General features: G+C 63.9%; 49 protein-coding genes and 1 pseudogene (2 of these 50 running past the window's edge). 24 read left to right on the top strand and 26 right to left on the bottom strand.

Annotated features, from left to right (window positions below; genetic code table 11):
- Window positions 1-595 carry the 3' portion of a GlxA family transcriptional regulator gene (locus tag MKK62_RS08675; protein ID WP_240261464.1) on the top strand. Its footprint begins 371 nt before the window's first position, so the window shows 595 of its 966 coding nt (coding positions 372-966); its start codon lies off the left edge, out of view; the stop codon is at window positions 593-595.
- Window positions 596-704: 109 nt separating this feature from the next.
- Here the strand turns inward: MKK62_RS08675 and MKK62_RS08670 are convergent, their stop codons facing one another.
- The 5 genes from MKK62_RS08670 to MKK62_RS08650 all read right to left on the bottom strand — a co-directional run bounded on the left by MKK62_RS08670 (window position 705) and on the right by MKK62_RS08650 (window position 6,695).
- Window positions 705-1,334: an alpha-ketoglutarate-dependent dioxygenase AlkB gene (locus tag MKK62_RS08670; RefSeq protein ID WP_240261465.1), complete on the bottom strand. Its 630-nt coding sequence runs from the start codon at window positions 1,332-1,334 to the stop codon at window positions 705-707.
- Window positions 1,335-1,407: 73 nt separating this feature from the next.
- Window positions 1,408-4,356 (bottom strand): MMPL/RND family transporter, encoded by a 2,949-nt coding sequence (locus MKK62_RS08665; RefSeq protein WP_240261466.1) that lies wholly within the window; start codon window positions 4,354-4,356, stop codon window positions 1,408-1,410.
- Entirely contained in the window at window positions 4,353-4,796 is a 444-nt protein-coding gene (locus tag MKK62_RS08660) for an MmpS family transport accessory protein (protein ID WP_240261467.1), read from the bottom strand. Before MKK62_RS08660 ends, MKK62_RS08665 begins: the two co-directional genes overlap by 4 nt.
- 260 nt (window positions 4,797-5,056) lie before the next feature.
- Window positions 5,057-6,295 (bottom strand): thiolase family protein, encoded by a 1,239-nt coding sequence (locus tag MKK62_RS08655; RefSeq protein WP_240261468.1) that lies wholly within the window; start codon window positions 6,293-6,295, stop codon window positions 5,057-5,059.
- The gene (locus MKK62_RS08650) at window positions 6,288-6,695 is read right to left on the bottom strand and encodes a nuclear transport factor 2 family protein (RefSeq protein WP_240261469.1); all 408 of its coding nucleotides are present in this window, start codon (window positions 6,693-6,695) and stop codon (window positions 6,288-6,290) included. Before MKK62_RS08650 ends, MKK62_RS08655 begins: the two co-directional genes overlap by 8 nt.
- Window positions 6,696-7,189: 494 nt before the next feature.
- Between MKK62_RS08650 and MKK62_RS08645 the strand changes: the two genes are divergently transcribed.
- From MKK62_RS08645 to MKK62_RS08635, 3 genes are all read left to right on the top strand, one after another.
- A complete protein-coding gene (locus tag MKK62_RS08645; protein ID WP_240261470.1) occupies window positions 7,190-7,819 on the top strand; it encodes a mycothiol-dependent nitroreductase Rv2466c family protein in 630 nt (209 codons plus the stop codon).
- A gap of 202 nt (window positions 7,820-8,021) precedes the next feature.
- Entirely contained in the window at window positions 8,022-8,684 is a 663-nt protein-coding gene (locus MKK62_RS08640) for a nitroreductase family protein (RefSeq protein WP_240261471.1), read from the top strand.
- Window positions 8,685-9,129: 445 nt separating this feature from the next.
- Window positions 9,130-9,885: an isocitrate lyase/PEP mutase family protein gene (locus tag MKK62_RS08635; protein WP_240261472.1), complete on the top strand. Its 756-nt coding sequence runs from the start codon at window positions 9,130-9,132 to the stop codon at window positions 9,883-9,885.
- A gap of 163 nt (window positions 9,886-10,048) precedes the next feature.
- On the opposite strand, the gene MKK62_RS08630 is transcribed toward MKK62_RS08635, so the two are convergent.
- From MKK62_RS08630 to MKK62_RS08615, 4 genes are all read right to left on the bottom strand, one after another.
- Window positions 10,049-10,684 (bottom strand): HD domain-containing protein, encoded by a 636-nt coding sequence (locus MKK62_RS08630; RefSeq protein WP_240261473.1) that lies wholly within the window; start codon window positions 10,682-10,684, stop codon window positions 10,049-10,051.
- A gap of 84 nt (window positions 10,685-10,768) precedes the next feature.
- Window positions 10,769-11,752 carry a zinc-dependent alcohol dehydrogenase family protein gene (locus tag MKK62_RS08625; protein ID WP_240261474.1) on the bottom strand — a complete coding sequence of 328 codons (984 nt, stop codon included), beginning with the start codon at window positions 11,750-11,752 and terminating at the stop codon, window positions 10,769-10,771.
- Window positions 11,753-11,760: 8 nt separating this feature from the next.
- The gene (locus MKK62_RS08620) at window positions 11,761-12,459 is read right to left on the bottom strand and encodes a cysteine hydrolase family protein (protein ID WP_240261475.1); all 699 of its coding nucleotides are present in this window, start codon (window positions 12,457-12,459) and stop codon (window positions 11,761-11,763) included.
- A gap of 269 nt (window positions 12,460-12,728) precedes the next feature.
- Complete coding sequence (locus MKK62_RS08615; protein WP_240261476.1) at window positions 12,729-13,463, bottom strand: AraC family transcriptional regulator; 735 nt, start codon at window positions 13,461-13,463, stop codon at window positions 12,729-12,731.
- Window positions 13,464-14,334: 871 nt separating this feature from the next.
- Here MKK62_RS08615 and MKK62_RS08610 point away from each other — a divergent pair.
- Window positions 14,335-15,042 carry an SDR family oxidoreductase gene (locus MKK62_RS08610; RefSeq protein ID WP_240261477.1) on the top strand — a complete coding sequence of 236 codons (708 nt, stop codon included), beginning with the start codon at window positions 14,335-14,337 and terminating at the stop codon, window positions 15,040-15,042.
- A gap of 914 nt (window positions 15,043-15,956) precedes the next feature.
- Window positions 15,957-19,442, top strand: coding sequence for a carboxylic acid reductase (gene car / locus MKK62_RS08605; RefSeq protein ID WP_240261478.1), 3,486 nt, complete (start codon window positions 15,957-15,959; stop codon window positions 19,440-19,442).
- Between the two features lie 395 nt (window positions 19,443-19,837).
- Here car and MKK62_RS08600 read toward each other — a convergent pair whose 3' ends face one another.
- On the bottom strand, window positions 19,838-20,830 hold the full coding sequence (locus MKK62_RS08600) for a quinone oxidoreductase family protein (protein WP_240261479.1): 993 nt from the start codon (window positions 20,828-20,830) through the stop codon (window positions 19,838-19,840).
- A 343-nt stretch (window positions 20,831-21,173) separates the two neighbouring features.
- Here MKK62_RS08600 and MKK62_RS08595 point away from each other — a divergent pair, with 343 nt between their 5' ends.
- Complete coding sequence (locus MKK62_RS08595; RefSeq protein ID WP_240261480.1) at window positions 21,174-22,715, top strand: UbiD family decarboxylase; 1,542 nt, start codon at window positions 21,174-21,176, stop codon at window positions 22,713-22,715.
- Between the two features lie 154 nt (window positions 22,716-22,869).
- Window positions 22,870-23,427: pseudogene (locus MKK62_RS26565) on the top strand (UbiX family flavin prenyltransferase); the annotation flags it as partial.
- 600 nt (window positions 23,428-24,027) lie between these two features.
- Here MKK62_RS26565 and MKK62_RS08585 read toward each other — a convergent pair.
- The 4 genes from MKK62_RS08585 to MKK62_RS08570 form a co-directional block, all read right to left on the bottom strand.
- Window positions 24,028-24,351, bottom strand: a complete 324-nt coding sequence (locus tag MKK62_RS08585; protein ID WP_240264235.1) for a PaaI family thioesterase — start codon at window positions 24,349-24,351, stop codon at window positions 24,028-24,030.
- A 109-nt stretch (window positions 24,352-24,460) separates the two neighbouring features.
- Window positions 24,461-24,910 carry a DUF5078 domain-containing protein gene (locus tag MKK62_RS08580; protein ID WP_240261482.1) on the bottom strand — a complete coding sequence of 150 codons (450 nt, stop codon included), beginning with the start codon at window positions 24,908-24,910 and terminating at the stop codon, window positions 24,461-24,463.
- Window positions 24,911-25,823: 913 nt separating this feature from the next.
- Window positions 25,824-26,111, bottom strand: a complete 288-nt coding sequence (locus MKK62_RS08575) for a DUF1330 domain-containing protein (protein WP_240261483.1) — start codon at window positions 26,109-26,111, stop codon at window positions 25,824-25,826.
- Between the two features lie 64 nt (window positions 26,112-26,175).
- Window positions 26,176-26,487: a DUF1330 domain-containing protein gene (locus tag MKK62_RS08570; RefSeq protein ID WP_240261484.1), complete on the bottom strand. Its 312-nt coding sequence runs from the start codon at window positions 26,485-26,487 to the stop codon at window positions 26,176-26,178.
- 678 nt (window positions 26,488-27,165) lie between these two features.
- Here MKK62_RS08570 and MKK62_RS08565 point away from each other — a divergent pair.
- Window positions 27,166-27,873, top strand: coding sequence for an SDR family oxidoreductase (locus tag MKK62_RS08565; protein ID WP_240261485.1), 708 nt, complete (start codon window positions 27,166-27,168; stop codon window positions 27,871-27,873).
- 589 nt (window positions 27,874-28,462) lie between these two features.
- On the opposite strand, the gene MKK62_RS08560 is transcribed toward MKK62_RS08565, so the two are convergent.
- Window positions 28,463-28,939: a nitroreductase/quinone reductase family protein gene (locus tag MKK62_RS08560; RefSeq protein ID WP_240261486.1), complete on the bottom strand. Its 477-nt coding sequence runs from the start codon at window positions 28,937-28,939 to the stop codon at window positions 28,463-28,465.
- A gap of 447 nt (window positions 28,940-29,386) precedes the next feature.
- On the opposite strand from MKK62_RS08560, the gene MKK62_RS08555 reads away from it, so the two are divergent.
- Together MKK62_RS08555 and MKK62_RS08550 are read left to right on the top strand one after the other, a co-directional pair.
- Window positions 29,387-29,977 carry a CGNR zinc finger domain-containing protein gene (locus MKK62_RS08555; protein WP_240261487.1) on the top strand — a complete coding sequence of 197 codons (591 nt, stop codon included), beginning with the start codon at window positions 29,387-29,389 and terminating at the stop codon, window positions 29,975-29,977.
- Between the two features lie 425 nt (window positions 29,978-30,402).
- A complete protein-coding gene (locus tag MKK62_RS08550) occupies window positions 30,403-31,089 on the top strand; it encodes an FMN-dependent NADH-azoreductase (RefSeq protein WP_240261488.1) in 687 nt (228 codons plus the stop codon).
- 1,080 nt (window positions 31,090-32,169) lie between these two features.
- Here MKK62_RS08550 and dnaB read toward each other — a convergent pair.
- The 8 genes from dnaB to MKK62_RS08510 form a co-directional block, all read right to left on the bottom strand.
- The gene (dnaB, locus tag MKK62_RS08545) at window positions 32,170-34,794 is read right to left on the bottom strand and encodes a replicative DNA helicase (RefSeq protein WP_240261489.1); all 2,625 of its coding nucleotides are present in this window, start codon (window positions 34,792-34,794) and stop codon (window positions 32,170-32,172) included.
- 607 nt (window positions 34,795-35,401) lie between these two features.
- Entirely contained in the window at window positions 35,402-35,860 is a 459-nt protein-coding gene (gene rplI, locus MKK62_RS08540) for a 50S ribosomal protein L9 (RefSeq protein ID WP_240261490.1), read from the bottom strand.
- A gap of 30 nt (window positions 35,861-35,890) precedes the next feature.
- Window positions 35,891-36,145, bottom strand: a complete 255-nt coding sequence (gene rpsR / locus MKK62_RS08535; protein WP_240261491.1) for a 30S ribosomal protein S18 — start codon at window positions 36,143-36,145, stop codon at window positions 35,891-35,893.
- 36 nt (window positions 36,146-36,181) lie between these two features.
- On the bottom strand, window positions 36,182-36,700 hold the full coding sequence (locus MKK62_RS08530; RefSeq protein ID WP_240261492.1) for a single-stranded DNA-binding protein: 519 nt from the start codon (window positions 36,698-36,700) through the stop codon (window positions 36,182-36,184).
- Between the two features lie 108 nt (window positions 36,701-36,808).
- Window positions 36,809-37,099 carry a 30S ribosomal protein S6 gene (rpsF, locus tag MKK62_RS08525; protein ID WP_240261493.1) on the bottom strand — a complete coding sequence of 97 codons (291 nt, stop codon included), beginning with the start codon at window positions 37,097-37,099 and terminating at the stop codon, window positions 36,809-36,811.
- Between the two features lie 165 nt (window positions 37,100-37,264).
- Complete coding sequence (locus MKK62_RS08520) at window positions 37,265-38,881, bottom strand: glycosyltransferase family 87 protein (RefSeq protein ID WP_240261494.1); 1,617 nt, start codon at window positions 38,879-38,881, stop codon at window positions 37,265-37,267.
- Window positions 38,878-41,385, bottom strand: coding sequence for a transglycosylase domain-containing protein (locus tag MKK62_RS08515; RefSeq protein ID WP_240261495.1), 2,508 nt, complete (start codon window positions 41,383-41,385; stop codon window positions 38,878-38,880). The genes MKK62_RS08520 and MKK62_RS08515 overlap by 4 nt, the downstream gene beginning before the upstream one ends.
- Window positions 41,378-41,812 (bottom strand): DUF5318 family protein, encoded by a 435-nt coding sequence (locus MKK62_RS08510; protein WP_240261496.1) that lies wholly within the window; start codon window positions 41,810-41,812, stop codon window positions 41,378-41,380. Before MKK62_RS08510 ends, MKK62_RS08515 begins: the two co-directional genes overlap by 8 nt.
- 94 nt (window positions 41,813-41,906) lie before the next feature.
- On the opposite strand from MKK62_RS08510, the gene MKK62_RS08505 reads away from it, so the two are divergent.
- On the top strand, window positions 41,907-42,809 hold the full coding sequence (locus MKK62_RS08505; RefSeq protein ID WP_240261497.1) for a DUF1707 SHOCT-like domain-containing protein: 903 nt from the start codon (window positions 41,907-41,909) through the stop codon (window positions 42,807-42,809).
- A 3-nt stretch (window positions 42,810-42,812) separates the two neighbouring features.
- Here the strand turns inward: MKK62_RS08505 and MKK62_RS08500 are convergent, their stop codons facing one another.
- Window positions 42,813-44,000: an LLM class flavin-dependent oxidoreductase gene (locus tag MKK62_RS08500; protein WP_240261498.1), complete on the bottom strand. Its 1,188-nt coding sequence runs from the start codon at window positions 43,998-44,000 to the stop codon at window positions 42,813-42,815.
- 214 nt (window positions 44,001-44,214) lie between these two features.
- On the opposite strand from MKK62_RS08500, the gene MKK62_RS08495 reads away from it, so the two are divergent.
- The 12 genes from MKK62_RS08495 (at window position 44,215) to MKK62_RS08440 (ending at window position 55,863) form a co-directional block, all read left to right on the top strand.
- Window positions 44,215-44,757, top strand: coding sequence for a PadR family transcriptional regulator (locus MKK62_RS08495; protein ID WP_240261499.1), 543 nt, complete (start codon window positions 44,215-44,217; stop codon window positions 44,755-44,757).
- Between the two features lie 53 nt (window positions 44,758-44,810).
- On the top strand, window positions 44,811-45,908 hold the full coding sequence (locus tag MKK62_RS08490) for an inositol-3-phosphate synthase (protein WP_240261500.1): 1,098 nt from the start codon (window positions 44,811-44,813) through the stop codon (window positions 45,906-45,908).
- Window positions 45,909-46,136: 228 nt separating this feature from the next.
- Window positions 46,137-47,264 carry an LLM class flavin-dependent oxidoreductase gene (locus tag MKK62_RS08485; protein WP_240261501.1) on the top strand — a complete coding sequence of 376 codons (1,128 nt, stop codon included), beginning with the start codon at window positions 46,137-46,139 and terminating at the stop codon, window positions 47,262-47,264.
- Window positions 47,264-48,424 (top strand): sulfotransferase family protein, encoded by a 1,161-nt coding sequence (locus tag MKK62_RS08480; protein WP_240261502.1) that lies wholly within the window; start codon window positions 47,264-47,266, stop codon window positions 48,422-48,424. The genes MKK62_RS08485 and MKK62_RS08480 overlap by 1 nt, the downstream gene beginning before the upstream one ends.
- Window positions 48,421-49,182 (top strand): sugar phosphate isomerase/epimerase family protein, encoded by a 762-nt coding sequence (locus MKK62_RS08475; protein WP_240261503.1) that lies wholly within the window; start codon window positions 48,421-48,423, stop codon window positions 49,180-49,182. Before MKK62_RS08480 ends, MKK62_RS08475 begins: the two co-directional genes overlap by 4 nt.
- A gap of 1 nt (window position 49,183) precedes the next feature.
- Window positions 49,184-50,386 (top strand): DUF1214 domain-containing protein, encoded by a 1,203-nt coding sequence (locus tag MKK62_RS08470; RefSeq protein WP_240261504.1) that lies wholly within the window; start codon window positions 49,184-49,186, stop codon window positions 50,384-50,386.
- Between the two features lie 11 nt (window positions 50,387-50,397).
- The gene (locus tag MKK62_RS08465) at window positions 50,398-51,297 is read left to right on the top strand and encodes an alpha/beta fold hydrolase (protein WP_240261505.1); all 900 of its coding nucleotides are present in this window, start codon (window positions 50,398-50,400) and stop codon (window positions 51,295-51,297) included.
- Window positions 51,298-51,324: 27 nt separating this feature from the next.
- Entirely contained in the window at window positions 51,325-52,107 is a 783-nt protein-coding gene (locus MKK62_RS08460) for an LLM class F420-dependent oxidoreductase (protein ID WP_240261506.1), read from the top strand.
- Window positions 52,104-53,864 carry an ABC transporter substrate-binding protein/permease gene (locus MKK62_RS08455; protein WP_240261507.1) on the top strand — a complete coding sequence of 587 codons (1,761 nt, stop codon included), beginning with the start codon at window positions 52,104-52,106 and terminating at the stop codon, window positions 53,862-53,864. Before MKK62_RS08460 ends, MKK62_RS08455 begins: the two co-directional genes overlap by 4 nt.
- The gene (locus MKK62_RS08450; RefSeq protein ID WP_240261508.1) at window positions 53,861-54,592 is read left to right on the top strand and encodes an amino acid ABC transporter ATP-binding protein; all 732 of its coding nucleotides are present in this window, start codon (window positions 53,861-53,863) and stop codon (window positions 54,590-54,592) included. The genes MKK62_RS08455 and MKK62_RS08450 overlap by 4 nt, the downstream gene beginning before the upstream one ends.
- Before the next feature lie 63 nt (window positions 54,593-54,655).
- Complete coding sequence (locus MKK62_RS08445; protein WP_240261509.1) at window positions 54,656-55,165, top strand: MarR family winged helix-turn-helix transcriptional regulator; 510 nt, start codon at window positions 54,656-54,658, stop codon at window positions 55,163-55,165.
- 32 nt (window positions 55,166-55,197) lie between these two features.
- Window positions 55,198-55,863, top strand: coding sequence for an SDR family oxidoreductase (locus MKK62_RS08440; protein ID WP_240261510.1), 666 nt, complete (start codon window positions 55,198-55,200; stop codon window positions 55,861-55,863).
- Window positions 55,864-55,944: 81 nt separating this feature from the next.
- On the opposite strand, the gene MKK62_RS08435 is transcribed toward MKK62_RS08440, so the two are convergent.
- Both MKK62_RS08435 and leuS read right to left on the bottom strand, forming a co-directional pair.
- The gene (locus tag MKK62_RS08435) at window positions 55,945-57,213 is read right to left on the bottom strand and encodes a hypothetical protein (protein WP_240261511.1); all 1,269 of its coding nucleotides are present in this window, start codon (window positions 57,211-57,213) and stop codon (window positions 55,945-55,947) included.
- A gap of 140 nt (window positions 57,214-57,353) precedes the next feature.
- A protein-coding gene (gene leuS, locus MKK62_RS08430) for a leucine--tRNA ligase (RefSeq protein ID WP_240264236.1) crosses the window boundary here: on the bottom strand, window positions 57,354-57,671 show its 3' portion. 2,535 nt of this gene lie beyond the right edge of the window; 318 of the gene's 2,853 nt are visible here — the last part of the coding sequence; the start codon falls outside the window, past its right edge; its stop codon occupies window positions 57,354-57,356.

The raw sequence follows: 57,671 nt of genomic DNA, 5'->3' as shown, positions 1-57,671 counted from the left end.
GCGCTTCAGCGACCGATTGCAGAGCTGCTACCCGTCGGTTCTCGTCAATTCCAAGCCCATTTTCATCAGATCAGGCAATGTCTACACGTCAGCCGGCGTCACAGCCGGAATGGATTTGGCCCTGTCATTGGTCGAAGAGGATTGCGGCCACCAGGTCGCGATGACGATTGCACGCGAGTTCGTGCTATTCATGCGCAGACCGGGCGGGCAGTCTCAATTCAGCACCACCCTCGCGAATCAAACCGCTGACCGAGTGCCGTTGCGGGACTTGCAAATGTGGATCGTCGACAACCTGACCGCCGACCTGTCTGTCGACGCTCTGGCCGCACGAGCGCACATGAGCCCCCGTAACTTCGCCCGCGTGTTCAACCGAGAAATCGGACAGACTCCGGCACGCTACGTAGATGAGCTTCGTGTCGAGTCCGCGCAGCGCCGACTCGAGGAATCCTCAAGTTCTCTAGACGAAATCGCCGAGCAGTGCGGCTTTAGCAGCGCTAATGCATTGCGCCGCTCGTTTTTACGGATACGCGGGGTGACGCCGTCGGATTACCGGCAACGCTTCAGCACTCACCCATCATCCGGCGAACATCGCTGACGCCGGGCGTGCCTGACTGGCCGTGACAAGGAGCCGTACTTTCAGGCACCGCCGCGGTTCGAAGCCTGATCTGCATTGCAGCCGAGCGGCTGCGACCCAAGTAAGGAGTTTACGAACGGACCTGCTCACTGCTGCTGAAATTCAGGCTGATTCGCCCGCCTGCGAGCGCTTGCTGCTTGGGCACGCTGTGCTGCCAATCCCGTTGGCAGCGGCCGCGCATGATTAAGACATCGCCCGCCAGTGGAGTAAAGGACGTGCTCGCACCCCCGCCGCGCGGACGGATCAGGAAGCGACGGGTCGCACCCAGGCTGAGCACCGGCACGGTGGCGGTCGCCGGGATGTTGGCCGGGCGGTCGGCGTGCCAGCTAGTGCTGTCCTGGTTGTCGCGATACCAATTCATCCAGAGGGCGTCAAAGCGCACGCCGCAGTATGCGCTCAGGGCGTCGGCGATGTCGACGACGATGCCCGGCGCCGCAGCGATGTCGGTGAATTCATTGGTCAGTCGCGGCTCATCGACCATTCGGTCAAACATCCACCGCCGGCGCTGCTCCCATCCGGGTAGCTCACGCATCTGCTGCAGCAAAGCGTCGTGCCCCCGAACTAGGCTGTGCACCATTGTGATCGATGAGAAATCGTCGAGCCGATGCTCGGTCGCCCTGTCGAAGGCGCCCAGATCGATCGATGTCTCAAACGACTGGTCGCCGTCGTCAAACAACGTCAGCTCGTGGGCCCCACTCATTGTGCCCCCCTGTCGGTAACAGCGTTGAATACTCTGCACCCCAACGCAATAAGAGCCCGAATTAATCCCACGGTCACACGACGGTGCGGTAGAGGTCGTCGGTGTGGCGGTGCTCCGGGGCGACCGCTCCGCTGCCCGTGCGGGCTGGGCGCTGCCGGATGATGCGCGGCCACCAGAAAAACGGGCCGAGCAGTCGTGCCAGCGCGGGCGTGATCAGTGACCGCACAATCAAGGTGTCCAGCAAGAGCCCAATACCGACCGTCGATCCGAACATGCCGACCGAGGTGAGATCGCTGGAGACCATGGCCATCATCGTGACCGCGAACACAATGCCGGCGGTGGTGACCACCCGACCGGACTTCGTCACCGCTCGGATCAGACCGGTGTTGAGCCCGGCCTCACTCTCATGGAGGTAGCGGGCAACCAGGAGCAGGTTGTAGTCCGACCCGACGGCAACGAGCAGGATGAAGCAGAACACCACGTTCCACCAGCTCAACGGCATGCCCAAGAGGTTTTGCCAAATCAGCACTGACATGCCGAATGCGCCGGAGAACGAAAACGCGACCGTGCCGACGATCACCAGCGACGCGATGACGGCCCTGGTGATGAACAGCATCACCAGGAAGATCAATGAGAACGCCGCAGTCGCTGCGATGAGCAGATCGATCTTGGTCGCGTCTTTGATGTCCCAATAAGTCGCTGCCGCGCCGCCGAGATAGACCTTCGACCCGGCCAGCGTCGTACCTTTGAGCGCTTCCTTGACCGCCGGCAGGAAGGTCTGGTCGTGCTGGATGCCGGCTTCGGTGAGGGCTTCGCCGTCGTGGTAGATCAGGTAGCGGACCGCATGCCCGTCGGGGGACACAAAGTACTTCTCATCGATCTTGAAGTAGGGATTGTCGAAGGATTCTGGTGGTATGTAGAAGAATTCATCGTTCTTCGAGGTGTCGAACGAGTGGCCGAGATCCATGGTCTGCAGACCCAGGGCGTCGAGCTGGGTGAGCAGGGGCTCGAGTGTGCTGTGCTCGGCCTTCACCAGATCGTCGAAACGGCCGAGCAGATCAGCGTTGCGGCCCAACGTTTCCACGAGTTGCGGAGTTACCTTGTCCTGGATGAGCGCGGCCTGCATGCTTTTTTCGAATTGCTCGGCCAACTGGTCGAGCCCGTCGGTCATGTCGAACAGCGAGCGGAACGACATGCAGACCGGAATGTCGAAACAGTGTTTCTCCCAATAGAAGTAGCTGCGGATCGGGCGCCACACGTCATCGAAGTTAGCGTAATTGTCCCGCATCCGGTTCGTGGTCTCGTAGAGGTCGGTCGCGGCCTGGGCGTTGAGGTGCGCCGATCCGGCCTGCTGATTGGTGAGGTCTTGCTGGTGGCGGGTCAGGGCCTGCAGGCTCTGGGTGACCGCGGAGATGTCGTCGAGCCGGTTGTTGAAGTCATGCAGGTAGGGCAGAACTTCTTTGATCTTCGTCCCTACCGTGCCCAGGGCGTAGGTGAACGAGGAGTGCTCTAGTGGCACACCGAGTGGCCGAGTGACGGCCTGGACCATCCCGACTCCGGGGGTATGAAAAATTGCGCGAGCGACTCGATCGACGGCGATCATGTCGACGCTGTTGCGCAGATCGTGGTCGGATTCGACCATCAGCATGTCGGCGTTGAGCTTACTGACCGGGAAATGCCGGTCGCTGGCCTCATAACCCTGGTTGGCCGGAGTGGTGTGGGCCAAATAGATCCGGTCGTCGTAGTTCGGGTAGTAGGTGATCAAGGTGATCGAGCCCACCAGCACGACCACGCAACCGACCAGCAGAATCCGACCGGGCCAGCGCACGGCGGCCGTGCCGACCTTGTTCCAAACCCCGTGTCCCTTTTGGTGTTTCTTCGGTTCGAACAACCCGAACCGACTGCCGATCGTCAGGATCGCGGGCCCGAAGGTGAGCGCGGCGGTGACCGCCACCAGCATTCCGGCCGCACACGGCGCCGCGCAGGTGTTGAAGTAGTTCAACCGGGTGAATTTCATGCAGTACATGGCGCCCGCAACCGCTACACCGGACCCGAGGATCACGTGCGACACCCCGCTGATTGCGCAGTAGTAGGCCTGCTCCCGCGTCTCCCCCGCGAGGCGGCCTTCCTGGTAACGGCCGATCAGAAAGATCGCGTAGTCGGTGCCAGCGCCCAATATCAAAGACACCAACGTATTTGCGGCATAGACCGAGATGTCGATCAAATGGTGATAGACCATAAAAGCGGCGATGCCGCGGCCACAGAACAGTTCCACGAGCACCATGAACAAGATCAGGAACGCGGTGGGCAGCGACCGATAGACGATGAGCAGCATACCGGTAATCAGGATGATGGTGACGAACATGATGGTGTTCAGACTGGTATTGCCGACATAGATCATGTCCGCCGACAACACGGCCGACCCTGACGCGTAAACCTTCAGTCCAGGTGGCGGGTGCAAATGATCAAGTATGTTGCGCACCGCGATGATTGACTCGTCGTTAAGTGTCGACCCGATGTCGCCCGCCACACGAACCAGGGTGAAGTTGGCCTTGGTGTCGTTGCTTTGCACACCGGCCGCAGTGGTGCCTTCACTCCACAGATCCATCACGTACTGCACGTGGTTGTCGGCGCGTAGCTTCTTGACCATCTCGTTGTAGAAGACGTGGTCTTTGTCGTCGAGCTTGTGGTCGGCCTCGAAGACGACGAACACCAGTGCGTTGCTGTCACCTTCATGGAACACCCGACCGATGTGTTGCAGCGCCTTCGTCGATGGCGCATCGACGGGAACCAGCGGCTCGCGGTTAGCGTCCACGACCGGTTCAAGCTGCGGGACAATCGAATTCATCACGAAAAGAAACACCAACCAGGCGAGCACGACTACCGGCGAGAACCGCCGGATGTTGCGCGCGAAAAACGGCCGCTCAACCGGCGGTGGTGCGTGTTGGACCTGCACTGGGCCGGTGTCGGCGTTGCCATCAGCGCCGGCTGCGTGGCGGCCGCTGTCTCCGTTGTCGCTCATGCCGACAGCACCTGGCACCACACACCAGCGTGATCGCCGCTAGCCGTGTGCTCGGAACGCACCACCTCGTCAATGGTGATGCGGCAGCCTATATTTCCACCGGCCGCCTGCGCAGTGATGTCCGCGGTCGCCGTTGTCATCGTGGTGGTCTCGACATGCGACCACGGCAACGACGTCAAGTTCACGTCGACCGGCTTGGAGTCGACATTCCAGTACGTCGCCCTGCCCCACCCACCGAAGTCTCCGAAGATCTCGTACCTGATGTTCTTGGGATTGAACTGTGCAATGACGAACTTGTTTCCCGAACTCTTGGTGATGTCCGTCGACCCAAAGATGCCGTGCATGCCGTAGATGGAAAACCCGGCAACCGCGACCACAATGACCGCCAACGCTGGAACCCAAAACCTTTCCAACAGCCGACGGCTTCTGGACACACTCACGACGACTAACCCCCCTGGGTAGGTGGATACAACGCTGCGACTTTTGCCTCAGCTTCAGTACGCGGAGATCGGCGGGCATGGCACGGACAGACTGGCGCCGCGGCGACGTCAGCGTCGCCGCAGCGCTCACAACCGTCCACCCTGCGGACCCAGCGACAATACGCCACATCCGGCCGGTCGCGCTTTCACAATCTTTAGGTCTTTCCCGCCGTGTCACGTTGGGCGACAACCGGATCGGGCCGCGCGTCCAACCGCAAGCATTAGCCATGATGGGCGTTTTCCAGCACGACGGCGATGCCCTGGCCTGAACCGATACACACCCCGGCCACGCCATAGCGCGCACCTTTTTCCTTGAGCTCGAGGGCAAGACTCAAGGCGTATCGCGCCCCGGTGGCTCCGAAGGGATGCCCGATCGACACCGCGCCACCATTGGGGTTCAGCTTCTCGTCGGGCACCTCGAAGCCGCCGAGGCGATTCGGTAACTCGCGCAGCACACCCAGGGCCTGAGCACTGAATGCTTCGTGCACCTCCCACACATCGATTTGCTCAGGCGCCAATCCTGCGCGCTCCAGCGCCTTGGGGATCGCCCACGCCGGCGCTATCCCCATCACCAGAGGATCTATTCCAGCGACGGCCGAAGACACCACTCGCGCCAGCGGTGTGACACCGAGTTCGTCAGCGCGTTGACGGGAACCGAGCACCACCGCAGAAGCCCCGTCAGACAGCGGTGTGGAATTGGCTGCAGTCATCTGCGTCGTTCCCGGCTGCGCCGGCAGGCTGGCCAACTTCTCAGCCGTGGTGTCATCTCTGATGAATTCGTCATGCTCGACAATGCGCTGGGGGCTCTTTCGTGTCGCCGCGATCGTGACCGGCATGATCTCTTTCGCGAGACGACCCGCGTCGCGGGCAGCTTTCGCGTGCTGCTGAGACCGCAGCGCGAATGCATCGATCTGCTCTCGTGTCATCTGATAGCGGTTCGCGACGTTTTGCGCCGTCTCGATCATGGCGACATAGGCGTTGCGCGCCAACAGCTTCGGATTCGGCGCGCCACCAGCGCCTGACCACATGGTGTCGAGCATGATGACCGGGCCGCGGGGCATGAACGCTTCCTCACCCTTCATCAAGGCCCACCCCGACCGCGACATCGACTCCACACCGGCGGCGATACCGAGGCCCAGATCTCCGGCCTTGATGGCGTGAGCGACCGATACCACAGCGCTCAGCGATGATCCGCAATACCGGTTGATGGTCGCGCCGGCGACGCTGTCGGGGAAACCCGCCGCAAGTGCACCCCAGCGCGCGATATCACCCATGCCTTCATGGGCCGTATTCACACAGCCGGCGACGATGTCTTCGATGTCGGTGACAGCAACGCCGACACGGTCGCAGGCACCGCGCATCGTCGTCCCGAGCAGATCATCGGGGCGAAGGTGCGACAGCGATCCGCCGTAACGCGTGAACGGGGTGCGCACTCCACCCAAGATGTAGGCGTCACTCATCGAGGCCACTGTTGTCGGCGACGCGGCCAAGGACATCGTCAATTCCGTTGGGCAGCAGAGCGATCGCCGCTGGTATCTGATCGATGAATTCGCGCAGCAGCTTCATTTTGCCGTCCTCGGCCAGCACGAGGCCGCCGTAATGGAAGTCGAATCGGCGGCCGTCGCGAGTCAGCTTGTCGACGTAAAACTCAGCAAACATCGCATCTGGGGCGTCAATGTGGACAGTGATGTTGGTAAATCTGAAACCGGGCACCATGTCCAACAGCTTGCTCAAATAGGCCTGCAGCGCAGGGCGACCCGCGTATCGCGGAGTCAACCCCAACAACGGCCAGAATGGGAAGTCGAGCACCCCGTCCTCGGCGTAGCACGCGGCCGCGGCCGCCGCGTCACCATCAGCCATTGCTTGTGCATAGATGAGAAAAATTTCCCGCGCGGTCGTCATGTCGACGGCACTCCAATCTGCGATCGGGGCGCGACACCTCGGCTCCCCTTAACGAAAGTTACGGGACCGCCGGCCCACCGCACTGTCAGAAAGTTCATCTCTTTGCTTGTCCCCAAAACGCGCCGTCGCTGACCACGCTCAAGGATGTCGCCAACCGGCACCGACCACGGGGCCGATGCGCGGGCGGCCGCCTGCACACTGAGCGCCCCGCGACCTCGAATTCCGAAATATCTCGACAGCGGGCTGCGCTGAGCCCTTTCTAAACTCGGCGCTGTCGGTGGTACCAGAACAACGTTGAACCGTGCCGAGACGGCGAGCGCACGGCTGGACTGCAGCGATAGCACGGCGCGCACCGGCATACGAAATTGTGACCCCGACACTTGTTGTGGCCGCGCTCAATTCGGCGTTGATGCCGCCAGACAACGCCCTGTTACGAGAGGACAACTCTGTCCATGACCCAGCCGCGCCGCATCGACTTCTGGTTCGATCCGATTTGCCCTTGGGCCTGGATAAGCTCGCGATGGATCCTGGAGGTCACGAACGCTCGTAATCTCGACGTCGAGTTCCATGTGATGAGCCTGGCCATCTTGAACAGCGGTCGCACCGAGAAGCCGGCCGACTACCAGATGGATGTCGATTTCCAGCAACGGCTGGCCAAGGCGTGGCGGCCTGTTCGCGTCGTTACGGCCGCACACCAGGCCCACGGCCCCGGCGTACTGCTTCCGCTCTACACCGCCATGGGAACTCGGATCCACAACGGCGGCAACGAAGATTTCGACGCGGTGATCGTCGAGTCGTTAGCCGAACTCGGGCTGCCCGCCGAGCTGGCGCAGGCCGCGGACACCGACGCAAACGACGACGCGTTACGCCAGAGTCATTACCAGGGCACCGATCCTGTCGGCCCCGACGTGGGAACCCCCATCATTCACATCGACGGCGCGGCCATTTTTGGCCCGGTGTTGTCGCGCATTCCGCGCGGCGAGCAGGCAGGCCAGTTGTGGGATGCGATGAACACACTCGCCGCCTACCCCCAGTTCTGGGAACTCAAGCGCACCAGAACCGAACAGCCACAGTTTGATTGACACCACCCGGAAGTCCAACACCAAGCACGCGGAGCCGCCAGGTGGCCGCGGCACAGATGTGAAAAATAATAAATATTTTGACAGCCGGGCAGTAGTTGCCCCGCGTACGGTGTGACCACATCGGCGTTCGCGATCGCACGTCGTGGTGTGGCCCCGCGGCTGCGGACGGCACCGGCTGTAGTGGAAACTAAGGAGCACCGCGATGGGTGATTATCCTGTTGTGCAGATGGATACCGACACCTTGCTGACCACCACCCGGTCAGTGCGCAGGCGGCTAGATTTCAATCGCCCGGCTCCCCTCGGGCTGATTCGTGAGTGCCTCACTATCGCCATTCAAGCGCCGACCTCGGCGAATCGTCAACACTGGAGCTTCGTGGTCATCCAAGATCCCGTGAAGCGTCGCCAAATCGGTGCAATCTATAAACGCCAATGGGATTGGCTTGCGTCATCGCCGTATGCCGTCGCGGGACGCTTCGCCGACGACCCGGCGCGAGCACCCGAACAGCGCAAGGCCTCAGACGGCGGCGCCTATCTGGCCGAGCATCTCGCCGACGTTCCCGCTCTGGTTTTGCCGTGCATCGAAGTAGAAGGCGACACCGCGCTCCCTCTGGCAGATCAGGCCGACACCTGGGGTTCCATCATGCCGGCCGCGTGGAACTTCATGCTCGCGGCACACACCCGCGGCCTCGGTACTGCGTGGACGTCCTTGACGACCAGAGTCAACGACGAAATACGCGCGATAGTCGGCTATCCCGACAACGTTTACCACGCGACACTACTGCCGGTGGCTTACTACACCGGCACAACGTTCAGACCCGGCAAACGTGTACCCCTCGACGATATTGTCCATATCGACGCGTGGTAGCCACGCCGACCCTCGGCCCCCGGACGTCGCCGATACCAGCCACGACAACCGTGGTTGCTCAAAGCATTTAGCCATTCTGATCACTACGACTGTGCCCGGGTCGCGCGCCGATGGCACTCCATCGTGGCGTGGGCGTAGCTGGCGGTCGACACGCGACGTGTGCATCCGGCGGGCCGCAAACGGAGAGGTACGTGGCCAACGGACGTGGCATATCTGTTGTCGCTGTTGGCGATTGCGCGCGCGTGCCGCCGCCGTCGACGACTCAGCGTCCGATCGTACGCAGTCCTCCGGCCGATAAAGGGCACCCAAATATTTTGACAGCGCGTCGCCGGGCTGAATCCGTACATTCATCTGAAGGCGTTGGTGCGGAATGCCGCTGAGAAACGCTGTGACACAGCGCGGCACCGGCGGCGCCGTGCCGATGACGAGGTCGAAAAGGATTGTGATGGATCAAGTAAGTAAAGCCAAGCGTTTGGCCGAACTCCACGTTCAGGGCACGCCGTTGGTCCTCTACAACGTGTGGGACGCCGGCAGCGCGAAGGCGGTCGCCGCTGCGGGTGCGCCTGTGATCGCTACCAGCAGTTGGGAAGTCGCGAAAGCGCAGGGCTACGAGGACGGCCAAGCCATCCCTCTGGAATTCGCCGAATCGATCCTCGCGCGTATCGCAGCATCAGTTGACCTGCCGGTCAGTGCCGACTTCGAAGGTGGATACACCGAAGACGATGCCCAACTGGCAGAAAACATCTCGCGGCTCATCGCTTCGGGAATTGTGGGGATCAATTTCGAAGATCAGATCGTCAACGGGCCCGACCTTTACCCGCTCGATCGGCAGGCGCAGCGCATCGCCGCGATTCGCGCGGCGGCCGACAAGACGGGAGTCCCGCTGTTCATCAATGCGCGGACCGACCTGTTCTTAGGTCGCGGCAACGATCCCGAGGCCACCGTCGGCGCGGCGGTAGAGCGGGCGAAGGCCTACGCCGATGCCGGGGCGTCCAGCTTTTTCATCCCGGGTCTACAAGAAGAGCATTTGATCGCCCGGATCTGCGAAGGTGTCTCACTGCCGGTCAACGTGATGGTGATGGACGGTGTGCCGCCCAATGAACGGCTGGCCGAGATCGGCGTACGACGCATCAGCTACGGCCCGATCCCCTTCATCAACACGATGAAAGCCCTTGAGCTGGAGGCCGCGAAGCTGTTCTGACGGCTCAGCATTGACACCGGGGTGAGCGTAGGGCTCGCCAGATGGACGCATCGACAACGGCCCAACGTTGACGCTGAGGCGGCCCGCCTGTGCCCGGGCAACACCATCTTCACCGGGAGTCGGTTGCTCAACTATCGCCCCCCGGTAGCGTTCGACTTGAGGCTTAGGCCCCCCAGCGGCTGGTGTGCGCTGCGCGCTCCAGCGAGGTGAGTTCACCGCTTCGCCGATCGCTCAGCAGCACCGCCGGCATGGAGAACAGGGGCGCGGCCTCAGGGCTTTTCATCGCGTGGGCTACCACGGCATCGACTAGGGCCCGCTCCATGTGCAGTCGGGGATAGCGCGTGTGAATCGCGGCAGCGGTGGCATCGTCGACAAGGTCGACGTTGCGGCCGAAGTCCATGCCGATACCGCCCCGGACCAGATAGCAGACCGGTCCACGCCGTTCGGCGATCCCGCCGGAGGTGTGCAAGGCGATGGCTTCCCACACACTGTCCACGGTGTCGGCGCCATAGCCGTGGTTGGTCAGAAAATCTGCGGCCAAATCGGCGCCCTCGACTTCGAAGCGGGTTCTTCCCGCGGCGTTCGATCCAGCGCCCAGGTCGTGCAGCACGCATCCGAAAAACACGGCCTCACGATCGTAATCGGAGCTCGCCTGCAAGCCGTCGTTGTCGGCCAGCAGTTCGGCGAATAGGAAGCTGCGCACACTGTGGTTGAACACCGGCGCGGACTCTGTGGTGCGGGCGAGCTCGAGGGCCGCAGACGCGGCCCCGGACTGCAATACATCGGGGGTCGTTGTCATCTGCTCACCGGCCGCTGTCAACGATCGATGCGGATCGCCGAGCGCTAGGGCGCATCTGAAATCGTGATGTTGGCACCGTCGCCCTCAGCGCGGATCCGGAGTGAGGATGGCTTTTCCGTGGAATCGCGCTGCGGCGGTTGCGGCCTCGGCGAACTGGTCGAAACCGAATGTGTCGGCAACCGGCGATGAGATGGCTCCCGAGACGACGAGCGGGGCCAGGTAGGCGTAAATGTCGGTGAGCTTGTCACAGTTCCCGGCGTCGTTGAGCCAGTTGAACACCCAATAGCCATGAACCGATTGCCCCAAAAACAGCAACCGTGGGCCCGACAACGCGAACGGTTTTCCGCTCATCGCGCTGTAGACCACGACGTTGCCGTGCAGCGCCAGCGACTTCAGCAGCTCTTCGGTGGTGGTGTCGCCGACGCAGTCGAAAGCGAGCATGATGTCGGCGTTTTCGGTCGCGGCCGTTACGCGCTGCGGCAGGTCCGGGCCGTCGATCAGCACGACATCTGCGCCGAGGGCGAGCAGCTCGTCGATCAGTTCGGGCCTCCGGACCACATTGATGGTGCGGATGCCCATCGCCTTGGCGATGGGGATCACCGCTCGACCGACCGAGGAGTTGGCGCCGTTTTGCAGCAGCCAGTCTCCCGGCTGGAGATGGCCGAATTCGGTCAGCATCACGTAGGCGGTGAGGGGGTTCATGCCGAGCATCGACAGTTGGTTGACGTCGCCGTCGGGCAGCGGCCGGAGCCACGGCGCGCTGGTCTTGACCTGTTGCGACCAAGCTGGGGTGAAAGGCGGGATGAGTGTCCGGTCGCCCTCGGTCACATGCGTGACATTGCTACCTACCGCTGACACCCGGCCTACCCCTTCGACTCCGAGGATGTGCGGGGTTGGCGGCTGATAGCCGTATGTTCCGGCGATCATCAATAGGTCCGTCGGCTGGATCGGCGACGCTTCGACATCGATGATGATCTCGTCGGGGCCTGGCGGTCCGAGATCGGGGATGTCGACGAGGCTGACCCCGTCGGTTGGATCGCCGTGCCTGTTGAGCTGGATGGCTTTCATGTCACACCTCAGGCCTGCGCTGCTGCGGTCATCCGGGTCAAAGTTTCGTTGGTGGTCCATAGCGCGTTGGCCATGAAGCGGTAGTTGACCATCGCGGCGGTGTAGGCGTCACCTTCGTCGTTGCGCCCGCCCGCGACCGCATCCCGCACCATGGCGACCTCGAAGCCGTGCTCGATGATGTCGCGCATGTGGCTTTCCAGGCAAAGGTTGCCGACCGGACCCGCCATAATCACCTTCTCGATGCGTCGCATCCGCAGCTGCTTGATCACGTCGTTGTGCCACGTCGAAAAGCCTTTGTGTGGTGAGGTATTCGCGGTCTTGCCGTTCATCAGATACTTCTTGAAGGGTTCGAAATAGTCGGCCCCGGAACCGGGCAGCCCGTCGAGGTCAACGGGATCTGTCCGCAACACGAAACCCCCAGGGACACCGATGAGGTAATCCGCGATGGCGCCCGCCGGGGCCACCCACTGGCCGTCGGTCGGAAAGTAGTAGTGCGGGGAATGGATGACGGTGTAATCGTTGTCTTGTGCGCACTGCAGCAGTTGCTCGAGATGCTCGATGACGCTGTGCTGTTTGAGGGTGTCTTCGATCAGCGGATAGTACGACCCGCTCTCTGCGAGAAACTCGTTTTGGATGTCGGCGAGGACGAGGGCGGTGCGGCCGTGCTCGAGCTGCATCTCGGGATTGCGGTGGGAGAAGGTGAGCATTCGGCAAACCTTTCGGATGATGCAGCGTAGCCGGATGTTTCGAGAATTTCTTTGGCGACGCTACAGGATAGAGACGCCGAAGCACTGTCGAAATCTTTGGTCTTTGTGTACGACACGAGCAACGCAGGAGCGACGCGGATGCGGCGTCGTCTGAACATGTGTGAACGCGTCGCTGAACTAACTGCGGCTTGGTGCATCGAGGTTGGTAAACAGGGTTATTCATCGTTGTCTGACACGTTGGTCATCGGTCTCGCCGGTATCGGCATCGCCTAGGAAAACGGCTTGCTGGCCCGCAGCGCCCGAGACACGTAGACCCTCGCGTCGTCGACGGCGCGTATTTCGCGATGGGCGAGACCTGCACTACCGCCGGGACTGATTGAGCGTTTAAACTCCGACGGGGTTTGCTGAAACGCTTGTTTGAACGCTGAGCTGAAGTGACTGTGGCTATGGAAACCGAACCTGTGGGCGAGCGATTCGACGGTGTCGTAGTCGGCGAGCACCGCGAGCGAGTGGACCAATCGGAGCCGAATGTGGTAGCGGTAGAACGGGATACCCTCAACCCGTCTGAAGGCGTCGGTGAGATAGACCGGTGTCACGCCGATGTATTGAGCGATTTCCTCAAGGGCCCACTTGCGCGAAGGGTCAGCGGACAATAGAAGCTTGACACGGTCAACCATTCGTTGCGGGCGGCCGTCTCGGTTGCGGGCCGTGTGAGATCCGTTGGCACTTAGCGTGTGCCGGATCAGATCGAGGGCGACCGTCTCGGCGGCGGCTGGGTTGATCGTGCACCGCACGAGACGTTGACGCAATTGTGCCGCGGTGATCTGGGTGTGCGCATCGATGCGCAGAACGCGGCAATTCGATGCGAGACGACCCGGCGCACTGAGATATTGCGGTGGAGCGAGTTCGTGTAACGCGACAGGGTCGATGCCGATAGTGAGCGTGGCATCTCCACCATCAACAGGATGACTGACCTGATACGGCTCGTCGGCATTGACGATCACTACGTGATTGGCGTCGGCGACGTACTCGCTGAGGCCGACTGCATGAACATAGACACCGCGGTACGGAAAGACGAACCGGGCACCCGGCGCGGACTCCTCCTCGGCGCGATCCCGAGTCAACCCAGGGCACACCACATCCCACGCTGACACGGTGTCTGTGCGCAGGAGCAGTCTCGCAGCGTATTCGGGCACGGTCGTCCTCCCGCCAAAAGAGCCGCCACTGCGACGTCGCACGGGTAGTGGGTGCTCTCGCCGATGCTGGCGACGGTAGCGCGGGTGTTGTTCGGCTGGCTATCAAATGATTTGGCTTTTATGCGGCCGCCCACCGATGCAATCGTCAGAGATCGCAGATCGATGGCTCGTGCGCTAGTCGGCGACGTTTCATTCCCACTGCACCGACAGACGGGCTCTCAGCCACGACAGTCCCCCGGTCTGGCCGGGGTGATCGAGAGGAATCGCGCCGCGGGAGCGCGCACCATCGCGTTGGTCATTGAAGCTGCAAGCGAGGCCGCCACACTGCGTGGTCCAGTCCACCTCTGGGTCCTCGAACTCCAGTGCAGCCGAGGAAATTTCGTGCCGGCCGGAAGAGTTCGGCCGCATCGCTGCAGTGCTTTCAGCTAACCCACCTTTGGGACCTGATCGAGTGTTGACGAGTCCCGGGGCAGTGTCGAACGCAGAGGTGACTTCCCGCCCCCACGATCAATGCACTCATCACGTCACGTTATTTGCAAAACGCGCGATATGTCGCACGAAGCCAGTAGGTCCCAGCAGATGTTATGTCCGAAAGCGGAATAGAACGCAACTAGCGGACAGTTGGGCACGGGTGACCGGCGGACACGTCGGGTCGGTGAAAACAAGAAAGGGCACTTCTATGGACATCAAGGGTTCGGTAGTTCTGGTCACTGGCGCCAATCGCGGTATCGGCGCCGAATGGGTTCGTCAACTTCGTGAGCGTGGCGCCGCGAAGATCTACGCCGCCGCCCGTAATCCCGAAACAGTTTCCCAAGCCGAGGGTGTGGTGCCGATCGCCCTCGACGTAACCGATAAGGCTCAGGTGGCCGCAGCCGCTCGGCAGGCGCACGACGTCCAGATCGTGATCAACAACGCCGCGATCGCCACGAGCCAACCGTTGCTCACCGCTGACCTCGACGAGGTTCACCAGGAATTCGAGACCAACGTGTTTGGGCTCGTCTCGGTGGCGCAGGCGTTCGCGCCCGTGCTCAAGGCGAACGGTGGCGGCGCCCTTGTCAACGCTCTGTCGGCGGTGTCGTGGTTCTCGTTCCCGGGCATGGCGGGCTACAGCGCCAGCAAGGCGGCGGCATGGAACCTCACCGACGCGCTGCGCCTCGAGCTCGCCGGCCAGAACACCCTTGTGGTCGGACTGCACTCCGGCGCGGTCAACACCACGATGGGCAGTCAGTTCCCGATCGACAACGTCGAGCCGCAGCAGGTCGTTAAAGCCGCGCTGGACGGACTGCAGGCCGGCCACACCGAGGTGCTCGCCGACGATATCAGTGGCGTGGTTAAAAGCACGCTCACTTCAGACCCGTCGCGTTACACAGCGATCCTGGGCGGCTGAGCAGCTCGTCGATCAACTCCCCTAAGGTCCCGCCCCGGCAACGTCTCCGGGGCGGGACCTTCCTTCATCGCGCTGGCTGGCTCGCGTGGTGCCTGCCAGCCACACCGCACAAGCGATTGCGGCGACAGTGACGGCGGTCAGGCCGTTGACCGGCGACCAGCCGGAAGTGACTGTGCGCCACAGAAAGTAGGTGCGGCAAGGCGAATCCGGTATAGCTGATCGCCTGGAAGGACCCGGCCGGCGGCGAGCCAGGTGAGTACCGGTGTCATGCGAACGCCGTCAAGCTCGACGGCCCCCAGCCGAATCGGCCCACAGGGCGTAAGGTGCCCCGCCGCCTTGGTGTTAAGGCCAGCACGACCTCGATGAGATCGTTGGCAGTGACGCGCATCTCGTGCAATCCCCCAAAGCCATCGCGGAGCTCTTCACGGGTGTTCGGTTGCCCCACTGGTCAAATCGCGGTGCGGACCCAACGCAGGATCGCCGGTTGGCGCTGTCAACATCTTTTGCGATACCTCCTTTCGGGCGAGATCATTGCGTCGCTGCAGGGTGGTGCAGGAGGAGGGCCGCACGGTAACGAGCGTCGAGGCAACGTGAGAGTTGTATGCAACATCTGCGAGTCGGGTGACCTTGGCTGGTTGAGCGGTGGCGTCGTCAGGCGTTGACGACTGGTCGCCGGTCCAGACCGGCAGAGGCGCCGATTTCTGCCACGATTCGTCGTATTAATGCCACTTCACTCGCTGAATACAACGCGCGTTCGTTGCCTCAAATACGTTGTCGTGCAGACATTTTAGGCCCGCCCTGCGCCCGCTGCGAGGTGGATTCGAACGCACAGCAGATAAGCCCTGAAGGCTCGATGAGGGAAGCCGGCGGCAACACATCGCGTTGCACACCGATGTCGAAGGAAGGGACATCCCATGAGCTCAGAGGCGATTGACGCCCGCACCCGCGCAGCGGTACCGGAAGTCACCGAAATCTCCCAATTGCAGACCGCCAAACCTGACCCGGCCGTTGTGGAGGCATTCCGCCGCCCGGGCTTGCGGTTGGCTGAGGTCCTCGAGATCATGATGACCGGCTACGCCGATCGGCCAGCGCTGGGTCAGCGCGCTGCCACGCTCAACGCCGAAGGCGAGGTCGAGTTGCAGCCGCACTTCGACACAGTGAGCTATGCCCAGGTGTGGTCGAACGTCAAAGACATTGCCGCCGCTTGGAGTTCTGACGAAAATCCGCTCACCCCAGGCGATCTCGTCGCTATGATCGGCTTCGCCAGCGCCGATTACCTCACCATCGATCTGACCAACAACTATCTCGGTCTCGTCTCGGTTCCTTTGCAGCACAACCTTGCGGCGTCGCGGCTGGTACCGCTGCTCGAAGAAGCGCAGCCCGCAGTGCTAACGGTAAGCATGGACTATCTCGACATCGGGATCGAGGCCGCGCTGAACACGCCGTCAGTGCGGCGGCTTGTGGCCTTCGACTACGACACCCGGGTCCGCTGGCACCGTGCCTCCGTAGAGGCTGCCCGCACCCGTCTGGCCGAACACGATGTCACCGTCGACGATCTCGGCACCGTCATCCTGCGCGGCCGCGGCCGCGCTGCACCGGCACCGTACATGGATGACGACGACAGCAGGCTGGCCATGATCCTGTACACATCTGGCAGTACCGGGCTGCCGAAAGGCGCCATGTGGACTGAACGGATGGTCACCGCGTTGTGGACAGCCAACCTGGTCATCGACTCAACGCTGCCTGTCGTCAACGTGAACTTCGCGCCCCTGAATCACATGGCCGGACGCTCGGCTCTGTCAGTTGCCTTGCAAGCAGGTGGTATCAGTTATTTCGTTGCACGAAGCGACTTGTCGACGCTGTTCGATGACTGGCGACTAGTGCGGCCGACGCATATCCTGCTAGTCCCCAGGGTTGTCGACATGCTGCACCAGCGCCACCAGACGCGGGTAGACCAACTCGTGTCCGCCGGCGAAGATGCTGCGGTCGCCGACCTTGTCGCGAAGGCCGAGTTGCGTGAACAGGTGCTAGGGGGCCGGGTGCTGCTAGGCATGGTGACGACCGCGCCGCTGTCATCCCAGATGCGTGAGTTCATACGCGCTACCCTCGACGCACCGGTCATCGACGCCTACGGCCTGACCGAGATCGGCGTGGTATCACGCGACGGTGTCATCGCACGCCCGCCGGTACTTGACTACCGGCTGACCGACGTCTCCGAGCTGGGATACTTCACCACCGATCGACCGCACCCGCGCGGTGAGCTCCTGATCAAATCGGCGACGGCCATGCCGGGATACTTCAAGCGCCCCGATGTCACTGCCGACGCGTTCGACGCCGAAGGCTACTACCGAACCGGTGACGTGGTCGCCGAGATCGCGCCCAACCAGGTCCGCTACGTCGACCGGCGCAACAACGTCATCAAACTTGCCCAGGGCGAATTCGTCGCGGTCGCGAACCTGGAGACAGTTTTCGCCAGCGCACCGCTGGTAGGTCAAATCTTCCTCTACGGCAACAGCGCTCGCTCAACACTGCTGGCGGTGGTGATACCCACCGATGAGGCGCGATCAAAGTATCAAGACCGCTTCGCGCTGAAGACCGCCGTGCGCGAATCGCTGCGAGAAGTCGCGCGGATCCACCAATTGCAGTCCTACGAGGTGCCCGCCGATTTCCTCATCGACGACGAGCCCTTCACACCTGGCAACGGCCTACTGTCTGGTGTGGGAAAGTTGTTGCGCCCCAAACTGAAAGAACGCTACGGGCAACAACTCGAGCATGTGTACGCTGAACTGGACGCGGCGCGCTCTGAGGGCCTTTCGGCGTTGCGCCGCGCCGGCGGCACCGGACCGGCACTCGATACCGTCATTCAAGCGGCGCAAACGCTGCTAGGGCTGCCGGACGATCAACCCGACCGCGACGCACATTTCATCGACCTCGGCGGCGACTCGTTGTCGGCGCTGAGCTTCTCCAAGCTCCTCGAAGAAATCTTCGGCGTCGAGGTGCCGGTGGGCGTCATCATCGGGCCATCGAGCGACCTCACAGCTCTGGCCACATACATCGACGGTGAACGCGCCTCCGACGGTGCCCGCCCGACCGCCGCACAAGTGCACGGCCCCCACGCCACCTCAGTCGCCGCCAACGATCTGGTCCTGGCACGCTTCATCGACGCAGACACATTGCGGGCAGCGCCCCACGCCGCGAGCCCGGCGGACACGATCACCACCGTGCTACTGACCGGAGCCAACGGCTGGCTCGGCAGATTCCTGGCCCTGGAATGGCTAAAACGGCTGTCAGACAACGGCGGCCGATTGATCGCACTGGTGCGCGGCCGTGACGCTGCCGCCGCAACCCGCCGCCTTGAGGACGCGTTCGCCGTCGGCGACGGAGCAGCCCTGGCCGATTTTCGCAGGCTGGCCGCTCACCATCTCGAAGTCATCCCCGGCGATATCAACGAGCCCAATCTCGGGCTCGACGAACCGACCTGGCGGCGGCTTGCTCGCGACGTCGACATGGTCGTCCATCCCGCCGCCCTGGTCAATCATGTGCTGCCCTACGGACAGTTGTTCGGACCCAATGTCGTTGGCACCGCGGAGATCATCCGGCTCGCGATCACTGAGCGCATCAAGCCTGTGACGTATTTGTCTACAGTGGCAATGACACTGGGCGTAGCGGATTTCGTCGAGGACGGCGACATCCGGCAGGTCAGCCCACACCGCCTCCTCGACGACAGCTACGCCAACGGCTACGCCACCAGCAAATGGGCCGGCGAAGTGCTGCTGCGAGAAGCGCACGACCTGTGCGGACTGCCGGTCAACGTCTTTCGCGCCGACATGATTTTGGGGCACGACCGTTACCCTGGACAGCTCAACGAGACCGACATGTTCACCCGCTTGCTGCTCAGTGTGCTGGTGACTGGCCTTGCCCCGGGCAGCTTCTACCTCGGTGACGGTTCCGGAATGCGGCCTCGTGCGCACTACGACGGGCTTCCCGTTCGTTTCGTCGCCGAGGCGATCGCGACGATCGGCGCCGACCAGCGCGCGGGATTTACGTCCTTCGATGTGATGAATCCACACGACGATGACATCTCATTGGACGCGATCGTGGACTGGCTGATCGCCGGCGGCGCCGCGATCACCCGCATCGAGGACTACGCCGAGTGGGTGCGACGCTTCGAAGGTGCGCTGCGCGGCCTTCCCGCACATCAGCGGCGACGCTCGGTGCTGGCTCTGCTCGACGCGTTCCGCAGCCCACAGCATCCAGTGCGAGGCGCGTCAGCTCCGACTGCAGTGTTCCGCGATGCCGTGCGCAGCGCCGGAGTCGGCGACGTTCACGACATCCCGCACCTTGACCGGACGCTGATCAGCAAGTACGTCGCCGATTTGTCGGTGCTGGGGTTGGTGTGACCACCGAACCCTCTCACCGCGTCAAAAGCGCCGCGGTGATCGCGGACTCTGAATTGCATCGGCGAAACATGCCCACACCTCTCGATCGCATCAGCTCCAATCTCATCGATACCCGCGACAGCGTGGCAATCGCAGTACCTGAAAATCACTGGCAGTCATGGAATTAGCATCGACATCTATCTTGGCTACGACCGCTCGCGCCGTCGACCAGGGCGATGTCGATCGGTGCCGTGGCTGTATGGCTCAGCCATGGCGGGCTGAATACTCCCTGCACAGAACCCGGTCACCGTCAGCGAAAATCCTGACGATCTTGGATCACCAACCATCAACGCCGACAACTGCTTTCATGCCGTGGCGTCAATCGGCGCCGTCACCTTTCACGTATCACGGCATGGTCAAGCCTTGATATTGACGACCACCTTGCCCAACGGGCCTTCGGCGAGGCGTGCGAAGGCATCCACGAGTTGGTCGAACGGAAATACTCGATCGATGAGGGGGCGGGCCGACGAGGCCGCCAGCACTGCCAGCAGTTCGCGCCAGGCCGTGTGATGTTGTTCGGAGGTGTAGCCGGCTAGTGCCATGGCGCCGATCCTGAGACGTCGCGAAAACAACGTCCCGGTGTAGAAATTGGGCACTGGGCCGCCGAGTTCGCCGACTAGGCTGAGCCGACCCAGCTCGCCCATGGTTTCGATGACTTGGGGGAACAGCGGGCCGCCGATCGTCTCAACCGCCAAATCGACCCCGCGTCCGCCTAGCGCGTCTTCGGCAAGGGAAACCCACTGCGGGTCATTGGGATTAAACGCATAAGCAGCGCCCACCTCGCGGAGTCGGCGCTGTTTGTCCTCGCTGCGGGTCAGCGCCACCACCGTATGGCCCATCGCGACGGCTAACTGCACGGCGGCCAAGCCCACCCCGCCAGAGGCACCAGTGACCAGCACGACCGAGTGCTCCTTGAGCGGCTCCCACATGGTCAGGGCGTGATAAGCCGACAGATACACCAACGTCGCTCCCGCCGCTTGTTCTTCAGTCCAGCCCTCGGGAATCTCGACAAGGGTGCTCGCTGACAGCGCCACCTGTTCGGCGAACGTGCCCCACCGATTGACGCCGGTGTCGCCACGCAGAATGACGCGCCGCTCGCCCACCGACACATCAGTCACGCCGTCACCGACGGCAATGACGGTGCCAACGCCATCGCGGCCCAGCACGTGCGGCAGCGGCGGATCGACCGGATAGGGGTAACGACGTTCGGCGAGCATCCGATCGGCGGGATTGAGCGCTGCGTAGTGCACTTCGAGCACAACCTCGCCGGGTTGGGGAACAGGATCGGCCGTCTGCTGCACATGCAAGTGGTCCAGTCCCGCTCCCCCGTCCCACAACCACGCTTTCACAACCGCGTCCTCCCTCACATCGATTCTGTGCACGCCGTCACTCATCGGTTTGATGCGCGCGGCACACCCTGCATCACTACCCAGCCCCCCCACGCTGCGCTATCACAATCTTCATCGCCCATCTTTCGCAGCGCATGCCGAAAATCTTGACAGCGCCACCGATTCACCCCGAATAGCATTCGCTGGATATGCCGTCCGCGGAAACAAGCCCTGTTATGAACACTCGAGATCTTCAGCACTCGCGATTTCGCGATGTACCCGTGCACTCGCGACGAACTGAACCCTTCATTGCTCGCCGCGCGCCGATGATCAACTACAGAGAAAGGAAGGATCTGTGACACACGTGGGTTCACCAGCCCCGAGCCGGTATACCGATCCGGGCTTCACACCTCAGCACCTCAAAGACCTGCGTGAGTTCATCACCGCACTGCGCGAGCACGGCGACCTGGTCGAAATCGACGAACCTGTCGACTGGAACCTTGAGATCGGCGCAATCATCCGCCACGTCCTCGAAACCGGGGCTCCAGCGCCACTGTTCAACCGCATCAACGACTCTCAACCAGGATTTCGGGTACTCGGCGCCCCCGGCGGGGTCAGCGCACTGCCCGGACGCGCCCTTATCCGCGCCGCTATTGCGCTAGGTCTGCCCGTGACCGCGACCGGCACTGACATCGTCGAAGCTCTTTCCCGCGTGGTCGACGCCCCACCCATCGCACCGCGCATAGTCGACAACGCCCCATTCCAAGCCAACATCGTGACCGGTGACGACATCGATCTGTTCGCGCTGCCCACCCCACTAATCCACTGCGGCGACGGTGACCGCTTCATCAACACCTTCGGCACCATCGTCGCCCCACATCCCGACGGAGAATGGACCAACTGGTCGATCTCCCGAATCGCGTTGCGCGACAAAAACACCATGGTTGGGCTGTTCCAACCCATGCAACATCTCGGGCAGATCTTCGGAGTCTGGAAAGAGCGCGGCGAAAATATGCCGTTCGCCTTATCACTGGGCCAAGAGCCGGTCGTACCGTATTTCGCCGGCGCGCCACTTCCTGACCATATCTCCGAGGCCGGCGCAATAGGTGCCTACCTCAAAAAGCCGATCGACGTCGTCAAGGCCCACACCAACGACCTGCACGTGCCCGCCTCCTCAGAGATCGTCATCGAGGGCTGGGTAAGCATCGAAGAGACCGCCCTAGAAGGTCCGATGTCGGAGTACCCCGGTTACCTCCTCCCGGCGGGCCGCTCCGCCAAACCGGTCTACCACGTCACCGCAATCAGCCATCGCGACAACGCGATTCTGCCCGTCGTCGCCGCGGGCTACCCCGCTGAGGAAGACCACACCGTCTGGGGCATCAGCAATTCCGCAGTCATGTTGGCCGACTTGCGCAAGCACGACTTTCCCGTCACCGGTGTGTATCTGCCATTCCAAGGCGCCAACCACCTCCTGGTGATCACCGTGCCAATCAACTGGCGCGAACTATCGGGAATCACCTCGCGTCACGAATTCGCCCACAAGCTCGGCCTTCACGTGATGGGAACCAAGCCCGGAATGGTCGCGCCTCGGATCCTCGTGGTCGAAGACGACGTTGACCCTACCGACGATGGCGACGTTTTGTGGGCGCTATCCACCCGCGTCCATCCAGTCGACGACACCATCTTCATCCACGATCAGGTCGCCGTACCGCTCATCGTGTACCTCACGAGCACCGAAAAACGATCTATGAGCGCCGCCAAGGCCATCCTGGTCGGATTACACCGTGACGAATGGACCGAACAGGACCGGCCTGTCAAAGCTGACTTCTGGCATAACTTTCCCGCTGAACTGCGCCACAAGGTCCTCGGCAAGTGGACCACCTACGGATACCCCGCCCCATCGTGACGCGCACCGGGCACCCTCAAGCCTCACAAGCCCCGGCCGGGCCGGGCCCGTCACCGAGCCCGGCCCTACACCGCAATACTGCGACACAGCATGACTACACGGCCATAGCTCCGCGCCGCCATATCCTCCCGCTCGATGAAACCGTGAGGTTGTCGTGCGCGTAATAGTCGCGATCACCGGTGCTACCGGAGCGATCTTCGGGATACGGCTGCTCGAAAGGCTCGGAGAAATCCCCGACGTTGAAACACATTTGATCATGTCGCGGTGGGCACGGATGAATATCAACGCCGAAACCGGCTACAGCGCCAAGTATGTACAGTCACTGGCCGACGTGACCTATAGCGAGGGCGACCAGGGTGCCGCGGTGTCGTCAGGATCGTTTCGCGTCGAGGCAATGATCGTCGCTCCCTGCTCAATGCGTACCCTCGCGGCGATACGACATGGTCTGGCCGACAACCTCATCACTCGCGCCGCCGACGTGATCCTCAAGGAACGCCGCAACCTGGTACTGCTGCCACGCGAAACACCGCTCAACGCAATCCATCTGGACAACATGCTCGAACTTGCCCGGCTCGGCGTTTCCATCTGCCCACCGATGCCCGCGTTCTATCATCACCCCGACAGCTTGGACGACATGATCCACCACATCACGGTGCGCGCCATCGACCAACTCGGGTTGAACGTCATTTACGACAAACGCTGGACCGGACTACCGCACGACCCCCGTAGCAATAAGCACCGCTCTACCTCTGCGCCTGCCGACCACGACGGCTCTCACTCACCGGACACGATGATGTGGGAAGCCGTCGCAGACAACGCCATTGATGAACTTCGCCAGTGGACACAGACCGAACTGCTCGACCACCTAGACGCCGCCGACCCTCACGCTGAGGTGCGGGTTTATCACAACGACACGGGGCGCGTCGTCGTCATCGCCACTGGCGACGTCGCCGCGTTCCAGCCGCCCACACCGCCTCACCCCCTGGTAAGGCGCCCGCCGCACACCTGGCACTTCAACCGCGCGGCACTACCTTGAGCTCCTACACCTCGCCCAAGCCGCGACGTCACGGTCCGCCAGGTCGCCGACGCCGCTACGCCCTCCGCATGAAGCCGATCAACACGCACGCGGCGCGGGCCAGTCTTGTGTTTCCAGATCAAGCCCCCGCCCCAAACCCGTCGGTGCACCGTGAAATGCGATACCGAGCCATCCTCGGCCGCCCTTGCGGCGTCATCCAGACCGCACCACGCTGTGAGGGCGCTTAACCACGATATCGAAATCGACTTACCCACCCGGATTCCGAGTTGCGCTACCTTAACGAGGCTCCAGGAGCAACTGGGTGCACCGAAAAATTGCGATGGCGGCCGCCATGTCTCGCCCGGGCCGCCGACGGGAGACATTCGCGTCCCAGATCTGTGTGCTCCCGCCACGATGCACGGCGGAGGCGTGGACTTCCACAGTGTCCCCGACCCGCGCGGTACCCAAGAAATTTGCCTTGAGTTCGATCGTGACGAAACCAGTCCTACCAACGGGAAGCGAACCAAGGCAACCGTAACCGCACGCTGTGTCCGCAAGGGCGACAACCGTTCCCCCGTGCAGATACCCCGACGGCGCTAAGTGTTCGTCACGCACCACCATCGAGCCCTGGATCTCAACCGACGCATCAGACCCGGCGCGGCGCATTTGCATCTGCAGGAGGCCGGGCAGGCCGGGCAAGGGGAGTTCGATCTTTTCGCTCATTGGTGAACTACTGACTTAGCCAATTCCACACCGACATGTCCCCGCGCGGGTAGTTCATGCACACCTCGGTGGCCTTCGCGACGACGCCTTTGTTGTTGAAAAAGATCTTGGCCCAATTGCCCCATCGTGTCGCCACCTGCTCGTAATAGATGTTGGTGGCGGTGTCCTCGGAATACTGGCGCCTACCCGCGGGATCGAGAGAGAAAAACCAGTGGATCCGGTCGATCGCGGCCTGCTGTACATCGACAGGACGGTGGCTCTTATCAACCATGTAACGATCAAAATACACCGGGCTTGTATCACGGGCGCCAGCCAGATACTGCTCGGCGTCACACGACGTCACGATCATCCGACGCGGAATCGGGAAGTCCTCAGTCGAATCGCCCCAGGCCGGAACAGCGAATACCGCTGCAATACTGACGATTAACGAGATCACCGCTACGACACGACGAACCATCCATCCTCCACCAGACAACCCGCAGTGGCGTCAAACCGACCGCGAGAACTTACCCGACGGCGCACCGCAAGCACGCCTCTCGCATGCTAAGAAGCCAACAGCCGCAGGCGCTACCAAAAAATCAAGCCGGTCGGTTCCTCACCCATGTCGCCCAGGACGACGCTTTCGATCGCATTACGCGAAACGTCTGGCTGGACGCGCCGAGCTGTCGATGGAGCCGAATACCGTTGAGAATCAGGCATCACCGATCCGATCATGGTCTATCGCGGCAAACTGAGCGGCGGCAGGTTCGGCGGTCGCGGCTCTGGGCGACATCGACTGGCGATCAACGCTTTAAAGCGCACTGCCAGGCTACGTTGAGCGCGGCATTCCGAGCATCGGACCAGATGGTGATGTGGCCGTGTGCATGTCGCCGTGTCGAACTCGCCATCGACCAGTCGCCAAAGTCCTGCTAGCAACACCGCACAACTCGGTTCGCCAATGTCAGTCTCTTCTGCAGTCGAACGCCCTTCGATCGTCATCGCATCGCAATTCCTTCTTTGCTGCGGCGAGTCGGTCAGAGATCCGCCGGTTGTTGACATGCATCGGTCAACAACGCCGGCCGCATCGTGAATCATCCTGCGACCCGGCAAATTCACTCCAGTACGAGTTCGCTGTGCGCCGCACTTGGTCAGCCGGCGAAACTCTCATCGCCCGCGATCGGTGCTTGGCCGCCCTGTCTGCTTGCCGATTCCGCCGCATGATCGTCGTTCACGCCGATGATCCCGCGGCGGGCACCACTGCGCGGGCACCAACTTGGCCCTGGTTCGTCAATCTGATTAGCGGCCATTAGGTGGCGATGACCATCGCGGCTGTGCAGAACTGATGGGCGCCCTTACGCGCGTAGGCCGTTGCCGGATAAGGGAAATCTGCCCTAGATACCTTCTACGATGAAGCTAGAGTACGTCGCGCCGTCGAGGCGAAGAGGGAGTATCTGCGCGTAGGCGGCGCTGCCGTACCAGGCTTTCGCGGCTTCGAGGGTGGGGAATTCGAGGATCACCGCACCCTCGACAAGGTCGCCTTCGAGCACGTTGCACTTGCCGTATAACGCAAGCACTTTGACTGGGTGGTCTTCTAGAAGAGTGGCGACTGCGTCGGCGTAGTGGGCCAGCGACGCGGGATCATGCGTTTGCTGTCGGATGAAGATTGCGTACGCGCTCAATGTCGCCTCTCCGTTGTCGTTTTGTCCGTCGCTGATTCGTGAAGGACGGGCACTTATTTCGCCGTCACGAGTAGACGAATCCGTCAACGCCGTCGATGGATTCAAATGCACTCTGGCTGTAGATGACTCCTCGAAATTGAGGATCGCGAATGCTATGGAAAGACTCGCCGGCGTACCAGTCAGCAGCCTCTTTGAGGGTGGGAAATTCGACGACCACCATTCGTGGCTGGTGAGGACCGCTGTTGCCAGATGGTGGGCGGGGGGCACGGACGATGACTTCGTATGGCTCGAAGCTGGGCTTCATACGGTGCAGGTAGTTCTCGACTTCGTTGTCGCCTACCGCCTTGCCTGTGGTGAAGACAACGAAGGCCCCCAATGCGTTTCCTCTCTAGTGATTTGACGGCGTCTCGATTGCGCCACGACTGAACGGCACGACTGTCACGCTAGGTTAGCGAGTTTCTGGGGACTGCTGCTATCACAATCTTTGCCAGTCGTCTCGTTGGGTCATAGCGGTATCTGATCCGCTGTTGATGAGAGTTGTTTGCACATACAGTGTTTCAATGGACCTCACCGGCGCGACCTACCCGATCGGAGAGTGCCTTGTGGCGCCCTGCGTCGCTGCTCGATCTGGCCACGATGCAGCGTCATCGACGAACCCAGCAGCGGTCGACTGATTGTCTGCGCACCACCGCGCAACTCCACCCTGGAAGGGCAGCGCCAACCCCAGCCGCGAGTCGTCCGCCGAACTGGCCCGCGCGCACGCCTTTGAACTGCGGCGGCCGTGCTGATTTGGCGAGCGACGGGCTCTGAGACAAAACAACGGATCGGAGTTTGCGAACGCGGCTCGCACACGTCACGTAACAGGAGGTGATGAGATCTGCAGCACTTAAAAATTTGATAGCGCTGGCTATTCGGGCTCGCCTAACGTCAAACACGTTGTAACGGACTGAAGATGGGCGCGCTCGGTTGGCACGGTGAGACGGCCAGCGTTGCAAACGGCGTAGGCGATGCCGGAGGGCCTCGTCACAACAACTGCTACAGGGAAGAATTTTCTATGAAAATTGAGGGATCAGTGGCGCTGGTAACTGGGGCCAACCGAGGTATCGGCGCAGAATGGGTCCGACAACTGCGCGAGCGTGGAGCAGTTAAGGTCTATGCCGGAGACCGGGGTACGAATGCGCTCCCCGCATCGGATAACGTGATCCCGCTCGCTTTGGACGTGACCGACCAGGCCCAGGTGGCCGCGGCTGCCGAGCAAGCCCGCGACGTGCAGATCATCATCAACAACGCAGGGGTGTTGTTTGCTCAACCGCTCGTAGGCGGCGACCTGTCAAAAATCCGCGACGAGTTCGAAGTTAACGTGTTTGGCCCGATCAATCTCGCCGAAGCGTTCGCCTCGATCCTTCGGCGCAATGGAGGTGGCGCGATCGTCAACGCGCTCTCTGCGGTGTCCTGGTTTTCCTTCCCGAATATGGCCGGCTACAGCGCCGCCAAAGCTGCGGCGTGGAGTCTCACCGATGCGCTGCGCCTTGAACTTGAGAGTCAAGGCACTTTGGTAGTCGGACTGCATTCCGGGCCGGTGAACACGTCACTAGGCGCGAATTTTCCGCTCGACAAAGTCGACCCCGAGCAAGTGGTCACCGCCGCGATCAACGGGCTGGAGGCTGACCTGAGTGAGGTGCTGGTCGACGAGGTCAGCCGCGCCATCAAGAACACTTTGACTTCCGAGCCTTCCCGGTACGCCGCCATTCTCAACGGCTAAGGGATGGTGGGCACCGCAATCACGTCCATTCTTGCGCGGTATCAGCCGAGGTTATCGGGCAACCCACACGCGCTTCGGAATCAGTAGCGGGGAACGATCGGCGGCTCGTAGTACCGATCCGAACCGGTACACATGTACGCGCCACCGTCGATCTGCGTAGTTGCACGTGGCCTTTTTTGCGCTCGGCAGACGTTACGCGGAGCTCGTTACGTCACCGTGCCGCCCGGTGTGCCGCGTGGCACGCACCTACCATCAACCTCAGGTTCGCGAAAGCGCTTCTGCCGCAACAGTTCGTCGCTTCTTGCGGTGGGGACGGTAGCGGGTGGAGCTGTCCGCTCAACAAAAGTAACTCCCAGCGTCTTTGGGCTAAGGTCGGAGGGCTTGATGATGGCCCCGTTACCCAACTGCGCCGACGCCGCCAGGAGCAGGATGATGGAGTAGAGGCGCGTTCCACGGTCTTAACACACCGACGACGCCTTTGGGACGAACTCACGATGGCGCGCGTTCGACGCAGGGCCTTCGCGAGTTCGGGATTCATCTTTTCCCCGAGGTGGTCGGCGGGCGTCTGCCGAGCGCCAACAAAGTGCGACTAGCGACGTAATTCAAACACCGGCATGACCCGGGTCATAGTCTTTTCGTATTCGGCGAAGGTGGGATTCATGACGACCAGCGCATCCCAGATCTCATCGCGTTCAGGCATGGAGAGTTCTCGTGCTGTCACGGTGTGCACTGTGGCGCCGATCTCGACCCGCGCGTGGGGGTTGGCCCGCAGGTTGTGCACCCATGCCGGGTCTTTGTCGAGTCCGCCGAAGGATCCGACGACGAACCAGCGACCTTGATAATCCAGCTGCACCAACGGGTTCACCCGGAATGCACCAGACCTCGCGCCCACAGTGTGCAGCAACAACAGCGGGACACCGGCCATCGGGCCGTCCACAACGACACCGTCGTTGGCACGCAGCTGCTCGGAAACGCCGTCATTGAGGGTTTTAAGTAGCGATGCATCTTGCGAGGCCCTCCGGGTGAAGGCAGCGATTTGCACTGGGGTGCCATCAGATTCGCTCATGGTGGATCCTTCCTGATTCGTCGGAGGGCATGGGGCACTGGTCACTCCGCGGCGCCACGTCCGGAAGAGATGGGCCACCTGAGACCTCCTTCCCGTGAAACTGAGCCACGCTAAGACCGGACATACGCTGGACCGCTTGCGCACGCCGGGTTGGGCGTCGCTCAAGGCGTCATGTGTCCACACTTAACGTCAACGCTATCGGCGGCGTTGCGGCCCGCGCTGTCAGAAACTTCGGCGGCCAAGCGACAGGCAGTGCGTTGCAACGTGATTTCCCGATCCGACAGACGTGTCCGACGTTTACCCTCAGACAACGATTAGCGAAGTCGGCCAAGCAGCAGCGGTTGCCGCATTGCTCGCATACACCTTCTGGCAGCACGTCAGCGCAATTTTGCCAGCTCACGCTACTTAGAGTGACTGATTATCTGATAATGGAAGTAACATTGACGGATGGCATCACAGGCTGGCGATGACCCGGCCGAGGGCGTACTGGAATTTGTCAACACACGATCGTACGAACCGCTGGGGCTCTGTGAACAGTTCGGCACCGCAGATGACTTCTCGGCGTGGGCACGCGAGCGAGGCCTGCTCGGCGACGAGCCCGTCAGCGAGTCAGGGGCCGCCGCCGCGCGCGAGCTGCGGGCGGCGCTGGTGACTGTGATGAAGGCGCATTCAGAGCACGCCGGCCTCAGCGAGTCGGAACTTGAGGAAGCCGAGCACTCTTTGGCACATGCTGGTGAGCTGTATCCAGTGAAGGTCACGCTGGCAGCGCACGACTCAGAGGTTACCGGGCATGGCCGGGGGGTAGCCGGTGCGTTGGGAGCGGTACTGGCTGCTGGGCAACTGGCGGTCGGGCGCGGTACCTGGAACAGGTTGAAGGTGTGCACGTGCGAACCGTGCGAAAAAGGTTTCATTGACCATACCAAAAGCGGCCGGCAACGGTACTGCTCGTCGACCTGTTCGTCGCGTGCCGCGATGCGGTCGCTTCGTCAACGCCAGCAGCAGGGAAGGCAGAGGATGACCACCGCCACCGGCCGCTAGCCGTTTTCGCCCGTCCGCGCTCAGGGGCGGGAGGCATCGGATTGTGACGAAGGACTTAGCTTCTGCCGGTGAGGATCTCGCCGAACTGAGCGACTGTACGACGCGGCCATCGCGCAACGCATCGTGTGCCGATTCGCGGTCAGCAGCATGCAGCCGTACTGATCTAACTGATCTGCGCCAAGCAGCCGCACACTGGCAAGTATTTTGATATCGGCAGATGCGCAGGCTCCATTATCGTCGCACGTATGGGCGACCACTGTATTGCTAAACCGGCAGTTGCACAATCTGTTTCGCACCTACATCAGCGCGCGCTGATAGTGACGGCCACACGATGCAGCGATTCGTGCGCGCATTTCTTACCGAGCTATATCCATTGAACGACAACGTGTTTGCCCGTGGGCGACCGTGGCACAGCAAGGAGCATGATGAAACTTCTCTACATCGAAGCCTCCCCCCGCGAGGCTGATTCGTCGTCGCGGCACATCAGCGAGACCTATCTGGCCGAGCTGCAAGCCGCCATTCCCGGCCTCGAAGTCGACGCTTTCGATCTCTGGCACGAGGAGCTTCCGCCGTTCGACCAAGCAAAGGTGGCGGCCAAGATGGCGGTCATCGCGCGCCAGGAGTTCACCGCCGTGCAGCGCGCCGCCTGGGACGAAGTCACGGCGATCGCGGGGAGGTTCTTGTCGGCAGACCGTTATCTGTTCGCGGTGCCGATGTGGAACAGCGGGATCCCCTACCGCCTCAAGCATTACATCGACATCGTCCACCAGCCGGGCGTGACCTGGACTCTGAACCCGCAGCAGGGTTACACCGGCCTGGTCACGGGCAAGCATGCAACGCTGGTCCTCACCTCCGGTGTGTTCGCGCCCGGTGTCGCCGACACCTTCGGCATTGACCACCACGGCACGTACTTGCACGACTGGCTACGTGAAGCCGGCGTCACCGACGTCGATGACATCCGGTACCAGCCGACCATCTTGACTCCGGATCCCGCTGGCGGTCTGGAAAAGGCCAAGGGCGACGCCCTCGAGCTCGCTAAGCGCCACAGCCGCGAGATCGCGGCGATGGGGATAGCTGGTCGGACGCCGCGCGGCCGCTCCCAGATCGACTAGGTGCTTTTGCTTTCCGAGCTGCGCAGCGAATTGAGGCGGCGCACGGTCGCCTTCACAATCTGGCGTGCGGCAGATGTCGATCAGTGACATCGCGATCGGGTCGGGTTTTGCGTCGTTGGAGCACGTTTAGGGCGGCGTTCACCGCCCGGTGTGGCACAACGCCGCGGGCGCTGCCATGCCGGCGCGCCCGCACTAGCCCCGGGAATTGAGCTGTCGCTACGACCGCCGGCCTCCTGGATGCCGGTGTGGCTCGCGGTCTGCGTGGCGGTGTCGAGTGTGGCTGCGGCTGAAGGGTTTTAGCGGTACGGCCGGATGTGGGCCCGGCAGTGGCGTTCTTCGGTCAGTCCGCTGAACTCGGTGAGACTGAATCGCCTTCGGACACCCTGCGCTAGCTGATCGCGGACATGCTCATCGAGGCACTCGAGCTCCCCGTCTGCGCTGCCGGACGTACACGCCTGGATCGCATACGTCTAAGACCGCGCTCTGCTGTGGTCGGCCAGCCCTCGGACCAAACATGGCGAGCCCGTCGACGCCGTGATCGCCGACTGTGTCTCGGCCCTTGATCTGCTGCTGAGCCGCGATCCACAGACCTCGCTGCACAAACACACCGGCACCCGTCGTCCAGGTAAACATCACGCACGCACCTCGCCGTGAAACGCCACCGTGGCGCGCCTTCCAAGAGGTTGATCTGCTGGGTGGCATTAATGGTTGAACCCTTGCCGTCGATGTCGATCGCGCCCCTTTTTCCGGACAGTGGCCTGCCCCAACACCATTCTTCTACGACAAGCTACCAAGGTCTCACCACTAAAACGCCTGTCCCCCAACGCGTTAACACAAAGGTCACCTCATTTTTCGAGTTCGTGACCTTATACCGCTCAGTTTGCAGAACTGCTCGTTCCCTGCGAAAGGGGCTTGACGCCGCAGCTCCCTCGAGCGCCGTCACTGGTGAAAGCGCAAACACGAGCCCCTCTGGTTGTGGATCTAACGGGTCTTCGGCGCTACTCGTCTCACCAAATTGGCCAATTGGCCACGGCGTGGCCAATTGAATGAGAAGTGGCCACTTTATTTGAGAACCTACACCTACCGCGCCATATTCGCGAAGCGCGATAGGTGCAGCTGATGCGCGACGGTGACCGTCTTGGTCGGGCCGTTGCGGTGTTTGGCCACAATGAGATCCGCCTCGCCACCGCGTGGGTCATCCCGCTCGAATGCGTCGGGCCGGTTCAGCAGGATGACCATGTCCGCATCCTGCTCCAAACTCCCGCTCTCGCGAAGGTCCGACAGCATCGGCTTTTTGTCGGTGCGCTGCTCGGGACCACGATTCAGCTGGCTGATCGCGATCACGGGAACCTCGAGCTCTTTAGCCAAAAGCTTGAGATGCCTGGAGAACTCTGAGACTTCGATCTGACGCGACTCGACTTTCTTGCCGGAGGTCATCAGCTGTAGGTAGTCGACGACGACCAGGCGCAAGTCGGCCTTCTGCTTGAGACGACGTGCCTTGGCGCGGATCTCCATCATCGTCAGGTTGGGCGAATCGTCGATATACAGTGGCGCCTCGCTGATTTCGCTCATCCGCCGGGCCAGTCGCGTCCAGTCGTCGTCACTCATCCGGCCCGAGCGCATGTCACCGAGCTTGATCTTCGCTTCGGCCGACAGCAGCCGCATGACGATCTCGGACTTGCTCATTTCCAGGGAGAAGATGACGCTGGCCATCCGGTGCTTGATCGAGCACGACCGCATGAAATCTAGACCCAGCGTCGAGTTGTGCGTTGGCACCATGGCTTGGCTCGCCAAGTACATGTGGTCGGTGTTGGCCACTTCGACGCACCGCACCGGCACGCTATCGATCCGACGCACATCGACGATGTATCGCGCAGCCGAACGCGCAGTGTTAACAGCTCGACGACGTTCCTTGTGCAACAACGCCTTCCGCTGCAGCCCGAATACCTCATCGTCCGTGGCAAAGGTCAGCGTGTATGCGGTGCTGGATGATTCCTGGCGGCCTGCCACGCGCTTTGTCGAAGTTTGGCACCGGTAACCAAGGCTGACTACTAGCTCGGCGACATCGGTGGCCAGTCGGTAACTGGTCACCGAGAACTGCACACTGCCGCGGGCGGTCACAGTCCCATCGGTATCGAGCAGGCCTGCGAGCAATGCTCGCCGCTGCACGACCGAGCCACGCAGGTAGTCGACCGGAATGTGCTTTTCGCCAAGCACTCCGATGGTTCGCAGACGCGCCTGCAGCGTGCCGACTGAGCTGTGGCACTGCTGGCACAGCCGCATGCCGGTCGACGGGCATCCGCAACGAACGCAGGTTGGCTTTGGCACTGCAGCGGAAATGAACCGGGCACGACCGCCGCACGACCGTCCACAGGTTCGCACCTGGCTCGTTTGCGGAACGAACTCGCTTCCGCATACCACGCAGTGACGGTGGGGAATTTCGCCGCCTGGTGCTAAGCGCAGTTGGTAACGATAGCGCGCGGACGCCGATGGCACTGCGACATAGCCCTCGGCTTCGATCCGCATGATGATCTCAGGATCCGCCGAGGTGATCTGCGCAGCAGCGCTAGTCCCGTCGCCGAGCCACGCCCCGAATGTGTATGGCGCAATCAGCAATTCGCGATCCGGCAGATCGATAGCGGACGCGTTGGCAACACTATGGTTCAGTCGTCTGTCTGCGGTGTCACACCGCACGGTGGTCGCGATTTCTGCCGTCGTCCGCACCGCCGCGAAGGTCCTCTGGTTCTTGTAGCGGTTGTAACCCGCCGCCGCAGCCTGAGCCGATTTGCGAGACGCTCGGGTGTCCGTCAACCACTGATGCTCGGCATCGGCGACGATCACGGTGCCATCGGAGAACTCCACCTCGTAGCAGGGCCGGCCCAACATGACCTCCGTCGCGGCGACCACCCGCGTCGGCTGCCCGTCGGCGCCGATCAGCTCATCACCGACGACAACCTCGCCCATCGTGGTCCAACCGTCGGGCGTCGGCAGCGGCGTATCCAACGCCAGCGCCTTCCCCACACCCGGTCGAGCCGCGACGATGATCATCTGACCGGCGTGCAGACCATTCGTCAACTCGTCGAGCTCGGTGAAACCCGTTGGCACACCGCGCGCAATCCCGCCGTTGGAAGCGATCGCATCGATCTCGTCCATCGTCGGTTGCAACAGGTCTTCCAGCGGAACGAAGTCCTCCGACATCCGCCGTTCGGTGACCTCGTACATCTCGGCCTGCGCGCGGTCGACGACCTCGGCGACATCGGCACCCTCGGCCCCGGCGTAGCCGTACTGCACCACTCGCGTCCCGGCCTCGACCAGCCGGCGCAGCAGCGCCTTCTCCGCGACGATTCCGGCGTAGTAGCCGGCGTTCGCGGCGGTCGGCACCGTCGAGATCAAGGTATGCAGATATGGCGCCCCGCCGATCCGGCGCAACAGCCCGCGGCGGTCCAACTCGGCCGCGACCGTCACCGCGTCGGCCGGCTCTCCGCGGCCGTAGAGATCCAGGATGGCGTCGTAGACGTTCTGGTGGGCCGGGCGGTAGAAGTCGCTGGGCCGCAGCCGCTCGAGCACATCGGCGATGGCGTCCTTGCTGAGCAGCATGCCGCCCAACACCGACTGCTCGGCCGCCAGATCTTGCGGCGGCTGACGGCCGTAGTCCTCGCTCGGTGCTTCGGTATCCGGTCGACCCAGGTCATCTACGACAGCCACTAAACTCCCGCCTCCTCCACGACGTTCGAACGCGCATTCGACACCGGCGGCATGACGTTAAGCCACACCACCGACATCGCTCGACTCAGCCGAACCGCTTGATTCACCCCACGAAGGGGGGTCCCCACCCCAAGCGGATCAACGGCCTTCGCCCTCGTAACCGACTCAACTCGCGGACGGCGGGACACCCACCGCGAGCCGTCGAGCCGGTCTTCGAACGCCAGCATCACCTCACGACGGGTCGACGTTAAAGGTTGCTGGCGGCGACGACAAACGCGGTTGTTCATAACCCTGTGCATGGTGTGTGCATATCCGTCCGCGCCCGTGTTGAGGGGGTGTGGAGAACCTGTGGAGCAATATGCGTCGTTGCTACATCACTGCAGATAAGCGGACCACACACCTGCATATTTCGTGTGCATAGGAATATCTACGGCGTGTCGGGCGGGGTTGCCGTTTCGGGCGTGTTGTGTTGCGCCCAATGATTACCACCGTTAACGGACGGTAACGTTCGCTAAAGGTTGCTGGCGCCTAGGAGTTCGCTATGCGGACGTGAAAAACCCCGGGGCTGCCGTTTCGGCCGCCACCGGGGTTTACGGGTTTGAGACGCTCAGGCCTCGGCGACGACGTCGAGCTCGACCTTCACGTCCACCTCGGGGTGCACGTGCAATGTAATCGGATGGGTGCCGACTGCCTTGATGTGGCTCTTGGGCAAACGCACCACGCGCTTGTCGAGGTTGGGTCCACCGGCCTTGCGGATGGCCGTCACGACGGCACCCGTCGTGACCGAGCCGAACAGCTTGCCCGAGTCGCCCGCGGTCCTCACCGCGAGCGACACCGGGCCCAGTCCCTCGACGGCCGCCTTGATCTCGTTAGCGTGCTCGAGGTCGCGGACCTGCTTGGTGTCACGGGCGCGACGAATGTCGTCGGCCTGCTTCTGCGCCCCGCGCGAGGCGACGATCGCCAGGCCGCGCGGCAGTAGGTAGTTGCGGCCATAGCCGTCTTTGACCTCGACGGTCTCGCCGGTGGAACCGAGGTGGTCCACGTCGGCAGTCAAAATGAGCTTCATGTCTGCTGATTCCGTTTCTGCGTACCGCGATTAACGCGTCGACGAGGTGAAGGGCAGCAACGCAACCTCGCGGGCGTTCTTGACCGCGAGCGCGACGTCGCGCTGATGCTGGACGCAGTTGCCGGTCACCCGCCGGGCGCGGATCTTGCCGCGCTCACTGATGTAGGTACGCAGCAACTGGGTGTCTTTGTAGTCGATGTCCTGGCCCTTTTTGGAGCAGAACACGCACTTGCGGGTCTTGACCGGCTTCTCCGGTGCCGGGCGCCGCTTGGTGGACTTCGCCATGTCTTTCTCTTTCGTTCTGTCGTTAGTGCAAGTTTGTTAGAAGGGAGGCTCGTCGTCGCCGCCGCCGAACGAGCCCGATGCCGGGGCGCTGCCCCACGGGTCGTCGCCGCCGGCGCTACTTCCGCCGCCCTGGGATGACTGGGCGCGCGATCCTCCGCCGCCGCCGAAGCCGCCACCACCGCCGCCGCTGCGGCTGGCCTTGTTCACCTTGGCAGTCGCGTAACGCAATGACGGGCCGATCTCGTCGACCTCGAGCTCGACGACGGTCCGCTTCTCGCCCTCGCGGGTCTCGAACGAACGCTGCTTGAGCCGTCCGCTCACGATTACGCGCGAGCCGCGGGTGAGGCTCTCAGCCACGTTCTCGGCAGCCTCACGCCAGATGTTGCAGCGGAGGAACAGCGCTTCGCCGTCCTTCCACTCGTTGGTCTGACGGTCGAACGTCCGCGGGGTCGACGCCACCGTGAAGTTCGCGACGGCCGCGCCCGACGGCGTGAAACGCAGTTCGGGATCGGCAGTCAGGTTTCCGATAACCGTGATGACAGTGTCACCAGCCACTGAGACCTCCTAGGTCCATATGGGTCAAGCTCCGAATCGGCGAATCCGCTCAAGTCACGCTGAGCCTACGCAACGGCTCGGACGTGCTGCGGCCAATCGCCAACAGGTCTAGTGCTTGTCGGTGCGCATCACCTTGGTGCGGAGCACCGACTCGTTCAGGCTGAGCTGACGGTCGAGCTCGGACACCGTCGCGGGGGCGGCCTTTACATCGATGACCGCATAAATGCCTTCCGCATGCTTGGCGATCTCGTACGCCAGCCGGCGCCGACCCCAGATGTCGACCTTGTCCACCGAACCGCCGTCCTTGCGGACAACGTTGAGGAAGGTCTCCAGCGACGGAGCAACAGTGCGCTCGTCGAGAGTGGGGTCGAGGATGACCATGATTTCGTATGGACGCATGGGAACCTCATCACCTCCTATGGTCGTTTGCGGCCACGGCTCATTTCTCCGTGGCAGGAGGGTCGCCTGCGTCGGCAACCGTCGTAGGTTACCGGACAGTCGGCGAGCTTGCGAAATCGCTGCTCAGCGACTGACTGCGCCAGCGGTTTCGGCGGGTCGGCGCCGTCAGTGCACAGTCGATGCCGCAGGTGCGCGCTCGACCCGCTGCAGGCCGAGGGGTCGCAACCACTCCGGCAGCCACGCCGGTGGCGCGTCGGGGGCGCGGTCGAACACGCCGCCGGCCGGATCGTCGATGCGCCCGTCCCAGCGGACCAGGTCATCGGCGGGCCGGTAGATCTGGCGGACCACCAGCGCACACAGAATCACCACCGCGATGTCACGCAGCAGCACCGTCGTGGTGAACCACTGCTCCGGCAGCCCGCGATCGGGCACGCTGTAGAGGTAGTACATCCGCGGCACCCAGACCAGCGCATCGATCGTCATCCACGCCAGCAGGATTCGCCGATGCGGCAGCGCCAGCACTGCCAGCGGCACCAGCCACAACGAGAATTGCGGGCTCCACACCTTGTTGGTCAGCAGGAAGGCCGCCACCACCAAGAAGGCCAGCTGAGCTAACCGGGGCCGGCGCGGCGCCGTCAGCGCGACGTAAGCAATTGCAAGACAACACAATACGAACAGGGCCAGCACAACGCGGTTCAGGTTCGTCGGCGGCTGCCAGAAACCCAAATCGGTGTCGAATCCTCGCCACCCGGACAACGACTTGACCACGTTGTACAGCGAATCCATGTCTTCACCGCGACGAGCATTGAGCCGGAAGAACTCCGACCACCCACGCGGAAACAGCACGAGCACCGGCAGATTCACCAGCAGCCACATCACCACCGCCGCGGCCGCGGTGCGGGCCACCTCACGCAACCGTCCGACACGGATGCCCAGCACCAGCAACGGTCCGAGCAGCAACAGCGGGTACAGCTTGGCCGCGCCGCCCAGACCGATCAGCACACCGGCCAGCACCGGCCGTCGCCGCGCCCACGCCAGAAGCCCGCCGAGCGCCAACGCCGTTGCCAGCGCGTCGAAATTGGTGAAGATCTGAAAGATCACCAGTGGGGACGCCCCGACCAGCGCCGCGTCCCACACCCGCCGCCCGGCCAGGCCAGCGGTGGCCCACAAGGTTCCCAGCCAAGCCAACGCCAACCCGAGCGCGGCCACGTCGAAGAACACCACCACCTCGGCGATGACCGGCAGCGGGATCATTCTGCTCAGCGCCGTGTAAGTCTTGGCCAACGACATCGACACATATTGGTAGACCCCGGTGAGCACCGGATATTCCATGTAACGCACCGCGGGTTTGCCGTCATAGCGGGTCTGCGGCTTGCCGCTGCCGTCCTTCTCGATCCAACTCGACTTGTACGGAAAAAGACCCTGGCTCAACAATTCTGCGCCATACAGCGGCACGGTGTCGGAATAGCAGAGCTCGTAGTAGGCCCGCTGGTTCTGCCAGTTGGCGACGCGCTGGTCGCCAGGCCCGGTGCCGACGGTCTGCAGGCAGGGCGCCTTGGTCGACCAACCCAGCGCCAGGAACACCAACGCGATCAGGAACATCACCCGCAGCGGCGTCATGAACGCCGTTCGCCCGATGATCGCGTGCCGTCCCACCGGACCGCCCACGACGCCCGACAGCGCGGCGCCCAGAAAATCGTTGCGGCTGGGGCAATCCCGGTCATCGGCGGAGCGCAAGTCGTCGGCCAGGGGCCGCGGTGAGATGTCGGCGCGATCCGTCACGGCGGGGGCGGCGGTCCCGGCTCAGGGCCTCCCGGCGCCGGGGCTGGGCCCACCGGCACGGGTGCCACCGGGACGGTCGTCGGAGGACCGATCGGAATCGTGATGCCGGGCGCGATCTCCATTGTGGGCTGGATGACCGTCATCTGTGGCGGTTGTGGTGGCGGTGGCGCGGCGGGAACGCCGGCGGATCCGCCGATCTCGGTGGGTTTGGGAAACGACTCGTTGTTGGTGCCCTTCAGCGCACCGTCCATCGTCGCCTTCCAGATGTCGGAGGGCAGGCCGGAGCCGTAGACCGCCGCGCCCCCCTTGGTGACCAGCGGCACGTCACCTTTCACGGTGCCGACCCATACCGCGGTCGACAGCGACGGGGTGTAGCCGACCATCCAGGCGTCCTTGTCGGCGTCGGTGTCGCCGAGCTGAGTGGTTCCGGTCTTGGAGGCCGACGGTCGTCCACCGGCCAAAGCGTGACCGCGCGAATACGACGCGATCGGCTGCATCGCCGCGGTGACGTTGTCGGCGACGTCCTTGGGGATCCGCTGCTCACCGGAGTTGTTGGAGGTGGCGGCGTCGAACAGCACCTTGCCCTCGTTGTTGACCACCTTCTGCACGAAATGCGGGCGGTGGTAGATGCCGGAGTCGGCCAGCGTCGCGTACGCCGAGGCCATATCGAACGGCCGAGTCTGGTACTGACCCAACACGATCCCATTGTTGGGTGGGCCGCCCTTGCCGTCCTCGGACAGCGTGTGCGAGACACCCGGGAAGCTGTCGGCGACACCGGCCTGATGAGCGGCCTGAGCCACGTCCTCCGGCCCGTTCTTCAGCTTCAGCATCAACCGGTAGTAGGACGTGTTCAGCGACCGCTTCAGCGCCTCGGCGATGTTGCAGACCCCGCAGCCTTCACCCTCGACGTTGGTGATCTTGATGCCGTTGACGGTCAGCGGCGAGCTGTCGACCTGGTAGCCCAGGCCGATGCCCTGTTCGAGCGCGGCGACCAAAGCGAACACCTTGAACGACGACCCAGTCTGCAATCCGGCCTGGGCGAAGTCGAACCCGTTGGCGTCGGCGCCGCCGTAATACGCCTTGACCGCGCCGTCGTGCGGATCGATCGAGACGACCGCCGTGCGCATGTCGGCGTTCTGCCCGGCGAGGTACTTGGCCACCGCGTCCTCCGCGGCCTTCTGCGCCGTCGGATCGATTGTGGTCGTCACCTGCAGTCCCTGGGTGTTGAGCGTCTGCTCGTCGATATTGAAGAGCTCCATCAGCTCTTTGGTTACCTGACGCTCGATCAGCCCGTTGGGTCCGGTGGTCTGGTTCTGCTCGCGAGCCAGCTCGGGCGGCACGGTCGGCGGGAACTGCTGGGCCGCGCGGTCTTTCGCCGTCAGCGCTTTGTCATCGACCATGCCGTCGAGCACCCAGTTCCACCGCTCTTTGGCGCCGTCGAGGTTGACCGCGGGGTCCAATGTCGAGGGCCGTTGGATCAGCGCGGCCAGCAGCGCGCCATCGGCGACGGTGAGCTGTTCGACGGGTTTGTTGAAGTAGGCCTTCGACGCCGCTGAGATCCCGTAGGCGCCGCGGCCGAAGTAAATGATGTTCAGGTAGGCCTGCAGCACATCGTCTTTCGACCACTCCCCCGACATCTTGGTGGCGATGACGAGTTCCTTGGCTTTTCGGATCAGACCACCGACCCCGGCGCGCTGAGCTCCGACCAAGGCGTTCTTGACGTACTGCTGGGTGATCGTCGACCCACCCTGGGTGTCGCCGCCGAAGATGTTGTTCTTGAACGCCCGTGCGAAACCGGTGAACGAGAAGCCCGGATTGGAGTAGAAGTTTCGGTCCTCGGCCGCGATCACCGCCTGCCGGACGTGCACCGGCACCTGGTCGAGGTTGACGTCGACCCGGTTGCCTTCGGGCGGAACGATTTTGGCCAGCTCGGAGCCGTCGCTGGCCAGGATCGTCGAGACCTGATTGGTGCGGATGTCTCCGGGCCTGGGAATGTCGACGATGAAGTAGGCCATCGCGAACGTGACGATCGGCAACAGCAGGATCACCACGGCGCTGACGAGCAGCCCGCGCTTGACCCACGTCCAGTTGACGTGCTCCAGCCAGTCCCAGTCCAGGCGTTGAGCCCAGTCGGGCAGCGGTGGCTTCCCGCGCCGCGGGCCCTTCGGCGGTCCGGCGGGCGGCGGCGGGCCACCACCGGCGGGCGGCTTGCGCGGCGGCGACTTGGCGTTCAACGCCGACGAGGCCAGCGCCAGCGGGTCGCGCGGGTCGGCCGTGGCGCGCTGCTGGGCCCGGCCGTCCAGCGCGGCCTTGACCGCGTCGATCGGATCCCGGAACCGATTCGGAGCCTCGTCCTGCACCGGGGGAAGGATGGTGGTGAGCCTGTCGTCGGCGGGCACCGATGGTCGGGCGGGGGCCCGTCGCGGCTGCCTCGACCCGCCATTGGCCCCTGACCCTTTCGGGGCGTCAGCGGCTGAGTGGTCTTGCTGCCCTTCGTTATTCACTTGCCGTGCGGGCGCCGTCGCGCGCCGTCCGGGTGCCGCGTGACTTGCGCGGCGGACGCGCCGCCGGTGTCGCGCCGAGCACATACGACTTGACCAAGTGATTCCAGCTGCAGGTTCGGCATACCTCCACCACATGTACGGAGAACTCTTCGAACCGGGAGGCTAGCAACACCAACTCTTCGGCAGTCCGCGCAGACCCCGAGACCGCGCCGAGGTGGTCGCCGAAGACCCACGACACCAGCGTCAGCTGCTCCTTGCGGCAGATCGGGCACATCACCGAGCTGACCTTGCCGTGGAATTTCGCGGCCCGCAGTAGATAGGGGTTGGCGTCACACACTTCGGTGACACCCGTGCGGCCGGAATAGACCTCGGCGAGCAGCGAGCGCCGCCGAAGGGCGTAATCCACCACCTGTCGCTGCAACCGCACGATGACCAGAGTACGTCCGCTCGGGCGGTGCGGAGAGGTAGGTCGGTCACGTTTCCCGGCCACGAAGCGCTGACCTCGGCTCTAGGATCAGCGCGTGGCTAAGTGGCTTGGAGCGCCCGCCGCTCGCGGCGTCACCTCGGGGACCCGTGCGCGGGACGCTGACCGGCAGGAAGCCTGCCGGCTCCTGGACGACGCCCTCAGCAGCGGCGAGCTGTCGATGGAAGAGCACCGCGAGCGGGTGGGCGCGGCCACCAACGCAGTCACGTTGGGAGACCTGCGGCGGCTCGTCGAAGATCTGCAGTCCGACGGCGGCCCAGGGCCGGCACTCCAATCCGCCGACGGACACGGCGGGCTGACCGGCCGCTTTGGTGCACGGATCCGACGTGCCGGACTCTCTACCCTGGCGATCACATTGTCCGCGGGCCTGCTGGCCGGGATCGGAATCGGTTGGGGCATCTACGGCGATACCACTTCGCCGTTCGAGGTCGCCTCGGATCCCGGCGCCAAGCCGGACGGGGTGGCGCCGGTGGTGCTGAGACCGCCCACCCAGCTGCATTCCGTGGGCGGACTTACCGGCCTGATCGAGCAGGCGCGCAAACGGTTCGGAAATGTCGTCGGCTACCGACTGGTCGTGTATCCGACGTACGCCTCCTTCGACCGCCCAGACCCCGCCGACGACCGGCGGATACTGGATTCGGACTACCGCGGCGGCTGGGACGACCCGACGAACGAGGCCAAGAGCAGCGCCGACGCGGCAGACCCGGTGGACCTCAGCGCGTTCGACATCCCGACCGCGGTGGGCATCATGCGTGGCGCCCCCGACACGCTGCACATCAAGCGGGACGAGGTGAAGAGCAGCTACCTGATCATCGAACCCGCCCCGCGGCCCGTCACGCCGGGAGCCTTGTCGCTGTCGCTGCACGTCTCCAGCGATTACGGCAGCGGCATGATCATGTTCGGCGGCGACGGCACGATCAAGCGGGTGGACTTGTCGTAGCGACTACGACGCGCTGACCCCGCCCACCCTGGGCAGGAAGGCCGTGCGCACCGGCTCGGCGGCCCGATCAAGGCGGTTCGTGTCATCAAGCAAACCCCGCTCGACGAGGATCGGGCGCACTCCCTCGCCGAAGATGTAGGCCTCTTCCAGGTGCGGATAGCCGGACAGGATGAAGTGGTCCAGTCCCAGGTGGGCGTACTCGGCGATCCGGTCGGCGACTTCGGCATGCGACCCGACCAGGGCCGTGCCAGCGCCGCCGCGGACCAGCCCGACGCCCGACCACAGGTTGGGGTAGATCTCCAGCCGCCGAGCATCGGCGCCGCCCGCGTATTCCTCTCCACCGCCGTGCAATTGACGCATCCGGCGCTGGCCGACCGACTCGGAGCGGGCCAATGACTGCTGAGCGGCGGCGACCGTCTCGGGGCTCAGCGCTCCCAGCAGCCGCTCGGCCTCGGCCCACGCCTGCTCGCTGGTGTCGCGAGAGATGACGTGCAACCGAATGCCGTAGCTCAGCGTCCGGCCTTGCGCCGCGGCCAGCCCGCGGATCCAGTCCAGCTTTTCCTTGACCTGTTCGGGACGCTCACCCCAGGTGAGATAGGTATCGGCGTAGGCGGCCGCGACCTGGCCGGCTTCCGGCGACGATCCGCCGAAGAACACACCGGGCAGCGGGTCGGGGCGGCGGGCCAGCGACGCTTGCTCGACCTGAAGGTGCGTGCCGTTGACGGTGACCGGCTCATCGGCGGTCCACAGTCGACGGACGATGTCGAGGAACTCGCCGCAGCGCGCGTAGCGGTCCCGCTTGTCCAGGAAGTCACCGAAGGCGCGTTGCTCGGCGCTCTCGCCGCCGGTGACGACGTTGAGCAGCAGCCGGCCCCGCGACTGCCATTGAAAGGTGGCCGACATCTGCGCGGCCAGCGTCGGGCTGATCAAGCCGGGACGAAACGCCACCAGGTACTTCAGCGACTCGGTGTTGCCGATCAGCATCGCCGTGGTCAGCCAGGCGTCCTCGCACCACAGGCCGGTCGGGGTCAGGACCGCCTCGAAGCCGTTGATCTCGGCCGCCTGGGCGAGCTGAACGAGGTACTTCAGGTCGGCCGGCCGGTCGCCGCGCATGCTGCTGCCATGCCCGCCGGCGATCAGGTCGCGGGAGTCCCCGTAAGTCGGTAGGAACCAGTGCAAGTGAATCGACACGTTGTCTGGTTATGCCCCGCCGGACCGGATACCGACAGGCTTGCAACCACGCTGATTGCAAGCCGGTTGGCAGCCCGGCGACCAGCGGTTGAACGCAGCGAGAACGGGAGCTGGATTCCCGAAGTAGCGCCGAATATATCGGGCCGATACTATTGCGCGAGACTGTTGGTCGACATAGCAGCGCCGCACTCAGACGAGCAAAGGAGGTGACTTGATGCTGGAGCTCGCCATCCTGGGACTTCTGCTCGAGTCACCGATGCACGGCTACGAGCTGCGGAAACGGCTGACCGGATTGCTCGGGGCGTTTCGGGCCTTCTCCTACGGGTCGCTGTATCCCGCGCTGCGCCGGATGCAGGCCGACGGACTGATCGCCGAAAACGCCGCGCCGGCCGGCACGCCGGTGCGGCGTGCACGGCGGGTCTACGAGATGACCGACGCGGGCCGGCAGCGCTTCAGCGAACTGGTGGCGGACACCGGGCCGCACAACTACACCGACGACGGGTTCGGCGTGCACCTGGCATTTTTCAATCGCACGCCAGCCGAGGCGCGGATGCGCATCCTGGAGGGCCGTCGCCGCCAGGTGGAAGAACGTCGAGAAGGTCTGCGTGAAGCCATTGCGCGGGCCAGTAGCTCACTGGACCGCTATACCCGCCAGCTGCATCAACTCGGGCTGGAGTCCAGCGAGCGTGAAGTCAATTGGCTCAACGAGCTGATCGCGGCCGAACGCGTAGCGCAACGTAGCGCCGAGCAAGCGTGAAGCCCCTGCGAGTCCCAGTAATCCCCCTCAAGGAAAGTTAAGGAGAACGCCGTATGAGTGAGCAGAACGCGCCGCAGGCGTCCACCGAGGTCCGCGTCGCCATCGTCGGCGTCGGGAACTGCGCGTCCTCGCTGGTTCAGGGCGTCCAGTACTACTACGACGCCGACGAGAGCAGCACCGTCCCCGGCTTGATGCACGTGAAGTTCGGGCAGTACCACGTGCGCGACGTGAAGTTCGTCGCCGCGTTCGACGTGGACGCCAAGAAGGTCGGCTTCGACCTGTCCGAGGCGATCTTCGCGTCGGAGAACAACACCATCAAGATCGCCGACGTGCCGCCGACCAACGTGACGGTGCAGCGCGGTCCGACGCTCGACGGCATCGGCAAGTACTACGCCGACACCATCGAGGTATCCGACGTCGAGGCGGTCGACGTGGTCGCGGCGCTGCGCGAGGCTAGGGCCGACGTGCTGGTGTCCTACCTGCCGGTGGGGTCGGAAGAGGCCGACAAGTTCTACGCCCAGTGCGCGATCGACGCCGGTGTGGCATTCGTCAACGCGCTGCCGGTGTTCATCGCGTCCGACCCGGTGTGGGCCAAGAAGTTCACCGACGCCGGCGTGCCGATCGTCGGTGACGACATCAAGAGCCAGGTCGGTGCGACGATCACCCACCGCGTAATGGCCAAGCTGTTCGAGGACCGCGGCGTGCAGCTCGACCGCACGATGCAGCTCAACGTCGGCGGCAACATGGACTTCCTGAACATGCTCGAGCGCGAGCGCCTGGAGTCCAAGAAGATCTCGAAGACTCAGGCCGTCACGTCGAACGTGCAGCGCGAGTTCAAGACCAAAGACGTCCACATCGGCCCGTCCGACCACGTCGGCTGGCTCGACGACCGCAAGTGGGCTTACGTCCGTCTCGAGGGCCGCGCCTTCGGTGACGTTCCGCTGAACCTGGAATACAAGCTCGAGGTGTGGGATTCGCCGAACTCGGCCGGCGTCATCATCGACGCGGTGCGTGCCGCCAAGATCGCCAAGGATCGCGGCATCGGCGGACCGGTTATCCCGGCGTCGGCGTACCTGATGAAGAGCCCGCCGCAGCAGCTGCCCGACGACATCGCTCGCGCGCAGCTCGAAGAGTTCATCATCGAGGGCTAGTCCTCGTGCGAACGGCCCGTCACCTTGCCGGTGGCGGGCCGTTTCGCTTTTGGTCTCCTCCGCCACGAGCGCCGGACGGGAGCCAGTGTGCCCGCCTTCGAGCGACAATGCGGCCACGATCGGCGACGGCACGGGCAGTTGTCGCTGCGAGGCGGGCACAGCGACCGTCGTCGCGGATGTGGCGTTTCACCGACGCGCTGCTGTGCGAGTGCTTAGCATCATGTCTCGATGAAGGTTCAGCCCGCCGCATTCCTGCGGACCACCCTGCCGCTGGATCTGTCGCGACTCGGCGACCTGGACAACGGTCGCTATCACTCGATCTGGCTGCCCGATCACATGGTCAGCTTCTGGCCGGACTCCATCTGGACACCCGAATTCACCGATCTGGCAACCGCTTCTCCGTCGCCGCATCGCCATCTGGACGGGCTGGCGGTGGCAGCCGCCGCCGCGGCGCTGACCCAGGACGTGCCGCTGGTCTCCGCAGTCGTTGACACCGTGCGTCGCCACCCGGCGATGCTGGCCCAGACCGCCCTGACCATCGATCACATCGCGGGTGGGCGGTTCGTCCTGGGACTGGGCAGCGGCGAGAGCGAGAACACGCTGCCCTACGGGTTCGACTTCGCCCGGCCTGTCGCCCGTTTCGAGGAGGCGCTGCGCGTGATCCGGTTGCTGTGGGACACCGACGGCCCGGTCGATTTCGAGGGACAGTTCTACCGGCTACACCACGCCCGCCTGGACACCGAGCCCTACGACGGCGCGCCGCCGCCGATCTGGATCGGGGCGAGCGGTCCGCGGATGCTCGACATCGCCGGCCGCTACGCCGACGGCTGGTGGCCGGCCGGCGCCTGGACGCCCGAGCAATACGCAGACATGCTCTCCGCTGTTCGCGTTTCTGCCGAGCGGTCCGGCCGTGATCCGATGGCGATCACGCCGTGCTTCATTCAGGTCTGCTTGATCGGCGAGGACGAGGCCGCGCTGGGTGACGTCCTGCAGGCACCGTTGGTCAAGGCTTTCCTGCTGCAGGTGTCGGCGGAGACGTTGCGCGACTTCGGGTTCGAACATCCCATGGGCCCGGGCTGGCGCGGCTTTCAGGACATCGACCCCGCAGTGCTGACCCGCGACCGGATCGTCGAGTTTTTGGCGAAGGTGCAGCCGGAAATGCTGCTGGCCCTGGTGCCGCACGGCACGCCGAAGCAGGTCGCCGCGACAATCAAGGCGTTTGTCGACGCCGGGCTGCGGGTTCCCAAGATCCTGGACTACAGCGCGATGGCCGGTCTCGCGCACGCCGCCTCCTCGGCGGCGAATGTCGTTGCCGCCGAAGACGAATTGCTGACGTTGTGCGGAGACGTTCGGTGATGCTGGACGCTGCTGAGCTGCTGGCCACCGCGACGGCCGAGACCGGCCTGAGCGACTACGGCGACCCCACTTTGCCGGAGCGCTTCGCGGAGGCCGTCGACCATCTCAACCGACTCGGGTTGGACGCCGCCGGTAGCGCCGCGGCCGCGGAGGTGTGCAGGTGGTTGCTGACCTCGCGGCTGGAGTTCCTCGAAGACCGCAACCGCTATCCGATCGCCGACGAGGTGATCGACGCGCCGATGTTCGTCACCGGTGAACCACGTTCGGGGACAACGCTGATGCACGCGCTGATGTCCGTCGACCCGGCCGCCCGGGCGCTGCGGTTTTGGGAAGTAATGTATCCATCGCCGCCGCCCGGGCTGACCGACGGCGACGATCCGCGACGGGCGCGCGCCGACGACGACTGGCGGGAGATCAACGCCAAGATGCCCAAGTGGCTGCGCAGTCATCCCTACAACGACATGCTTGGCGACGGCCTGCCCGAAGACGAACGCACCTGGGCCTTCGATTTTCGGGTGATGACGCCGACGGCGTGGTGGCGGGTTCCGATGCAGTCGCTGGTCGGCGGGCTTGCCACCGATGCGGCAGCCCAGTACCGGCTGCACAAGGACATGCTGCAGCAACTGCAATATCGCCGCCCGCCAAAGTACTGGGTGCTCAAGGGTTTTCACGGCTTCCGGCTCACGGAGATGTTCGACGCCTATCCCGACGCAACCCTGGTCTGGCTGCATCGCGACCCGGTCCAGGTCGCCGCGTCGCGCACGATGATGATGGCCGACATCGCCGACGGCATGGTCGGGACGGTCGATCTGCACGCCCTGGCCAAGATGCACCTCGAGTTGACCCGCGCCGGGGTCGCGAACACGATGAGCAACCCGATGGTCGACGACCCGCGGATCCTGCACGTCCGCTACAGCGACATTGTCGCCGATCAGGTTGACACCGTTCGGCGTTACTACGCGTTCAGCGGACGCGAACTCACCGCACCGGCCGGCGACGCCATGCGGCGCTACCTCGCCGAGAACCGCGGCGACCGGCACGGCAAATTCCGGTACTCGACGCAGCTGCTGGTCGACATCGGTGAGAATCTCGACGCGCTGCACGACGAATTCCGCCCGTTCCGTGAGCGATTCGGCGTCGAGATCGAGAACCGAGGATGACACACCAGCGGCTGTCGGTACACAACGTCACGTTCTACGGCGACTCCATCGCCGAATTGGAAGAGCATTGGGCCGACCTTGGTGTCAAGCGGCTGAGCGTGCTCGACAGCCAATTAGCGGATGTCTCAAAGCTGCTCCAGCACAACGAGTACACGGTCGAGGCCGTCTATCATCCCTTCGCCGACGCGGCCGCCCTCGATCGAGTGATCGACGCCGCCGCTGCAACCTCCGCCGCCACCGTGTACATGCTGACCGGCGGCCGAGACTCATTGACTTGGGAGCAAGCCGCGCAACGGTTTTGTGAACGGGTGGCGCCGTGTGTCGAGCACGCTCGGCAGGCCGGCGTCGCGTTGGCGATCGAAAACGCCTCGCCGCTCTATGCCGACCTGCATTTCGCGCACACGCTGCGCGACGCCGTGACACTGGCCGAAATGAGCGGGCTGGACGTCTGCATCGACATCTTCCACTGCTGGGCCGAGGGCGACATCGAGGAGGCGCTGCAGCGCGCGTTGCCACGAACACGGCTGATCCAGCTCAGCGATTACGTTCTCGGGGATCGGTCGCTACCCGGCCGTGCCGTCCCAGGCGACGGCACGATACCGATCGAATCGCTTGTGAGACAGGCGCTTGCCGGCGGCTACGCGCACGGCTTCGACCTGGAGCTGATCGGCCCGCGGATCGATGCGGAGGGCCGGCTGGAATCGGCCCGTCGCGCCTGTGCTGTCGTAGGAGCCATGCTCGACAGGCTGGGTGCGTGAGATGGCGTTCGGCGACTGCCCCGACGACGCCGCCCTGCAGGCGGCGTGGGATGCCTTCTGCGGCCAGCTGCGAAAAGCGGGCAACCAGGTGTTCAAGGACGCCAACGCCGCATCGGGTATCCAGCGCGTCGACGCGTTCCGCTTCCTCACCCAGAACCTCGGACAAGCTTTCGACCTAGCGCTGGAGACCCGCGACACCGGCTACCCCGCCCTGCACGAGTTCTGCGGTCCTACCCGCAAACTCGGCGGCGACTGTGGTGACTTCACTTACCAGCAGGCCTGGATCGACGGTCGCTCGACGTATCGGCTGACCGGCAGCCGGGGCACTGCCCGCTTCTTCAACGTCACCGTCCAAGGCCGTCGCACGCCCGGGCCCGGCACTCTGCACGAGCCGTTCGGCGACACGCCAGAGGCCAACATCACCCACCTCGACGTCGATGACGACGGACAGTTCGAGCTGATCGTCGGCGGCCCGCAACGCCCCGGCAACTGGCTGCCCACCACAGCCGAGTCGCGAAAGCTGTTCATTCGTCAGGGTTTCGACCGCTGGGACGAGAAGCCCGCGCAGATCCGGATCGAGCGGATCGACATGTCGGCGCCCAAGCCGCTGCCCACGCCCGAGGTGATGATCGAGGCGATGGACTGGGCCGGCGACTTCGTGACCGGGCTGATGACGGACTGGCCGGAGTTCCCGTTCCGGTACGGCGGCGTCAGCGCCGACCAGCCGAACACCTTTCCGCGCGTCGATTCCGACGGCGCCGACGCCAAACGCGGCCGGGCCGCAGCCAATATGTACTGGGAACTTGGTTCCGACGACGCGCTGATCGTCGAATTCGACGCCCACGACGGGCTGTGGATGCTGACCAACATGGGCGTCTTTTTCAACAGCATGGACTACCTCTACCGGCCGGTCACCTACACCCCGAGCCGCGCCGTCGTCGACGCCGACGGACGAATCCGGCTGGTTATGGCGCATCGTGATCCCGGGGTGCACAACTGGCTGGACACCCAGGGGTTCGAGCGCGGCAACCTGACCTACCGCCACATGCTGGAGGGCCAGCCCGCGGTGCTCAGCACCCGGGTCGTGCGCCATGACGAGCTGCCCGAAGCGCTGCCGGCCGACACCGCGATGGTCAACGAGACCCAGCGGGCCGCCGCGATGTGGGATCGATTCCGCGGCATCCGTCGCCGTTACGTCCTTTAGTGTCGAGGACCATGACCGACATCTCCGACGACGACCTGGTTGGCCTCTCCGAATTTGGCTTGCTGGCCGAGAACGCCGAGCAGGCCGGTGTCAGCGGTCCGCTGCCGGCGGTGCGGCGGGTCGAGGCCGACGGCATCAGCGCCCTGCAGTGGGGTTACGACTCGCCGCGGGTGGTGTTTTTGCACGGCGGCGGACAGAACGCGCACACCTGGGACACGGTGATCGTCGGGCTGGGCGTGCCGGCGCTGGCGGTCGACCTGCCTGGCCACGGTCATTCGGCGTGGCGCGAAGACGGTGACTACTCGCCCCAGCACAACGCCGCGGCCGTCAAGCCGGTGATCGAAGACCTCGCGCCCGAGGCCGAGCTGGTGGTGGGCATGTCGCTGGGCGGCCTCACCGCGATCGGGCTGGGTGCCATCGCGCCGCACCTGGTTCGCGAGCTCGTGCTGGTGGACGTCACCCCGTCGGCGTTGCGCCGTTACGCGGAGATGACCACCGAGCAACAGGGCACCGTCGCGCTGGTGGCCGGCGAACGAAACTTCCCGAGCTTCGAGGCGATCCTGGAGGTCACCACGGCCGCGGCGCCGCACCGCGACCGGAAATCGCTGCGGCGCGGGGTCTTTCACAATTCGCGCCGCCTCGACGACGGCAGCTGGACCTGGCGATATGACAGCATCCGCAAAGTACCGGATTTCGACGGTCTGTGGGAGGACTTCGCCGGCCTATCGGCGCCGGTCAGGCTGGTGCGCGGCGGTAACTCGCCGTTCGTCACCGACGAGGACGCCGACGAATTGGTCAGGCGGGCACAGCAATTCCGGGGGCTTGAGATCGTGGACAACTCCGGCCATTCCGTGCAGAGCGACCAGCCGTTGGCGCTGATCGACATCCTGCGCGGCGTCCTTGCGCGCTAACCACGCCGCGCGCCTACCGTGGGAGCCATGACTTCCTCCAGGCCGATCCGTATTGGTGTCCAACTTCAGCCCCAGCACTCCCCTGACTACCGCAACCTGCGCGACGCGGTGCGCCGATGTGAGGACATCGGCGTCGACATCGCCTTCAACTGGGACCACTTCTTTCCGCTGTACGGCGACCCCGACGGTGCACACTTCGAATGCTGGACCATGCTGGCGGCCTGGGCCGAGCAGACCTCCCGAATCGAGATCGGCGCGCTGGTGACATGCAACTCCTACCGCAATCCCGAACTACTGGCCGACATGGCCCGCACCGTCGACCACATCTCGGACGGCCGGTTGATTCTCGGCATCGGATCGGGTTGGAAGCAAAAAGATTACGACGAATACGGCTATGAGTTCGGGACGGCTGGCGGCCGCCTCGACGACCTCGCCGGCGCCCTGCCGCGGATCAACGACCGGCTGGCCAAGCTCAACCCGCCACCCACCCGCGACATCCCGATCCTGATCGGCGGCAAGGGGCCGAAGAAGACGCTGCGGTTGGTCGCCGAACACGCTGATATCTGGCACGGGTTCACCACGGTTGACAGCTACCCGCAGGCCGCCGAAGTGCTGGCCAAACACTGCGCCGCGGTGGGACGCGACCCCGACACCATCGAGCGTTCGGCGGGCGTCGACGTCGAGCACCTGCTGGACGACGCCGAAGGGCTGGTCGCGCTCGGGGTGACGCTGCTGACCGTCGGCGTTAATGGCCCCGACTACGTCCTGAGCGACGCCGAAGCGTTGTGCAGGTGGCGCGACAAAGCATGAGAGTTCGCGCGTCGAAACTTGTTGCGCTGCTGGGCATCATCCTGCTGACCTACAGCTTGGCCCCGCTCGCACCGGCCGTCGCGGACAACCAGATGTGCAAGCCGGTCGGGAAAGAAGGCGCGCGCCCGTTACCGGCAAATCTCGCCACCGACAAGCCCCAGGAGGCGGACACCCACACCACCCCCGATGTCGTGCCGCTGAACTCGGTGAACATCGACGCGCTGCACCTGCTCACACCTGGGACGTTGACGGTCGGCACCCAGCCCGGCGGCCCGCCGAGCAGCTGCCTGAACGGCGGCCGGTTCACCGGCTTCGACAGCGAGCTGTTGCGGGCGATCGCGGCCAAACTGGGCCTGCGCATCGTCTTCAACGGCACCGAGTTCTCGGCGTTGCTGGCGCAGGTCGCCGGTCGGCGCTTCGACGTCGGCTCGTCGTCGATCATCGCGACCGAAGGACGGCGCCGCACGGTCGGATTCACCAACGGCTACGACTTCGGTTACCTGTCGCTGATCGTGCCGGCCGGCTCGCCCATCCACGGCTTCGACGACCTGCACCCCGGGCAACGCATCGGCGCCATCCAGGGCACCGTCGAAGAGTCCTACGTCGTCGACACCCTGCACATCGAACCGGTCAAATTCCCCGACTTCACCACGCTCTATTCGTGCGTGAAGAACCACCAGGTCGACGCCTGGGTGGCGCCGGCCATGGAGGCGGCCAAAGTGATGAAGCACGGCGACGCCGCCGCCGTCGTCGGCTATACGTTCGGGCAGGGCACTTTCATCGCGTACGCGGTGGGCAAGGACAACCAGCCGCTGATCGACGCGCTCAACGCCGGGCTGGACGCGGTGATCGCCGACGGCACCTGGGCGCAGCTCTACACCGATTGGACACCGCGACCGCTGCCCTCCGGATGGAAGCCCGGATCGAAAGCGGCTGCGACGCCGCATCTTCCGGACTTCGCGGCGATCGCCGCGCGCAATCACCGGTCGATCGACAAGCCGCCGGCGCCGAAGTCGACCCTGACCCAGCTCAAGGAGTCGTTCTTCGACTGGGATCTCTACAGACAAGCGATCCCGGCGATGCTGACGACGGGGCTACCCAACACGCTGATCCTCACGATCAGCTCCGGCATCCTCGGGCTGGCGGTCGGGATGGTGCTGGCGGTGGCCGGTGTGTCGGGCATGCGCTGGCTGCGGTGGCCGGCGCGGATCTACACCGACATCTTCCGCGGTCTGCCCGAGGTGGTGATCATCCTGCTGATCGGACTCGGCATCGGTCCGATCGTCGGCGGGCTGACCCACAACAACCCCTATCCGCTGGGCATCGCGGCGCTGGGTCTGACGGCGGCGGCCTACATCGGCGAGATCTTCCGCTCCGGGATCCAGAGCGTCGAGCCGGGCCAGCTCGATGCCGCCCGCGCACTGGGATTGAGCTACCGGGCCTCGATGCGGCTGATCGTGCTCCCGCAGGCGATCCGGCGGGTGCTGCCGGCCCTGGTCAACCAGTTCATCGCGCTGCTGAAAGGGTCGGCGCTGGTGTACTTCCTGGGACTGATCGCCGGCCAGCGGGAGCTGTTCCAGGTCGGCCGCGACCTGAACGCGCAGACTGGCAGCCTCTCGCCGCTGGTCGCGGCCGGCATGTTCTACCTGCTGCTGACGATCCCGTTGACTCACCTGGTCAACGTGATCGACGAGCGGCTCCGGCACGGCAGACCGGACGATTCGCTGCCGCTGCCCGCCAGTCAGGAGATGGTATGACCAGCTCAGTGGCGTTGGAGGGCAAAGGCATTCACTTGTCTTTCGGCCGCAACAAAGTGCTGCGCGGCGTCGACATCGTCGCCCCGGCCGGCAACACCGTGGCAGTGATCGGGCCGTCGGGATCCGGGAAGTCCACCCTGTTGCGGGCGCTCAACCGGCTGAACGAACCCGACCAGGGTGACATTCTGCTCGACGGCCGATCGGTGCTGAACGACGATCCCGACTCCGTGCGGCAGCGGATCGGCATGGTGTTCCAGCACTTCAACCTCTTCCCGCACCTCAGCGTCCTGGACAACGTGATGCTGGCGCCGCGCAAGCTCAAGCGCCTCTCCGGTGACCAGGCCCGCGAGGCGGCCCTGGCCCAACTGGACCGGGTGGGCATGAAAAACAAGGCGGGATGCCAGCCCGGCGCCCTGTCGGGTGGTCAGCAGCAAAGAGTTGCGATCGCCCGCGCGCTCGCGATGGGGCCGCAGGTGATGCTCTTCGACGAAGTGACTTCGGCGCTGGATCCGGAGTTGATCAAAGGCATCTTGGCGCTGATCGCCGATCTGGGCTCGGAAGGCATGACGATGCTGGTCGTGACCCATGAGATGGCGTTCGCCAGGTCGACCTCCGACACCGTCGTGTTCATGGACCACGGCCAGGTGGTCGAGACCGGGCCACCGGAGCAGATCTTCGAGGCGGCCGGGACCGAGCGCCTGCAGCGCTTCTTGTCGCAGGTGTTGTAGCAGCAAAACCGGCAAAATCCAATTGTGGGCCGCTGACCAGCAGACAGGTTAGACTGTCGAACTATGGCGGAAACTGAAGCCACCGTGCCCGAGCTCACTGAGCTGGCGGAGGGGCTTCACCGTACGCTCTCCAAGTTGTTCTCGATCCTGCGCCGCGGCGATCCGAGTGCCGGCAAGGAAGCCGCCAACGACCTGACGCTGGCCCAGCTGTCGATCCTGGTGACCCTGCTGGACCGCGGCCCGATTCGGATGACCGATCTGGCCGCGCACGAGCGGGTTCGCACTCCCACGACGACGGTCGCGATCCGCCGGCTGGAGAAGATCGGGCTGGTGAAGCGTTCGCGCGACCCGTCTGACCTGCGTGCCGTGCTTGTTGATATCACCCCGCGCGGCCTGGCCGTGCATCGCGAGTCGCTGAGCAACCGAATCACCGCGCTCGTGAGCCTGCTCAGCCAACTCAACGAATCTGAGATCGACGCGCTGACGAAGGCGCTGGCTCCGCTGGAGCGGCTGGCCGCCAGCGAATCAGTCACCACCCCGGCCGGTGCCGCCAACGGGGACGCCACCGCGTAAAGCGTTGCCGCTCAGCCCTTAAGCTGGCGGGCATGCCGACAGCACTCATCACCGGTGCCAGCCGCGGGATCGGCGCGGCCATCGCCGACGCCCTGGCACCCACCCACACCTTGATCCTGGCCGGACGCCCGTCGCGCGCACTCGAGGCGACCGCGGAGCGCCTCGGGGCCACCGCGTTGGCGCTCGACCTCACCGACACCGACTCGATCACCGGGGCCACCGGCGGCATCGACGAGCTCGACGTACTGGTGCACAACGCCGGGGTGTCGATCCCGGGTCCCGTCGCGGAGTCGGAAATCGACGATTGGCGTACCACCTTCGAGGTCAATGTGCTTGGCGCAGTGGCGGTTACGCTTGCAGTCCTGCCGGCGCTGCGCCGCGGCGATGGTCAGGTGGTGTTCATCAACTCCGGCGCGGGCCGCACCCCGTCGCAGAACATGGCGTCGTACTCCGCCAGCAAGTTTGCGCAGCGCGCGTTCGCCGACTCGCTGCGGCTGAGCGAGCCGACGCTGCGGGTCACCACCGTCTACCCTGGCCGCACCGACACCGACATGCAACGGGAGTTGGTGTCGTTCGAAGGAGGCGATTACGACGCGGGCAAGTTCTTGCGCGCCGAAACGGTCGCAGCGGCAGTGGCCCAGGCGGTCAACACCCCACCCGACGGCCACCTGCACGAGGTGATCCTCCGGCCTCGTTGACCCGCCTCCCTCGAAACAGAAGCTAGGTCTGCGATTCACGCGCATCACGACCCTGGCGTCTAGTTCACGCCAAGCGGGTGGCTAGCTGGCTGACGACGGCGGCCCGACGGCGACTAGCGCGGGATCGACCTGCGCGACCGGGACCAGCCTGCCGCGTTCGCGAATGAGAAGCTTTGTGACAGTTGAGGGTTCGTTGGGCCGCTGCTCGTCGGCCGGTCGATCCACCTGGGCGACAACGGCCGCATCGCCGTCCTGGAGAGGGTAATCCCGGTAGGTCCCAGGCGGGTCGATCTGAGTCCACCCCGCGCCGCTCAGCTCCCACACCCCGCCATCCTCGGTAGGCTCCGAAGGACTCGCCGGACAGACGTCGGCACTACCGGTGGCCCGCAGCGACCCCTGCGGCGTCCACCACAGCGCGTCGCTCGTATTGCCGTAGAAATAGGGCCGTGCTGTGAGGTCGAACGTCTGTGGAAGGTCGGCAACGGGTCGGCCGGTGGCAGCGTCGAACACGGTGGCTTGGCGCTCGGTGCACTGTGCGGATCCTGACGCCTTACCCGATTCCACGGCGAAACGCGTTCCGTCCGGGCTGAATATCGCGTTCGCCACGGAGTGACCGGGTGGCTGATCGAGATCGCGGACGGCCCCTTTGGCGTCGGCGAGGAACAGATGGCCGGCGTGGTACAGCACGATGCGCCCGTGGCCGGCGCCGATCACGTTTCCGGTGAAGTACTGCTCGTTGACCGGAGACAATTCGCGGTCCGACGGCCGCGTCGGCAGCTCCAGTGTGCGCAAGACGCTGGGCATCGGATCGGGTCGACTGAGGTCCAGCTGCATCAGGGTGATGTGTCCGTCGGCCGGATCCGTCGCGGTCGGGTCTTGCCACACCACGACGCTGCCATCCAGCGCAAACGGCGTAGTCGGCCGCCCCGGTTCTTGCTTGCCCGATCGTGACCGAGCCGCAATGGCCACTTCGCGGATCTGCCGGGTCGCTGTATCCACCCACACCAACTCGGCGTGGATGTCGCCGCCGTCGTAGGGATACCGGCCGGCCTGCTCGTCGCTGAAGCGCGCGAATGCGTACCGGCCGTCTGGGGTGAAGGCCGGTGCGCTGGCGCTGGTGAATCTCCGCGCACCGATTTGTCTGGTCCACCTGGCGATGGTTGTCGCGTGCCACGCCAGAGTGAACGTCTCTTCGCCAGGCCGAAACCACGGTGTGGACCGCGAAGTGCCGTAGGCGATCAGCGACCCGTGCCCCTCAGATTGCGTCGACGGGCGATTCGCATGACATGCGTTGGCTGTCAGCACAAGTGCGCCCACCGCGGCGATTACCACCCTGCTTCGACGTCTCACTCATGCAGCGTACGGCCACGATCCCGACGCCCAACTCGCGAATTTCGCAGGCCTCAACCGCGAACAGAAGTCAGGGCTGTGCTTTTCGACCCGATCACGACCACAGCTTCTGTCTCGCGAGCAGGCGAGGACGAGGCGGACTAGACGACGAGGTTGACCATTTTCCCGGGGACCACGATCACCTTCTTCGGGGTGGCTCCGGCCAGAAACGCCTGCACCTTCTCGTCGGCCAGCGCCGCGGTCTCCACCGCTTCGGCATCGGCGTTGGCCGACACCGTAATTCGGCCGCGGACCTTGCCGTTGACCTGGACCGGATACTCGACGGTGTCGTCGACCAGGTAGTCGGGATCAGCCACCGGAAACGGGCCGTGGGCAAGCGATTTCGGATGGCCGAGCCGCTGCCACAGCTCTTCGGCCAGGTGCGGCGCCACCGGTGCCAGCATTAGCACCAGCGGTTC

The organism is Mycobacterium paraterrae, from assembly GCF_022430545.2.
GTDB classification, from domain to species: Bacteria; Actinomycetota; Actinomycetes; order Mycobacteriales; family Mycobacteriaceae; genus Mycobacterium; species Mycobacterium paraterrae.
Note: the sequence above shows the minus strand (reverse complement) of the source record. Positions and strands in the feature narration are given on the sequence as shown.

Excerpts from the sequence above, each read along its gene's own strand:
- MKK62_RS08670 (WP_240261465.1), bottom strand. The coding sequence starts at position 1,334 with ATGAGTGGGGCCCACGAGCTGACGTTGTTTGACGACGGCGACCAGTCG.
- MKK62_RS08665 (WP_240261466.1), bottom strand. The coding sequence starts at position 4,356 with ATGAGCGACAACGGAGACAGCGGCCGCCACGCAGCCGGCGCTGATGGC.
- MKK62_RS08655 (WP_240261468.1), bottom strand. The coding sequence starts at position 6,295 with ATGAGTGACGCCTACATCTTGGGTGGAGTGCGCACCCCGTTCACGCGT.
- MKK62_RS08650 (WP_240261469.1), bottom strand. The coding sequence starts at position 6,695 with ATGGCTGATGGTGACGCGGCGGCCGCGGCCGCGTGCTACGCCGAGGAC.
- MKK62_RS08645 (WP_240261470.1), top strand. The coding sequence starts at position 7,190 with ATGACCCAGCCGCGCCGCATCGACTTCTGGTTCGATCCGATTTGCCCT.
- MKK62_RS08640 (WP_240261471.1), top strand. The coding sequence starts at position 8,022 with ATGGGTGATTATCCTGTTGTGCAGATGGATACCGACACCTTGCTGACC.
- MKK62_RS08635 (WP_240261472.1), top strand. The coding sequence starts at position 9,130 with ATGGATCAAGTAAGTAAAGCCAAGCGTTTGGCCGAACTCCACGTTCAG.
- MKK62_RS08630 (WP_240261473.1), bottom strand. The coding sequence starts at position 10,684 with ATGACAACGACCCCCGATGTATTGCAGTCCGGGGCCGCGTCTGCGGCC.
- MKK62_RS08625 (WP_240261474.1), bottom strand. The coding sequence starts at position 11,752 with ATGAAAGCCATCCAGCTCAACAGGCACGGCGATCCAACCGACGGGGTC.
- MKK62_RS08620 (WP_240261475.1), bottom strand. The coding sequence starts at position 12,459 with ATGCTCACCTTCTCCCACCGCAATCCCGAGATGCAGCTCGAGCACGGC.
- MKK62_RS08610 (WP_240261477.1), top strand. The coding sequence starts at position 14,335 with ATGGACATCAAGGGTTCGGTAGTTCTGGTCACTGGCGCCAATCGCGGT.
- car (WP_240261478.1), top strand. The coding sequence starts at position 15,957 with ATGAGCTCAGAGGCGATTGACGCCCGCACCCGCGCAGCGGTACCGGAA.
- MKK62_RS08585 (WP_240264235.1), bottom strand. The coding sequence starts at position 24,351 with ATGGTGGTGCGTGACGAACACTTAGCGCCGTCGGGGTATCTGCACGGG.
- MKK62_RS08580 (WP_240261482.1), bottom strand. The coding sequence starts at position 24,910 with ATGGTTCGTCGTGTCGTAGCGGTGATCTCGTTAATCGTCAGTATTGCA.
- MKK62_RS08565 (WP_240261485.1), top strand. The coding sequence starts at position 27,166 with ATGAAAATTGAGGGATCAGTGGCGCTGGTAACTGGGGCCAACCGAGGT.
- MKK62_RS08560 (WP_240261486.1), bottom strand. The coding sequence starts at position 28,939 with ATGAGCGAATCTGATGGCACCCCAGTGCAAATCGCTGCCTTCACCCGG.
- MKK62_RS08555 (WP_240261487.1), top strand. The coding sequence starts at position 29,387 with ATGGCATCACAGGCTGGCGATGACCCGGCCGAGGGCGTACTGGAATTT.
- MKK62_RS08550 (WP_240261488.1), top strand. The coding sequence starts at position 30,403 with ATGAAACTTCTCTACATCGAAGCCTCCCCCCGCGAGGCTGATTCGTCG.
- rplI (WP_240261490.1), bottom strand. The coding sequence starts at position 35,860 with ATGAAGCTCATTTTGACTGCCGACGTGGACCACCTCGGTTCCACCGGC.
- rpsR (WP_240261491.1), bottom strand. The coding sequence starts at position 36,145 with ATGGCGAAGTCCACCAAGCGGCGCCCGGCACCGGAGAAGCCGGTCAAG.
- rpsF (WP_240261493.1), bottom strand. The coding sequence starts at position 37,099 with ATGCGTCCATACGAAATCATGGTCATCCTCGACCCCACTCTCGACGAG.
- MKK62_RS08495 (WP_240261499.1), top strand. The coding sequence starts at position 44,215 with ATGCTGGAGCTCGCCATCCTGGGACTTCTGCTCGAGTCACCGATGCAC.
- MKK62_RS08490 (WP_240261500.1), top strand. The coding sequence starts at position 44,811 with ATGAGTGAGCAGAACGCGCCGCAGGCGTCCACCGAGGTCCGCGTCGCC.
- MKK62_RS08485 (WP_240261501.1), top strand. The coding sequence starts at position 46,137 with ATGAAGGTTCAGCCCGCCGCATTCCTGCGGACCACCCTGCCGCTGGAT.
- MKK62_RS08480 (WP_240261502.1), top strand. The coding sequence starts at position 47,264 with ATGCTGGACGCTGCTGAGCTGCTGGCCACCGCGACGGCCGAGACCGGC.
- MKK62_RS08475 (WP_240261503.1), top strand. The coding sequence starts at position 48,421 with ATGACACACCAGCGGCTGTCGGTACACAACGTCACGTTCTACGGCGAC.
- MKK62_RS08470 (WP_240261504.1), top strand. The coding sequence starts at position 49,184 with ATGGCGTTCGGCGACTGCCCCGACGACGCCGCCCTGCAGGCGGCGTGG.
- MKK62_RS08465 (WP_240261505.1), top strand. The coding sequence starts at position 50,398 with ATGACCGACATCTCCGACGACGACCTGGTTGGCCTCTCCGAATTTGGC.
- MKK62_RS08460 (WP_240261506.1), top strand. The coding sequence starts at position 51,325 with ATGACTTCCTCCAGGCCGATCCGTATTGGTGTCCAACTTCAGCCCCAG.
- MKK62_RS08455 (WP_240261507.1), top strand. The coding sequence starts at position 52,104 with ATGAGAGTTCGCGCGTCGAAACTTGTTGCGCTGCTGGGCATCATCCTG.
- MKK62_RS08450 (WP_240261508.1), top strand. The coding sequence starts at position 53,861 with ATGACCAGCTCAGTGGCGTTGGAGGGCAAAGGCATTCACTTGTCTTTC.
- MKK62_RS08445 (WP_240261509.1), top strand. The coding sequence starts at position 54,656 with ATGGCGGAAACTGAAGCCACCGTGCCCGAGCTCACTGAGCTGGCGGAG.
- MKK62_RS08440 (WP_240261510.1), top strand. The coding sequence starts at position 55,198 with ATGCCGACAGCACTCATCACCGGTGCCAGCCGCGGGATCGGCGCGGCC.